Raw genomic sequence first — 57,671 nt, 5'->3', positions numbered from 1 at the left:
TGGCTAATGCGGTAGAAAGCATGGGATTAGGCTATGTGCCACTTGGTACGGTGAATGATCATCCTTTGGAGATGCTTAAGACTTTAGATTTGCCAAAACTGACTTTTCCAGTGTTGGGGATGCAAGTTGGTGTGCCAGATCAAGAACCACAGCTGAAGCCGCGCTTGCCACTTGAATATACATGCTTTGAAGGTAGTTATAAGAAGGATTTTGATGTGAAGGATCTTAAGGACTACGATGACGTGGTTACGACTTATTATGATTTGCGGGATGCTAATCGCCGGATTGATTCATTTACCAAGCAGATTACTGGCAAAAAGCTTGATAATCATGAGACCGATCGGGATCAATTGCCGGAAGAATTGCATAAACAAGGCCTTTGTTTAGATTGGAAATAGAATTGCAACAAGAATAATGCTGTGGTGATTGCACCCAGTGAATTGTTTTGGTATAATTCATTTGTTGTGAGGTCGCTGAATTAGCTCAGTTGGTAGAGCATCTCCCTCGTAAAGAGAAGGTCGCCAGTTCGACTCTGGCATTCAGCATCAGAGTATTACTAAAAAGCATTATTTATTTTCAATATTGTTAATAAATGATGCTTTTTTTGGTTGTATGAATTACGTTCAATAATGAAAGGAAACGTAGTATGCAGATATGGCAATGTTTTTTCTAAGAAACAACTTAATGAGTTCATGGTGCAAAGTTAATTAGTAAAACAAAAAACTGTATCACTCCAATGACATTAGCCTAGAGTGATACAGTTTTTTTACATATTACGCAGATTTTTATTGAAAATAATCATTGCGATTACTAGTACTAAAATTGAAGCAGAAGTGGCAAGCGTACTCCAAATGTTACTATGAGAAGTAATCAGACTGCGAATTAGCGCAGTAACACCTAAGCCCAATAGAAAATTGATGCTAGTGTGACCGTGATGACGCAAGGCTGAAATAATCATTGCAGTAAATTCAAAGAAGAGGAAGAAAACGATAATTTCTGACATAATCTCGGAGTTGCTTTCTTCGATCTTAGTTGAAAATAATGATTGGCAAAGTGGAATTAGATCGCGGAATAAGAGTATGATCAGAATAATCCCGAGTAAACCAATTGCGACTACTAGTAGATTCTGTAAAAGGCGAGTAAATTTAGCGGTAAATTTGTTGAAGTTTTTCATGGCTTTAATCCTTTCTTTTTTACCATTATAGAATAAGCAATAAGATTAGGGCTAGTGTGCTAAATATTATGCGTCAAACATGCGAAAGCGCTTTTTCTTTTCTATAATAAAAATAGAAGAACTAATGAAAGGAAAGAATCATGTCGCTTAGAACAAAATTTAATTACATGGCAACTGGTCGTCCTTATAATGATGCGGATCCTCGCCTTGACACCTTGAGAGACCTTGCTACCTTGAAGACCAATAATATTAATAATGAGAATGATCACGCTAAAAAAGAAATATTAATCAAAGAACTCTTTGGTTCAACAGGTGAGCATCCCTTCGTAAACCCTAATTTTCGTTGTGAATTCGGACAAAATATTCATGTTGGGGATAACTTTTATGCCAACTATGATTGCACGATTTTAGATGGCGCGCCTGTTTATATTGGAAACAATGTTTTGTTTGGTCCTAAGGTTGGCTTGTATACCAGCAACCATTTATTTGATCCAGCCGAACGAAAAGCCGGTGGCTGTGTTGCACATTCGATCGGCATTGGTGACAATGTCTGGCTAGGTGCAGGGGTTAGCGTAACTCCAGATACAATTATTGGACGTAATTCAATTATTGGTGCAGGCAGTGTAGTTGTGAATGACATCCCAGATAATGTAATTGCAGCGGGGAATCCATGCAAGGTAATTAGAAAGATTACCGCTGCAGATCGTACTGGATTCGATCCTAATAGTGGTCAATTTCTATAGAAAAAAGACAGTAGTTGATTTCAAACTACTGTCTTTTCTGATCATCTTAATCTAGCAACGCCATTCAACGCCGGTCATTTTTACATTCTTTTGAGCTTTAATTAACTCGGCGCCATTGCCGATATCAACGCCGCCATCAAGCAATCCTTCGTCACTCTTTAAGTTGAGGGATGCATTGGCGTAGTCAACCACTAAATTTGGTCCCATCATTGTGGTGTCGTATTTAGAAGTGTAAATATTGATTCCTTGGTTATTTTCAAATTTGATTGGATAATCAGGATCAACTTTGTCTACATAAATAATGGAAAAGTGACTGCCAATTGCACAACCGCCGCCTTTGATAGAATATTTACCACCACCATCGTCGGCGATTAAAATTAGAATTTTATTCAAGATTTCGCGTCTTTTTAAGTAGTCAAGCGCCTTGTCAGTGAATGTAATTTTCATTTCGAACACTTCTTTCTTGTTTCATCTTGTTAACTCAATTATAGTCAAAAAGAATAGTAAATAAATTAATTTAAATCAAAAATGGAGGAAAAATAAATGACTGATAAGAGCCATGATCCAGATAATTTTGATTGGCTGGATTCCATTATTAATGAAGAAACTGACAAACGTGTAAAAAATGAAGGTCCTCAAAAGAAGGATCAAACAAGTGATGATTCTGATAATCATTGGTTTGATTCGATCATCGATGCAGCAGTTGAAAAACGTACTAAGGAAAATGAACGGATTCTGCACAAATTGAAGGAAAAAGAAAATCAAAATAAGTAAAAAGGTGGAAGAAACACTCTAGGCTTGGAGTTCTTCCACTTTTTATTTATTCAGTGTAGATAATGATCATTTCCTGCCATTCATTGCTTTCGCCGATGTTGCGAAATTCAAGCTTGAATACCCTGGCGTTTGGATGTTTTTCTTCCCAGCTAGAATAAGCATCAGATGGCATGTCTTCAGTTGATTGATATTTGAAAGAATCAACATGTAAGTCCTTTGCATCAATTGCATTTTCTTCATTAAACATTGCAATCACTTCTTTTCATATCTATTGTAGCCTTTTTTTGCCGGAGGTTAATTTTAGGATTGCATAGAAAAAGAACCAGTGTACATCTGCTATAATTAAGAAAAGAATGTTAGTTTAATTTAGCCCATGGGGTAGTATGAAATGAAAAAAATTATCAATCGAACGCTGTTGGATGATCGAGTGAAGGAGAACTATATCTTCATTTCTGATATTCATGGCAACTTAGAAACCTTAGACTTAATCAAGCAGGCAACAGCAGATTTTCCAGAAGCACAATTAGTTGCGGGCGGTGACTATGTTGATGGCCGCGAGCATGTGAAGGAAGTATTGGATTATTTAATTGAACAAAAAAGCGAAGGAGCAATCGTACTACTGGGTAATCATGAGCAAATGTTACTCAATTTTGCGGAGAAGCAGGAACATCAAGATGGCATTTGGTTTTATAACGGTGGTGGCAAGAGCCTAGTTAGTCTGTTTGGCAGTACAGTTTTGCCTGATGAGTTGCGTGATAGTGAGTATTATCGCTTTCTAAAAGGCTGTCCTATTATGTATGAAACGCCACACTTGATTTTTGTTCATGCGGGTGTGCGGCCAGATGAACAGTATAATGATCCGGAAACTTACTCTGAGATAGAGTATGGCTTGAAATTTGACTATGATTTTTACCGTATTTGGGCACGAGATAAATATTGGTATTCCGATTCCTTATTGAAAATGATGGCTCATAACAAAACGGGCAAAACAATTGTGACTGGTCATACGCCAACAGCTGCTTTAGAAGGAAAATATGATGATGGTCGACAAATGAGGCGGCTATCGATTGATGATTGTATCGTTAGAACAGTGCAATACCCAGGTGAGCCAGCAAGAATTTTTACTGACGGTGGTTCACACTCTGATCCATTGATTTATCCACATAATGATGGGAATGTTGTAGTGCTAGATGGCATGGGTAAAATAGTCCGTGTTTATAACTGGAAGCATCCCCACGGTACAAGATTTGAAAACCAATAAAAAAGCATCCCTTGCGGATGCCTTTTTTCGATTTAGAGATCAAAATTTGCTTAATCTTCGACTTTCTTTGCTTCGTTCATAGCCTTCATGATTGAAGGGTTCTTTGAATGACAATCTTTGATCATTTGTAAATCTTCTTCGCTTAACTTTACTTCGTATTTAGCCATAACTTCATTTCCTCACTTTATTCTTATGATTACATGTAAACTATAGCACTTACAGACATAACTGCAATATTTTTCTTGGTAGATTAATATTTCTGTGAAAATAGTGGTAATAAAATTGCTTTCATTATATTATTGATTAGATAGGTATATACCAAAGAAACACGAGCTTATTTTTAGATTGAAGATAAATAACAAATCAAGTAAAATATATTATAAAATGTTACTATAGTGTTCTAATATGTGATATAATCTCATCGTAAGGCGGTGAGATTATTTTTTATGACTGACTATTCTAATCGAATTATGTATTTAAAAGAAGCTGCTGCTTATGTTGGCAAAGCTCCTTTTACCCTTCAAAGCTGGGATCGTGCTGGCAAGCTAAAAGCGCACAGAACCGAAAACAATAGACGTTTCTACTATCAATCAGAGCTTGACGCTTATTTAGGTATTAGACGTGACCAAGCTGATCATCGAAAAACTGTAGCCTATGCAAGAGTTTCTTCTAATGGTCAAAAAGATGATTTGCAGGATCAGATAGCCTTCTTAAGGCAGTTTATTAATGCCAAAGGTATTATTGCGGATGAATTTATTTCTGATATTGGTTCAGGTCTAAATTATAAGCGTCCTAAATGGCTTAAGCTGATCAAGGAAGTGGATCAAAACAGAATTAAAGAAATCTACGTTACTTATGAAGATCGGTTTATCAGATTTGGCTTTAAGTTCTTTCAAGAATTCTGCTCTTGGCATAATTGCAAGATAATTGTGCTTAACAACGAAGATACCTCGCCAGATAAAGAAATGGTTGACGATTTAATCAGTATTATCCATGTCTTTTCTTGTCGCTTGTACGGCTTAAGAAGATACAAGAAAAAAATACAGGACGACCCTGCTTTAAAGAATAAATAGGTCTATGAATAAAGAGAAAGGCGGTGAAATTATGTCTAATTATTATATTAAAACCCGCAGCTATGAGGTGTTTGCAAGCAAAGCAATGAAAAATATCTTAGACCGCAATTGCGACTACCGCAGATATTGTTGGAATCAAGCTTTGGCTTTATGGAATGATTTGTATTCAGCGCATCAAATCTATGACAAGATCTGCTATACTACTTTCACTCCTAAAAAGAATAAGAGAAGCAACAAGCTAAAGATCATCCAAAAAGATGTTCATTTAAATCCTAGTCCTAATTGGCGCTTAGTTCGTGACAGGCTGGTTGAAGAAAAAGAAGATTGGCAGTTTGCCTATTCTGCTCACTTGCTTCAACTAACAGTACAAGACTTGGGCAAAGCTTGGAAGAGCTTTTTCGATAAAGCTCAGCCTGATTGGGGCAAGCCTCACTTTAAATCTAAACGTGCCCCCAGACAAGGCTTTAAGAGCGATCAGGCCAAGCTGATTGATGGCCGGCTGTTCTTGGAAAAGCCACAAGGCTTAAAGAAAGATTGGGAGCCGCTTATTCTGTCAGAAAAGCCAATGAATTATCCTACTGGAGTCATGAGCTTTTATCGTGAAAATGGACGTTATTTTGTGTCTATCCCATATAAGATTCCAAAGCAAAAAATAGATAGGAAAGCTGATACCGGAAAGGCAACAGGAGTTGATCTTAATGTGGGTCATTTCAACTATCTTGGCGGAAATAAAAGCATCCTGCCTAAAAAACTTGAGCAAACTTATGAAAAAATAAAGCATTATCAAAGACTGTTAGCTAGAAAACGTGAAGTCAATGGAAAAGAACAAGCAATGCAAAGCAAAAAGTACTTGAAGACGAAAACCAAGCTTCAAGCGGCTTATCAGCGTGCTTCAAATATCCAAAATGACTTAATGCAAAAATTTACCACTATGCTGGTTGATAATTATGATTCGATTGTCATTGAAGACTTAGATGTCAAAAAGATGATGATGAGCCATGTTGCCTCAAAAGGAATGCACAGATCAATGTTTGGCAAGTTTAGGCAGGTTTTATCTTATAAATGTGAATGGTATGGCAAGAAACTAATCGTAGCCAATAAACTGTATCCTTCAACTCAAAGGTGTGCAGTTTGCGGATTAGTCAAAAAAGGCGATGAAAAGGTCACCCTTTATGGCAATAAAAAGCACGGCACTAAGCATAACGAATTTATTTGTTATAATCCAGCATGTTCAAACTATAACAAAAAAGTTGATCGTGACGAAAACGCCATGCTCAACTTAACAATTTTGATAAAACATCCCGAATTAAATAGAGCATTATAAATAAAGATTATGGGCGAGGCTACGTCCGATAAAGAAGCCAAAAGAGTTGGTCAATGCGATTACTCCCAAGTTGGAATATCGGAAAACCGATGAAGACGTTGGTAAGAAGAATAAAATGCACGAAAGTCCAAAATGTATTCAAATCTAAATCAAGGAATACATTTGCATATATTTTTCATAGCAGGGAATTATTATGGCTAATAGTAAATCGAGCGGAGGTTTGAATGCGTTTGTTAACAAACACATTATGCCTGTAGCCGCTAAAATAGGCAGTTTTAAACCTTTAATTGCCGTTCGTGACGGTATCGCCATGGCTATGCCGTTAATTATTGTAGGATCATTATTCATGATCATTAATTCATTTCCAGTTGCCGGTTGGTCTGATTGGCTATCAAAAACTGCTGTTCATGGTATAAGCCTGGCACAGATTTTAGCCAAGATTACTAATGGCTCCTTTGGGATCATGGGCTTAATTGCAGCTTTTGGAATTGCTTGGAGTTATGCTAATCAATATAAGACAGATGGTGTTTCTGCCGGAATTGTTTCTGCATCTGTATTCTTCATTTTGACGCCAAGTATTATGAGTGGAGATAAAGTTCCGGTTGAAGGATTTCCTTATACTTACTTAGGTAGTAGAGGCTTATTTGTAGCTATTATCTTTGGCCTTTTGAGTGCTTGGATTTTCCAATGGTTTATTACCACAATATTCAAATTAAAATGCCAGCTACTGTGCCACCTGCTGTAGCTAAGAGTTTTTCAGCTTATGATTGCGCCAATGGTAAATGCGATTACCACTTATTTTGCAATGAACCTAGGCTTAGTTCCATTATGTAATGGGACTGTAATTCCTTGGACAATGCCGCCAATTATTTCAGGTTTTTGGCAACAGGCAGTATTGCGGGCTCAATGTTGCAAGTAATCAATATTATCTAGACATTTTGATTTACCTGCCATTTATTGCGGCACTTAATAAACGTCAACTTATAGAAGAGGATAAGGCAGAATAATGGAATAAATTAATAAAAAATTTGTGAGAATTAAAAAAGAAAGAGGAAACTCTTTCTTTTTTCGTTTTGCAAAAGTGTTTCAATATATTAAATGCGAACAAGCTTTTGCACATAGCAAATAAAAATTAAAAATCGCGTTAAATGGCGATCTGATGCGGTTTTGTATCATCTAAATAAATTTACATAAATATTACAATTGTTACAATTTTGTCATACTTTGCAATAGTTTCTTAATCTGCAGGTGATATTCCTGTTATAGTTCTGCAATTTAAGCAAGGTAGTATATGCTGTGTCAATTGAATGGGACGGACGAATAAGGTGAAAATTCGTTACTTATGACTTTTAAAATTTTAAGGAGAGAATTTTTTTGAAAATTAAATCTATCTTAGTTAAGTCAATTGCGGTAACTGCTTTATCAGTTACAGGTTTAGTAGCAGCTAATAACAACACTAATACTGCTCAAGCTGCTATTGTAGAAAACGATACAGATGTTGTAACAGTTAAGAACGTTTCAGACAACGCAATCACTGTTTACAACAGCTACAAGAAGCCAGAGGCTACTGGCCAAACTTTGGCAAGCAACACCTCATGGAAAGTAATTAAGACTGCTTACGATGCCAAAGGTCACAAGTGGTATGACTTAGGCAAGAACCAATGGGTTCGTGCTAAGTATGTAACTCGCGGCTACCACACTCAAGCTGCTGTGACCCAAGCTCCAGTACAACACCAAACTCAAACTGAAAATACTAATTCTGCAGCAACTACTACTGCAGCAAATAACACCAACACTCAAACTACTACTTCAACTGTAAGTGGTTCAGAAGCTAGTGCTAAGGAATGGATTGCCGGTAGAGAATCTGGTGGCTCATACGGTGCTTCAAATGGTCAATACGTTGGTAAATACCAACTTTCAGCTTCATACTTGAATGGTGACTATTCAGCAGCTAACCAAGAGCGAGTAGCTGATAACTATGTCAAAGGTCGTTATGGCTCATGGACTGCTGCTAAGGCATTCTGGCAAGCAAACGGCTGGTACTAAAAATAAACCTCTTTTCAAAACTAAATAAGATCAAACTAACTTAAAGGAGGCATGCTGTCAAAATGATAGTGTGTCTCTTTTTGATTTTTTTAATTAAATAGATACGATATAATTTAAATAACAAATATTAATAATCAAAACATACAGAAAGTGGAACAGCTATGAAGCAAAAATTAATTGTGACTTTGTTGACTAGTGTTTGCCTGATGGGGACGGCTAGTGTAATACACGAAACGACACCACAAACGGTTCAAGCAGCAGTTAAGGGAAAAGTTCAGGTTAAAGGAACTAAGAAAGTTAGACTTTATACAAATAAGGGCAAGAAGTCTAAGTATTATGCTGTAGCTAAAAGAGAGTATTCTTATTCTGCTAAAAAGTATTTAAAGCTGGGCAAGAAAAAATATTTGGCTTATAAGATTGGAAATAACTCTCAATGGTTATTAGCTAAAAATGCCAAACTCGTTAAAAAGACTGCTGCAACGCAGAATTATGTAACAGCTACAATGAAGATGCCGAGCGGCTATACGAAAGCTAGTTTATTGCAAGCATATAAGGGGAAGCCAAGTGCTAGTTTTATTCAGGCTTGCATGAAAGGAATGGAGCAAAACAACTTTTCACGTGTTAGCTCAGGTGAAAGCAAAGCCGATCAAAAGATGATTAATCCTGCTGATCTTTCCGCTAGTGAGCAAAAAGAACTGGCAGAATTCTCTTTGCGCCTAATTAATAGTGCTCGTAGTCAATTAGGTTTGAAGCCGTGGGTTTATAGTTCTGGAGTAGAGTCCTTAGCTAATTCAATTGCGCAAGAATACGAGCAAAATGGCAAGAGTATCAAAGATGGCGATCACTATGTTGCCGGAATTGTACGGGCTTGCAAAAAACATGGCTTAGAATTAAACGATAATTATGTCGAAGATATGGCTGGTTTTTCTACTAATAAGAAGATTATGTCTATGGCTGAAATGAAGCGGAATATTTACTTTGGCTTGAAGCAAATGATCTTTGGCTTTGCAGGAGCTGGAGAAAATCAGCGTAATGATAAGAGCCTTTACCGCGAATGGGAGCATGCCGGTGATTTATTTAATACACAGGGCTCACGTCATGATGGGGACTACAATTATTATGGCTTTAGCATTTCCAAGACTGGCAATATTTACTCAATGCACTTCATTAGTGTGCCAAGTTTTGTTGTAAATTCGAGTGAATACAACAAGAACTTCAAAATTTAACGAAAAAAATATGAAAGCACGCACGACGCGTGCTTTTTTGATAAGATAAAGGAAAAAACGATTTAGCGAGGAAAATATGACAAAAACTTTATATTTAGTCCGCCATGGACAAACTTATTTTAACTATTACCATAAAGTTCAGGGACGTTGTGATTCACCATTGAATGAAAGAGGCATCCGCCAGGTTGAAATGGCCCGCGATTATTTTAAAAAGCAGGGTATTCATTTTGACAAAGCTTTTTCATCAACCCAAGAGCGTGCTTGCGATACTTTGGAAATTATTACTGATCATCAAATGCCTTATACGCGTTTAAAAGACCTGCGAGAAAAATGTTATGGCATTTTTGAAGGTCGTGATGAGTTCTTATTGCCTTGGAATTATAATAATCCTAACGTAGACCCAACTATGGAAAAAGACGAAGACGTTGTTGCTAGAATGCACCGTGCGGTAGTCGAGATTTTAAGCGGCTTAGAGGATGGTCAAACTGCTTTAGTTGTAGGACATGGTGATATTTTAGCTAAGTTTGTGCGCGATGCTACCGAGAATAAGAACTTTGGCGGTTTTGGCAATGCTTCAATCGTGAAGCTAACAGTTGATGGTAAAAAGATCCATTTTGATTCATACGTGTGGCCAGCAGAGGGTTTAAAGTAAGACGAAATGGCAATTAATTTATATTTAGTCAGACATGGTCAAACTTGGTTTAACAAACAGCACCGCATGCAGGGAAGCTGTGATTCAGCGCTAACACCATTAGGCATTAAGCAGGCGGAAGCCGTGCGGGATTATTTTCAAGATCAGGGAATTAATTTTGCTAGAGCATATTGCTCGACACAGGAGCGGGCCAGCGATACCTTGGAGATCATTACTGGTCCCGAAATGGAATATGTCCGGCTAAAGGATTTGAAAGAAAAAAGTTATGGCGCTTTTGAGGCGCGCAATATCTTGCTGTGGCCACTGCACCGTCTGGGTAAGTTTCGCGTAGAAGATAATCGTGAAGTGGTCGAGCGGATGGAGCGCGGCATTAACTTGATTATGCGGGATGCGCAGGATGGCGATAATATTTTAGTTGTTGGTCATGGCGATAGTTTGTCGCAGTATATTAATGAAAAAGCTAACCATCGTGAATTTTTAGGTCTGCCCAATTGTTCTTTTGTGCAGTTAACTAGCAATGAAGGAAATGCTTTGGAATACGTTCGCACTGAATGGCCAGCCAAAGGTGCCAAAATTGATCAAATAACTGGTGAATAGGGGCTTTTATTTTTCTGCATTAGTTTATAATGATAGGTGTGGAAAGATTATAGTACGAGGCAAGAAAAATGGATGAAACACCAATTTTTAGAATTACTAAATTAAATATCAAGGAAAACGATCGCGGTGAATATATCCGTGAAGTTGAAAATAACATGCACAACTCAATTCCAGTTGAAGAAGGAACTTTGTTAATTGGAAGCGCACATGACGATGCTCATGGTGAAGACAACTATGAAATTGAATTGTTCCGTAACAGCTTGGCAGAAGATTTGCACATTGCAGCAGATCATGCCGACAATTTTGCGGAAACCATCGACAAGATTTCCACAGACAAAGAAGTAATCGAATTAAAGCCCGAAGTTATTACCACAAAGGCTCATGATGCTTTGAATGATAACGCGGATCATTTTGTAATGCGCTTAGTTAAAGTTGAAGTTAAACCAGAAGATGCAGAAAAGTTTGCACATGAAGTTAAGAAAGAAATGACCACCAGCATGGCTGCTGAACCAGGCATGGAAATTATGATGTCTGGAGTCAATAAGAAGAACGAAAACGAATGGTACTTCGTTGAAGTTTACTTTGATGACAAGGCTTATGACGCTCATATCAAGTCACCACAATATGTTGAATACATTGAAAATACTGATGGAATGGTGGCTAGAAGAGATGTTAAGGATCTTGTACGTGATACTTTAGCAACTCAAGGTGCAATCGTATTAGATTAAGTTAGAGAAGAGATGCCGCGAGAGCGGTATTTTTTTATAGGTGAAAAATGGGTCAGACAATTGTATTTGCTCATAGAGGACTGCCGGTGAAATTTGCGGAGAATTCTTTGCAAGGATTTAAATATGCGGTAGAGCATGGCGCTGAAGGTGTCGAGTTTGATGTGCACTTAACTAAAGATAAAGTGCCGGTAGTAATGCATGATGAAAAAATTGACCGCACAACTAATGGCACGGGTTACATTAAGGACTATACCTTAAGTGAAATCAGGCGATTTCGTTTAGCTAACGGTGAACCGGTACCGATGTTAAGTGAATTATTTGAAATTCTTCAGGGACAGGATTTGTATGTTAACTTGGAATTTAAGACTAACAAGATTCATGATGAGGGGATTGAAGCCATCGTTTTAGCGTTAGCACAAGAATACCATTTTGTGCATCCCATTATTTTCTCTTCCTTCAATTATCAAACCTTAAAAAATTGCCAGCGAATTGATACCCACCAACAATATTGCTTTTTAACCAAATGGCCGGTGCCGTTTCCTGAACAGTTTGCGGCTAAGAATCATTTTGCAGCGATCCATCCGCATTGGTATTTACCTAGCAAAGTTACGCAAAGAATTTGGACAGTAGATAAAGTAAGCATAGCAAAAAGGTACTTTAAACTTGGTGTAGCTGGAATTTTTACCAACGACTTTGAATTAATGAATAAGGTTAAGAAGTCACAAAAGTTATAATCGTAAAAAAACAAATTAATTTTATAATTCATAAAAGAAAGATTCAGTATCCTTCGAGCAAATGTAGGTATTTTTAAAAAAACAAAACTTTTTTGAATTTTTTCTTGCTATTTTTTCTTCATTCCCCTATACTATTATCTGTTGAGTGATCGAGAGGTCATTCAAATAGAACCAATCAAGTAAAAGGTTTGAAGATTGGGTTATAGCCAAGTGGTAAGGCAATGGTTTTTGGTACCATCATGCGCTGGTTCGAATCCAGCTAACCCAATAGCAAGGTCAGGCAGTGAGCCTGATCTTTTTTTGCTTAAAAATCGAAAAAGTCTTTGACAAGAAATAAAGAAGTGCTTATATTTAAGTTAACTTTAATTCTGCTCTTATCTATATTATGAGGTGACTAGGATGGCTGACTTAACCAAGTACATGAAAAAGGGATTAGTTGAACAAAAGCCAGGACAAATTTTAGCTTTTGCGGCTTATACCAGTAAGATACCAAATATTGTCAAGTTTACGGTGGGTGAGCCAGATTTTAATACGCCTGAGCATATTAAAAAAGCTGCCCAAGAAAGCATCGCTAACAATCATTCCCACTATGCACCGTCTAATGGTACACCGGGATTGCGTCAGGCTGCAGCAAAGTTTTTAGCGGAAAAATATGGTCAAAAATATGCTGCTGATGAAATTTTGATTACGAACGGGGTTACGGAATCTATCTATGATTTTTTAACTGCAGTCATTAATCCGGGCGATGTAGTTTTAGTACCAACGCCGATTTTCCCACTGTACATTGGGGATGCACAATCGATGGGAGCTGAAGTGGTACAGCTTGATACTTCAGCTGATGATTTCAAATTAACGCCGCAAAAATTGCAGGCAGCATTGGACAAGTATGGTGATCGCGTTAAGGCGCTTGTCATGAATTATCCTACCAATCCAACAGGTGTGATGTATTCACAAGATGAACTTGATGCCTTAGCAGATGTTGTTCGAGATAAGCCGGTTTTTGTTCTTTGTGATGAAATTTATAGTGAGCTTAATTATGATCAGCCACATGCTTCGATGGAAAAGACTTTACATGATCAAGTTGTTTTAATGAATGGCGTGTCCAAAGCATGGGCGATGACGGGTTACCGGATCGGTGTGGTTGCTGCACCTAAGCCGATTTTGGATCAACTGGCTAAGATTCACCAAGCAATCACAACGACGGAACCAACGCCAATGCAGGATGCAGCTGAAGAAGCACTAGGCAATGGAATGAACGATGCACAGCCGATGAAGAAAGAATTCCAAAAGCGGCGTGATGTGCTTTATGAAGGATTAACCAAGTTAGGCTTTGAATGCGTTAAGCCTAAAGGTGCCTTCTACATTTTTGCCAAAATTCCAGCAGGCTTGGAACAAGATGATACCAAGTTTATTTATGACTTGGCTGAAAAGGGGCATGTTGCTGTAATTGCGGGCTCATTTTTTGCTAAAGGTGGAGCAGGATATATTCGTTTGTCTTACGCAACGTCGATGGATCAGATCAAAGAAGGCTTGAAACGACTAGAAAAATATGTCGCAGAAAATAAGCAATAAGTGCAAATAAAAGGGACCGATGTTATGTATCGATCCCTTTTGAAATCCAACTAATTATTCCTCGTTATCAAATGGATAAGTCATGCCCCAAGCAGTTCTAATACTGGTTAAAATATGGGCGATCATGCGAGATTTTTCTAATTCGCCTTCGTCATGACCTTGTTCAATATACTTTTGAAAATCAGTGACTTCATATTCAAGTGCTTGGTCAGCCTCTCCAGCAGTCACTTTATCATAGCTTTCTTCATGGGCACTCTGGGTGTAAGTAATGTCCGCTTCAGTGCCGCGTGGGTATTGATTGATTTCAAAATAACCTTTGGTACCCGAAACTAAACCACGCTTAGGCTGCTTAGCCCGCATTGAGAGGGACATCACTGCCATTTGACCTTTTGAATTCTTCAAAATGATGCCGCTTTCTTCGTCAACGCCAGTTTCAAAGAATTTCACCGTGGTGTTGATACTTTCAGGATATTCATCCATGAAACTAATAGCAAAAGCTGTTGCATAGCCACCAATATCCAGCAATGCACCACCAGCGAGATCCTTATTAAAAAAGCGATTCTGCGGGTTGTATTCCTTCAGTGAACCAAAATTAATTTGGATCATTTTAATATCGCCAAATTTTCCGGTCTTAATCATATCTTGCATCTTTTGGTAGATTGGCATGTGATAAAGAGTAAAACCTTCCATTAAGATTAGGTGTTTCTCTTTAGCTAATTGAGCCACTTCATCAAATTGCTGTGCATTGACGGTAATTGCCTTTTCGCAAAAGACGTGCTTGCCAGCATTGAGGGCCTTTTTGATGTAGTCGTAGTGGAAAGTGTGTGGGGTAGCAATATAGATGATATCAATGCTAGGATCCTTAATCATTTCATCAGGATTATTGAAAGCATGCTGTACATGTTTTTCTTGGACAAAGGCACGGAGTGCTTCTTCATTTGGATTTGCGGCAGCATAAATTTCGCCGTTGACTTTGTTCAAAGCATCAGCCATATCATGTGCAATCCAGCCAGTACCAATAATTCCCCAATTAAATTTTTTCATGATCATTACCTCTCTTAAGTTCAATAATTTTTCCATCTTTTTCGGTAATTAATGAAGTAGCTAAGTTTTCAAATAGTGAAGAGCTGACTACGCCATTTTGTAAACAAAGTTGACGATTAAGTTCAGTGATATTGTGCCAATCTTCGTTAAAAACATCGATTAAGTAGTTGCCCAAAGGCGTACGGGCAAATGCAGCTACTGAACTATCTTGTCGAATCTTACTAGTTAAATGTAAACTGCTTAAATACTTCTGTACTTGATTAACACAAGGCGGTGCCACTTCAAGACAAAGTGGAATTTTAGGATTCAGAATCGGTTGTATCCTTTCACTGGGTAAGAGTAGTATAAACTGTTTGGCAATTTGTGCTGCCTGTTTTTCAAAAAGATGAATTCCACCCAAACTTTTTAGAACATTAAAATTCTTATCAATACTATCACAACCATCAAAAGCAATATCGATCTTAGTCGCTGCAGTAGAAGGAAGAAGCTCTAATCCGAGTTCTTGGCACCTAAAGCGAGTAAGTTCGGATGGAGAATATAATGTGATGTCTAAGTTATGCTGTGCAATCGCTTGAGCTAACTTAAATACATTGCTTCCGCCGCCAAGAGAAATAGTCATTTTCGGCTTGATTTTACTTAAAGCGAGGTCATTTATCGAATTAATTTTCATTTTATTTTCTCCTGTGAAAATTATTTACAAATACATACTACCTTGGTAAATGATTTTCGTCAATCAAAATATAAATTTATTTTCTTTAAAAATAAAATTGTGAAAATTAATTACATTGATGATATAATTTTGGCACAGAAAAGGTGAGAATGATGACTAAAATTATCGATACAATCTATAGCAAATTAGCGACAATGTCAGCCAGTGATCAGAAGATTGCTCAAGTGATCTTAAAACAGCCCGAACAGGTGGTAAATTATACAATTTCAAAATTAGCAACTGAAGCTGAGGTGAGTGATGCTTCGGTGACGCGCTTTTGTCATAATTTAGATTTGACAGGTTTTCATGATTTAAAAATTCAACTAGCTCAGAATGCAACTGAAAGTGTGTCACTTCAAAATATGTCACGTGATGATGCTAGTGCTAATTTGGAATTAATTGAGAAAAATAAAGTCGCCGAGATTAAGGCGACTTTGGAGAATGTGACTGAAGCCAAATTAGATCAGGTGCTGCATTTTTTGACTGAAAGCAGAATTGTGCAGGTTAGTGCGGAGGGCGATACTTATCCGGTGGCCGCTGATGCAGTGTATAAGTTTAATCAGATTGGCTTGTTGGCAATTGATTCGGGTGGCACGATTGAAACGGCAATTGCGCAGACAATGAACCTGAGTAAAAAGGATTGCTTGTTGGTGATTTCGAATTCAGGTGAAGCAGCGGGAATCATTAAGCAAATTAAGGTAGCCAAACAAAAAGGGATGCCGGTGATTGCGATCACCAATCGCGATGATTCACCGATTGCGCTATTAGCTGATGTGCATTTAAAGACAGCAGTGCGGCAGACGGTGATGCAATCGCAGTATTATTTCTCACGCGTGGCAAGTATGACAATGATTGAGGCATTATATTTGTTACTTATTGCGGGGGATGCAGGGCGAGTTGAGCATATTAAAGAACATGAAGCAATTATTTCTAATCAAAAAATCTAAGAGCTTTAATTTTTTAAGCGAACAAGTGTTAAAATTGCCTTTTCTTAACACACATAAGTTCTGTCATAAATCAATAACTTGTTTAAAACTTCACAAAAATGTAATGTTTTGAATCTTAATTGTAAAAGTCCGGTAACTACAGTTTAACAAATAAAGGGTAGGGTATTACTGGTGATTTTAGGAGGTATTCTTAAAATCACACACACGAGTCGATCCTGTTTTTAGTAATCGGGTTCGTAACATGCTATAATTATTTCACAAGCAGAAGAAGATATAACTTACTGCTTAGGATGAATTTCTGTTTCAGAAAGGAAAGGCCACATAATTATGAGAAAGAATACAAGAATTGTAAGTATGGCTGCTGCCGCTTTGTTGGCAGTTGCTCCTGTAGCAGCTTCAGCTGTTCCAGTTAACGCTGCTATTAGTTTAGGTACAGTAACTAACACTACCGGTACTACAAGTACTACTACAGCAACAACAGCAAAGCCAACAGATAGATCATACTTTACATATGGCAATCAAGTAATTGATGCTGCAAGTACTACCGATAAAACAGCTAATGTTGTACCAACTACTATTTCTATTAAGGCTAAAGATACTGTAGCTAGTGTTACTAAGGCAATTAATGATTTAGGATTAGTTTTCTTTAGTACGAATAATGCCAGTGGAGAAAAAGTTAACCTTAAAGATAGTGAAGTTGCTGCTATTCTTAAGAATGCAGGTGTAACTCTTGATAAAGATAACAAGAATATTACTGCGGTACCAACTAGTGATTTCAATCTTACTTTAACTGGTACAGGTTCTACTTCTACGCAAACAGCCACTGTTCAAATCCCAGTTGTAGTTTCAGGTTCAAGTTCAACTACAGATACTACTCAAAATCCAGTGATCAATTGGTCATTGAATGGTCAAAGCAAGGGGAGTGTTAATGGTCAAATATTCCAAGTAGCTGTTGGTTCACAATTTAATCCAACTAATTTTGTAAATAGTAATGGTGAGCCAGTTATTATTTCAGCTGTACAAAACAGCAATAATAATACAGCTGCTTCACTAGAAGCAACTTCAAATCCTGTTAATACTTCAGAAGCAGGACGTTACTATAATGTAACTTTAACTGCTACTGGTTTAACTGGTAAGAAGACTACTGCAACATACACTGTTTTAATTACTTCAAGCCACAAACAAGCTCTATATGCTAATGGCGCAAGCTCAATCGCAACTTACCACATTTATGGCATTAATGTAAGACCAGCTTCAACTACTTTCAAAGATGGTGACACTGTTTACGTTGCTGATCAAACTAGAACCCTTAACAATGTATCATACTCACAAGTTTCAACTAAGTCTAAGTCAGATGCTAACTCAAGCAACATTTGGGTTAAGACTTCATCACTTGTTAAGCCAGCTGGTGACACTAACACCAAGACTTTGCCAGTAATGGTTGATTCAAGAGCTTATGACAAGAACGGTAACTACTTAGGTCACATGTACTACGCTTACAACGACATTGAAATCGTTCCAACTGTTGTAACTATCAACGGTAAGACTTACTACAAGGTGGCTAACAAGGACGAATACGTTCGTGTAACCAACATTACTGGTAACCAACGTACTTTGAAGCACAATGCCTACATTTATTGGTCATCATACCGTCGTACTCCAGGTACTGGTAAGATGTACAGAGGTCAAACTGTAACTACTTACGGTGGTCAAATGAGATTTAAGAACGGTAAGAAGTACTACAGAATTGAAGGCTGCAGAAACAACAAGCGTTACATCAAGGCTGTAAACTTCTATTAAAAAGTAGAATAATTTAACTGAAAGAGTCGATGCATTTGCATCGGCTTTTTTCGTGTCTAAATTTTTAAATTTCTGAAAAAATTTGCACTTTTTTGCGTAATAAATAGTGGAGGGTAATTTTCCTACTTAAGAAAAAGAAAAGAGGTAAAATATGAGGAGAAGAATTAATCGATATCCTCGAATTACTAACGACTTGGTATTCGGTCATGTTATGAGCAATAAAAAGAATTGTCTGGAACTGCTACGTCGGATGTTTCCTGAATTAAAATTGACAAAAGTTAATGTCATTACCCAGTATGACGGCAACATTGGACTAGAATCCAAAAACATTCGCTTAGATATCTGGGCACAAGATGATCAAAGTCGAGCGTATGATATTGAGATGCAAACAACACGTAAAAATGATCTAGAAAAACGGATGATGTACTACGCAGGGATATCAGCCTGCAGAAGGATATCGACTACTACGTGAATAGCGGAAAATGGGTCGAAGACATGAATAAGCTAGAATATGAGATGAATGAAGTTGCTAAAAGAGCTGCAGAAAAAGCGATTAAAGAAGCTAAAATAGTAGATGCAAAAAAGTTTATTGGCTATGCCAAAAATCATGGTACTAATTTAGAAAATACAATCCAGGAAACAATGGATATGTATGATGAAGTTCTTAATCGTAATGAAATCACTAAATTAGTGAACGAAATCTATCAGCAGAATTAGCTAAATAAGATAATTTTGGAAAATTTCCCTCTAGAGTACTACTATCAGTAGTGCTCTTTTTTATATAAAAAATATATTGCTGCTTCGCACTAATCAAAAGCAAATTAATTGAAATATCTTATTAAAAGATAAATAATGTAACCAGTTACAATAACTGCTATTACTTAAAAACGACAATTATTGCTGCATTATTAGGAGGTCAGGCTATGTCAAAAAAGAAAATCATTATTGTAGGTGCATCCCACGGCGGCCAAGAGGCAGCTTATGAAATTTTAGATCGTTATGATGATGTAGACGTTACGATTTATGAAGCAGGCGACTTCGTTTCCTTTATGTCTTGCGGAATGAAGCTATTCCTTGAAGGAAAAACTACAGGCCAAGACAACGTTAGAAACTTTACTCCTGAAGATCTAGCTGAACGGGGTGGTAAAGTTGTTAATAACACAGCAGTAACAGCTCTTGATCCAGCTAAAAAGACGGTTACTGTCAAAAACGTAAAAGATGGTACAACCAAAGAAGTTAGTTATGATAAGCTAATTATTTCTTCAGGTGTTAACCCCGCAAGTTTGCCTCTTCCTGGAGCAGACCTGAAAAATATTATGTTGATGAGAGGCTATGATTGCGCTACAGAGATCAATGCAGCTGCTCAAGATGAAGCTATTAAAAATGTTGCAGTTATTGGTGCTGGTAACGGAATTGCAGCTGCCGAGGTTTTCGCTAAAGCAGGCAAGAATGTTACTTTAATTGACGGTGGGCAAAAACCACTAGAAAATTATTTGAATGATACTTATACTAGCTTATTTGAAAAAGAATTGACTGATCATGGTGTTAACCTGGCTATGAACACTAAAGTTACTGGCTTTGTTGGCAATGGAAAGGTCAATGCAGTTCAGACTGATAAGGGTGATATTACTGCTGATTGTGTCATTATTACAGTTGGTATTAAGCCAAATACTGATTGGTTGAAAAACACGATCGATCTTTATGACAATGGCTACATTAAGGTAGACAATTACTTTAGAACCAATGTAAAGGATGTCTATGCAATTGGGGATGCAATCTTCCCATTTAGCATTCCAGCTAACAGAAGAGTACCGATGCCATCTGCCATTGCTGCACGGCATGAGGCTCAATATGTTGTTGAGCACTTATTTGAAGACAAGCCAGAACGTGTCTTTAAGGGCTTAGTTGGTGCACAATTGCTTGAAGCCTTTGATTTACATGCAGTAACAACAGGACTCAGTGAAAAGAATGCCAAGCGAGCAGGAATTAATGCAAAAGAAACAGTCTTAAAGAGTTATCTTCGTCCAGACTATATTCCTGAAAAAGATAATCCTACTTGCTATGTTGCTGTTGTTTATAATGAAGACAGCCACCAAATCTTAGGCGGTAGCGTACTTTCATCATATGACATTAGTGGCCAAGCCAATGTTTTGAGCTTAGCTATTAGAAATAAGTTGACACTGGAAGATTTAGCAGAAGCAGATTTCTTCTTTTCACCAACTTATGACAAGCAATGGAGTCTGGTAAATCAAGTAGCACAAAAGGCATTAGGCTTAAAATTAACTGTTTAGATATAAATCAATTTTTAAATTTTGAGAAGAGGTCGTCATGGCTTCTTCTTTTTTTTGAAAAAAGTTTCAAAAAAGTCTTGCATTTGATTTGGATTTTCGTTATTATAATTAAGTCAGCTAACGGAGGAGTAGCGAAGTGGCTAAACGCGGCGGTCTGTAAAACCGCTCTCTCTGAGTTCGGCGGTTCGAATCCACCCTCCTCCATTGTTGAACGACAAGTAAAAAGTTCAGCTGGTATTGGGTTATAGCCAAGTGGTAAGGCAATGGTTTTTGGTACCATCATGCGCTGGTTCGAATCCAGCTAACCCAATAGTTCTAAAAGAACACCCAACCCGAAAAAAGAAACGTCCTATGTGACGTTTCTTTTTTTGCCATTTTTGTATACGTATTGATTATAGCTATTATACGGAAAAAGTATTTGAAATTTTTTCCGTATTAGATATACTTGTAAAATGTAAGTATTAAACAAAAAGTAAGTAAAGGGTGAGAAGATTGAGACGTAAAAAATGGATTTTTTCAGGAGTGATGACAGCAGCTGCCGCATTGGTGCTGGCAGCTTGCTCTAACAATGGCAGTAATGCTGCACCGACTAAGACAATGAATACCTCTGTCACAAATGAAATTTCAACTTTAGATTCGAGCAAGTATGGAGATACGACTAGTTCAGAAGTTTTGCAGAATTCCATGGAAGGTCTTTACCGTTTTAATAAGAAAAATCAGCCAGAATTAGCTGGTGCGACAAAAGTTGAACGTTCTAAAGACCAGAAGATCTATACTTTTACCTTACGCAATAATGCTAAGTGGTCTAACGGTGATCCAGTTACTGCGCAGGATTATGTAACGGCTTGGCGCAGAACCGTTGACCCGAAAAATTCATCTTTAGATGCCGATTCTTATGCCATTATCAAAAACGGTGAGGCAATTTCTCAAGGTAAAGCACCGGTAAATTCATTGGGAATCAAAGCACTCGGCAAGTATAAGGTGCAAGTTACATTAGCTAATCCAATTCCATATTTGCCACAAATCTTAGAGGGTGCACAATTCTATCCTCAGAATTCTAAATTGGTTAAAAAGTTAGGCTCTAAGTATGGGACTAGCAGTAAGAATCTAGTTTACAATGGTCCATTTACCGTATCTGGTTGGACAGGTTCAAATTTGAAGTGGACTTACAAGAAAAATCCAACTTACTGGAACAAGAAAATTGTTGATTTGAATAAAGTTAACGTACAAGTGGTTCAAACTCCTTCAACTGGGGTTAACTTGTTCAGAAGTGGTGAACTTGATTACACGACATTGACTTCTGATTTTGTTAAGCAGTATCAAAATAATTCTAGCTATCATACCAAAGTTACGCCAACTAATGGCTATCTTTCCTTCAACTTGAAGCGTAAGAGTACAGGCAATGTTCATATTCGTCGGGCCATTAGCCGGGCAATTAATAAGCAACAGTTAGTCAAGACCGTTTTGCATCAAGGCAAGGTGTCAAATGGAATTGTTGCCGCAAACTTTATTACCGATCAGGCAACTGGCAACGATTACCGCAAGGATGCTGGCGACTTGGTTACCTATAATGCCAAGGAAGCTAAAAAGGAATGGCAACTTGGTTTGAAGCAATTGGGTAAGAAGAAGCTAACCTTAGAATTGCTTACTTCAGATATTGACGATGCTAAGCGCGTGGGTGAATTTATTCAAAGCAATTTGATGAAAAATTTACCTGGTCTAACTCTACGGGTACGGTCAATTCCTTTGAAGTCACGGCTATCTAACACAACTAATCACAATTACGACTTTGTTTACGGAACTTGGCAGCCAAGTTATGAAGATCCAATTGATTTCTTGACAGTTGGTGGTTTGTTTAATTTAGCGCCAGATTATCACAACGCCAATTTCTGGAAGCAAATTGACTTGGCTCGTTCAACTTATGCCACTGATCCTCAGAAGAGATTGAATGCCTTAGTTAACGCTGAAAAACAATTAATTCAAAAGGATGCCTTTGCGGCACCACTATTCCAACAAGGTACGTCATACTTATTGAATAAGAGAGTGAAAGGTTTCCAACTTTCTCCTTATGGTAATGTGGCTTATTACTGGAATGTTAAAATGAAATAGTATAAGAAGCTAGGAATCGAACCTAGCTTTTTTGATGAGCAAAAATACAACATAAATTGAAGAAAATTAGTACAATAGTAATCGGTTTTTACGAGATGAAAGGATAATGGATGGCTAGGATAATTAGAGTAGGGGGATCTAGCAGTTCAGTCAGTTGGCACGAGGCTTTAAAGGATTTGCGTGCCGATGATGTGTTGATGCTGGGCCCCGGATATTATTATTTGCCGCAGGGCATCACACTAACAGATATCACAATTAAGGGAACAGGCTCTTTGCCAGAAGACACGACTATTTATGGCTATATTAGTGTTTCAGAAGATAGTCGTTATGTAACTTTAGAAAATTTATGCATTGATACAACTACCGAACATAATAGCCTATCTGTACCAGTAGGCGTTGATGGCTATTTAACTTTGCGTAATTGCTTTATTAAGGGCACGGGAACTGATACAGCAGCTATCGCGGTTAATGGTAAGATCACGTTGGAACTTTATTCAACTAAAATTGTTAACGGTTCAGTTTCCATGTATGACCATGCCAATTTCCGTTTGGAAATGAATGATTCAGAAATTGATTATTTCTCGGACAAATATTGTGCTTTGGCAATTGAAGGCGAAGGAACAGCAATTGTAAATAATTCAAAGATTCACGGCAGTATTAATACTTTTGCCAAAACGAATGCGGAGTTGGATCTTAATAATTCGGAAGTAGATTATGTATTACTGCATGGGCAAACTTGGATGAATATGCTTAATTCAAAAGTTAAGTCTGCTAGCGATTCCTGCCTTTATTTAAGTGACGACTGCTGGAGCAATATTATGAATTCTACTTTTTTGGGTGGGGTTTATATTGATAAAAAGACACGGACAATCATTCAAAATTCAACCATCAATCGAATGATAGTAGTTGATGAAGCAAAAGTTACAATGAATAATGCCGTAATTTTAGCTCATGCAGATTTTCAAGATCAGGCGAAATGTGATGCTACACGTGTTACCTTCACTGGGAATATGAACTATGAGTACTTTTTAGCTTTGAGCGGTGAAGCTAATATGAAGGGTCACAATATTGTGCTGAATCCTAATCAGGCTAACTTAGCTGTTAAAGATGAAGCAAAATTTAGTGCCAGTGTAGTTGCTAATGATAATGAACAAGTTGAAGTGGAATATAACAAGCGTCCAAATGTTTATATTCTTGGAGTGAAGTGGACCGCTAAGAAAAAATAGTCTGTAAAATTGAAGCAGTGTTATTAATGCAAGCTAGACCAATTTAGATTATAATAATAGCAGTACTAAACTTTGGGGGGTGGCGACTATGGAAGAACCGATGTATATCAAGATTCACAATCAGATTAAGCGTGATATTGAGAATCACGTTTATCAAGTAGGGGATCGTATTCCAGCAGAACGTCAATTGGCAGTTAAGTTTGGCGTTTCGCGAATGACTTTACGCCAAGCGATTAAAACATTAGAAGATGAAGGAATTTTAGAACGGCGCTTGGGTAGCGGAACCTATGTAGCTAGTCAGAAGGTTCAAGAAAAAATGTCAGGAATTATGTCCTTTACTGAGATTACTAAGGCTAATGGTCAAGTTCCTTCAAGCAAGTTAATTTCTTATCAGATTGGCAATCCATCTTTATCTGAAAAAGAGCGTCTTGCGCTAAAAGATAATGAGAACGTTTTGCGGATGGAACGGATTCGCTACGCTGATAAGACACCAATTTGTTATGAAGTCGTAACGGTGCCATACTACTTAGTAAAGAATTTTTCTAAAGAAGATGTTTCAACGCACTTATATAAAACCTTAGAAAAGCGCGGTGGTTTTGCCATTGGACGAGTGACGGAACATATTTCTGCATCAATTGCCAACGAGCAAGATGCGCGTCTTCTTAAAGCTAAAAAAGGTGAACCGTTAATTACTAGACGGCAGGTAACTGAACTAGCAGATGGGCAACCATTCGAATACACCCGCGCACGTTACGTTGCAGAACGATTTGAATTCACTTTTTCTAAGTAAACAAAAACTCCAATCTCATTCAAATTGAATGGAATTGGAGTATTTTTTTATTTAAGATCTTCTTTAATTTTAGTAGTGGAAATTCCTGGCGTTCTTGGCAGGTAAACCACATCACAATAAGGCTTAAGGAAGTCGAATTTTCCTTTCCAATCATCGCCCATGACAAAAGTGTCGATATGGTATTTTTGTACATCGGTGATTTTTTGATCCCAATCCTTTTCGGGGATGACTTGGTCGACATAACGGATAGCTTCCAAAATGTATTTACGTTCAGGGTAGGTATTGTAGGCTTCCTTGTGTTTTTTGAATTCGTTAAATTCATCGGTAGATAAACCTACTATTAAATAGTCGCCCAATTCTTTAGCTCTTTTAAGCAGTCGCACGTGACCGTAGTGAAGTAGGTCAAAGGTGCCATAGGTAATAACTCTTTTCATTTTTTCTCCTTTATTAAAACAATCTTATCATGTTTGAATAAAATATAAAACTTGAACATGTTTCTCGTACTTGCGTGTCGGAATGGTAGAATAGAAACTAGATAAGAAAACGCATGAGGTGTGAAAATGAGCAAAGTTAATATTTTAGGTGTTGATTTTGATAATAAAACTTTTAACCAATTCCAAAATGAATTTATTAATCGACTAAATAATCACCTGTCGACCTTTATTGTGACCGCTAATCCGGAGATTGTGATGGCGGCAAACGAGAATCCTGAATTTATGAAAATTCTAAAAAATGATCCCGATTATATTACTGCTGACGGGATTGGCATTGTAAAAGCAGCTAAAATGCTTAAGCAGCCGTTACCTGAGCGGGTGACTGGATATGATTTGTTTACTTGGCTGATGGATGTTGCTAACGATCGTGGTAGCCGAGTTTACTTAATTGGAGCTAAGCCACAAGTAATTCATGCAGTACAAAGCAAAATTGCTAAGGAATACTCAAATATTAATCTAGTTGGTGCAGAAGACGGCTACTTTACTGAAGATTTGGAACTAGTGGCACGGCGCATTCAGAAGGCACAACCCGATATGGTTTTTGCAGCACTAGGTTTTCCTAAGCAAGAAAAACTATTATCAATCTTACGTAAGAACGAAACACCAGCTTTGATGATGGGTGTGGGTGGCAGTTTTGATGTCTTTTCAGGTATCGTTAAAAGAGCACCAGAAGCTTTTCAAAAGACGCATTTAGAGTGGTTTTATCGCTTGATTACCAATCCTAGCAGATTTAAGCGGATGTTAGTTTTGCCACAGTTTGTTGTGCGAGTTAAACAGTCAAAAAAGAAGGGAAAATAATTTTACTAAGATGAAGGTTTTGCATGTAAATGCTGGTTTAGAAAATGGCGGCGGTTTATCACATATTGTTAATTTGTTAACTGAAGCCAAAAATGAAGGCAAAGATTTTGAATTATTAACGCTGGCAGAAGGACCAGTAGCACAAGCAGCAAGAGCGGCTGGGATTACTACACATGTGCTAGGAGCTGATAGTCGTTATGACTTAGGCAGTTTAGGTAGACTGACTAAGTTTATCAATGAGGGGCACTATGATATTGTGCATACTCATGGTGCGCGTGCCAACTTATTTTTATCTTTGATTCACAAGCGAATTCGTGCAACTTGGTGTATTACTGTACATTCAGATCCTTATCTAGACTTTGAAGGTAGGGGAATCATTGGCAATATTTTTACTAAACTTAATTTACGTGCGTTGAGAAAAGCTGATTGTATTTTCGTAGTAACTCAGCGTTTTGCCAAGCTACTAATTAATCGCGCACATGTGAATAAAAACAAGGTACATGTCATCTATAATGGCATCTTTTTCCACAGTGATAGTGAAATTCCAGCTAAATATGAACATACCTATTTTAATATTATTAACGTTGCTCGTACGGAAAAGGTTAAAGGACAAGAATTGCTCTTAAAAGCTGTGAAAAAATTAGATGATCAGCATATTCGTCTGCATATCGCGGGTGATGGTAGTCAGCTTGAAGCATTGAAGGCCTTGACGCGGCAATTGGACATGGCACCACAAGTAACTTTTCACGGTTTTATGACTCAACACCAATTGAGCGGATTATATAAGCGAATTGATCTAGCCGTCCTAACTTCATATTCAGAGAGTTTTCCACTTGTGCTTTTAGAGGCAACAGACAATTTAATCCCTATTTTGTCCACAGATGTAGGTGATATTCATAAAATGATTCCAGGACCCGAATATGGTTTCATTGCTAAAACGGGAGACATTGATTCAATTGCTAAAGAGATTAATCTGGCCGTTAATAAAACCCATGAAGAGTTACGCCAGATGGCTAATACAGAAAAGCGGTATGCGGAAGAGCATTTTTCTATTAAAAATCAATTGGACTCAATTGAAAAAGTGTATTTAACTTTGAGGTAAAAATAGTTTTGAGAATAGCCAATGGACTGTAATGGCTGTATAATGAAAAACGAAATTGTTAATTTGTAATGACAGAAAGAGAAGCAATGTTTTATCCAGAATTAGCCAAAGACGATTCGTTGGCTTTACACACTGATTTATACGAAATTAATATGATGTATACCTATTTCAAGAAAGGGATTGCTGATCGCAATGCCGTTTTTGAAAGTTTTTACCGCAGGGAACCATTCGGCAACGGTTATGCTGTTTATGCTGGTTTGGAACACATCATTAACTATTTAAAGAATTTAAAGTTTACCGAAAGTGACCTGCAATATTTGAAAGAAAATGAAGGTTACGATGATGACTTTATTGATTATTTATGCAATCTAAAATTAAAGCTCACTATTCGTTCAATGAAGGAAGGCGAGCTGGTTTTTGCTAACGAACCAATTTTGCAAGTTGAAGGTCCACTTGCCCAGTGTCAGTTAGTTGAAACTGCTATTTTAAATATTATTAACTTCCAAACTTTATTGGCAACTAAAGCTGCTAGAATCAAGTTAGCTGTTAAAGATGATGGTCTAATGGAGTTTGGCTCTCGTCGTGCGCAAGAAACCGATGCGGCCATTTGGGGTGCTCGAGCTGCTTATATTGGCGGCTTTGATTCAACTAGTAATGTTCGTGCTGGTAAATTGTTTGGTATTCCTATTTCAGGGACTCATGCTCATGCTTTAGTTGAAGCATTTGGCAGTGAATATGACGCATTTAAGGCATATGCGGAAACACATAAGAATTGTGTTTTCTTGGTTGACACTTACGATACTGTCCGTAGTGGTGTGCCTAATGCTATCAAGGTGGCTAATGAAATGGGCGACAAGATTAACTTCTTGGGCGTACGAATTGACTCTGGGGATATGGCTTACATTTCTAAGCAAGTTCGTAAGGAGTTAGACGATGCTGGCTATCCAGATGCCAAGATTTTTGCTTCAAATGACCTTGATGAAAACACCATTACTAACTTAAAAATGCAAGGCGCTAAAATTGATGTCTGGGGCATTGGGACCAAGTATATCACTGCTTATGATCAACCAGCCCTTGGTGCTGTTTACAAGTTGGTTGCCATGGAAGATGAATTAGGCGCCATGCGGGATACATTGAAGATTTCTTCAAATGCCATCAAAGTTTCCACCCCAGGTAAAAAACAAGTATGGCGGATTAGCGCAAACACTGCTAAGAAAAATGAAGGTGACTGGGTATCTCGGTATAATGAAGATCCACGCAAATTTGACGCGCTCTTCATGTTCCACCCACAATATAACTATATTAATAAGGTGGTAACTGATTACACTGCTATTCCACTTTTACATGATATTTTTAAAGATGGAAAATTAGTTTATGATCAACCTAGTCTTGATGAAATTAAAAAATTCTGTGCTGACAACCTTGATGGTTTATGGGATGAATATAAGCGTAGCCTGAATCCGCAGGAATATCCAGTGGATTTATCACAAAACTTATACGAATCCAAGATGGATTTGATTCAAGACATTCGGCGTAAAATTAGAGAAAGAAGCATTGGTCGATGAGAGAATTACAAAAAGAAATTATCGCTTATGAACATGTTTTACCAGAAATTGACCCTAAAAAAGAAATTAGACGTTCAATTGATTTTTTGAAAGATTATTTAAAGGCTAATCCATTTCTTAAGTCATACGTCTTAGGTATTTCTGGTGGTCAAGATTCCACTTTGACTGGTAAATTGTGTCAAATGGCAATTGAAGAAATGCGTGAGGAAACTGGCGATGATTCTTATCAATTTATCGCTGTTCGTTTGCCTTATGGCGTTCAAGCAGATGCCCAAGATGCCGCAGATGCAGTCGCTTTTCAAAAGCCAGATCAGGATTTAATTGTTAATATTAAGGAACCAGTTGATGCTATGGTGAAGGTTGTAGAAGCAACTGGTCAAAAGATTACTGACTTTAACAAAGGCAATATTAAGGCGCGGCAAAGAATGGTAGTTCAATATGCCATCGCTGGTGCTAATAAGGGTGCCGTTGTTGGTACCGACCATGCTGCAGAAAACTTTAGTGGCTTTTACACTAAGTTTGGTGATGGTGCCGCTGATTTGACGCCATTGTTCCGTTTGGACAAGCGTCAAGGCAAGGCTTTGCTTAAGGAATTAGGTTGTCCTAAGCATTTATATGAAAAGGCTCCAACCGCAGACCTTGAAGAAGAAAAGCCAGATTTGCCAGATGAAGTTGCCCTCGGTGTAACTTACCAAGAGATTGATGATTACCTTGAAGGTAAGGAAGTATCAGATAAAACAGCTGATCAAATTGAAAAATTATGGAATAAGAGTAAACACAAGCGTCATTTGCCGGTTACTGTCTTTGATGACTTTTATAAAAAGTAAAAGCAATTCGCTAAAACTTGTAGATAGCTAAAATTTTGCTTATAATTAGCTTGTCATAAGGGAGTAACAGCAATTGCTTGCGATGAATCCAACAGCCGAAGTAAGATACTTCTGGATTTATCTTAATTTGTGAGACTTATGTGCTACAAGCATGTAAGTCTCTTTTTTATTTTTGAGGAGAGGAAAATGGCGAAAAAATATTATGTCGAGTCGATCCCCGATATTGAAAAAGATCTTAACACGTCCGTTAAGGATGGGTTAAGTGCTAGTGATGCCAAAGCTAGATTAGAGCAATATGGTCCCAATGCCTTAGCTTCCAAGAAAAAGCAAAGCATGTTCATGCGTTTTATTGATCAGTTCAAAGACTTTATGATTATTGTTTTGATCATTGCCGCGATTTTGTCTGGGGTATTAGCTCATGAGTGGACTGATGCCACAATTATTATGATTGTGGTCATTTTGAACGCAATTTTAGGCGTCTTTCAAGAAGCACGTTCCGAAGCTGCGATTGATGCTTTGAAGGAAATGGCTACGCCGGATGCGCATGTGCGCCGTGATGATACAATCGTTACTATTCCAAGCACAGAGTTAGTTCCTGGAGATGTAGTTTTACTAGAAGCTGGGGATGTGGTTCCTGCTGACTTACGCTTGAATCAAGCCCACAGCTTGAAGATTGAGGAATCAGCGTTAACCGGTGAATCAGTTCCAGTTGAAAAGCATGCAGAAACTTTAGAAGGTGAAGACATTGCTTTAGCTGACCGCGTAAATATGGCTTATTCCAATACTAATGTGACCTATGGTCGTGGTGAAGGAATCGTAACTAGTACGGGAATGCACACCGAAGTTGGTAAAATCGCTACAATGTTGAACAATGCTGATGAAACTGATACACCGTTAAAGCGAAACTTGAATCAACTGGGAAAGACCCTAACCATCATGATTTTGGCAATCTGCGTGATTGTCTTTATCGTAGGAGTGCTCAAGGCTGATCCAGCAGAGCGTAACTCTACTTTAATGATTAACATGTTCTTGGTTGCCGTTTCCTTGGCTGTAGCTGCAATTCCGGAAGGCTTGCCAGCAATTGTAACGATTATTTTGGCACTAGGTACGCAAACGATGGCCAAACATAAGGCGATTGTCCGTAAATTGCCTGCTGTTGAGACATTGGGTGCTACAGACATTATTTGTTCTGATAAGACTGGTACGTTGACCCAGAACCGGATGACAGTTGAAAAGGTCTTCTATGATAAAAAGTTACATGATAATAGTGAAAGTATTAGCGAAAATAACCCAGCTTTATTGGCAATGACTTTGGCTAATGATACTAAGATTGAAAATGGCGGAGACTTATTGGGTGACCCAACAGAGACCGCCCTGATTCAATTTGCTTTTGATCAAAACATTGATGTAACTGACTCGCTTGAAAAATACAAACGAATTCAAGAAGTGCCTTTTGATTCAGAACGGAAATTGATGAGTACTGTTAATAAAGATGGCGAGCAATACTTTGTAGCGGTCAAAGGCGCACCAGATATGTTGTTACAGCGAGTAACTAGGATTGAAAATGGTGGTCAAGTAGAGCCGATCACAGATAAGCAGAAGCAAAATATTTTAGCGCAAAACAAGCAGATGGCACAACAAGCTTTACGTGTCTTAGGGCTTGCTTATAAGAAAGTCGACCAATTGTACACCGATCCAACAACTGATAATGTTGAACAAGATTTAATTTTTGCTGGGTTAGTCGGAATGATTGATCCAGAACGTGGTGAAGCTAAAGCGGCCGTGGCTGAAGCAAAGAGTGCTGGTATTAGAACAGTAATGATTACTGGTGATCACCAAACAACTGCTCAAGCAATTGCGGAACGCCTAGGTATTATTGAAAAAGGTCAGGATAGCCGCGTTTTAACTGGGGCTGAACTTGATAAACTAGATGATGAATATTTCAAACAGCATGTTGGTGACTACAGCGTTTATGCTCGTGTTTCACCAGAGCACAAGGTTAGAATTGTCAAGGCTTGGCAGGCTAATGACAAGATTGTTGCAATGACTGGTGATGGGGTAAACGATGCTCCAAGTTTGAAGCAAGCTGATATCGGAATTGGCATGGGAATTACTGGGACCGAAGTTTCTAAAGGAGCCAGCGATATGGTTTTGGCTGATGATAACTTTGCCACGATCGTTGAAGCAGTAAAGCAAGGACGCAAGGTCTTCAGTAATATCCAAAAGGCCATTCTATATTTAATGAGTTGTAACGTGGGTGAAGTATTAACAGTTTTCATGATGACAATGCTAGGTTGGGATATCTTAGCTCCTGTGCAGCTCTTGTGGATCAACTTGGTAACGGATACTTTGCCAGCTATTGCTTTAGGTGTTGAACCAGTGGAAGCTGGAATTATGAAGCGCAAGCCGCGTGGTAAGAAGTCTAACTTCTTTAGCGGTGGTGTTGCCAGTTCAATTATTTACCAAGGAATTTTGGAAGGAATTTTAGTTTTAGGTGCATACCAAATTGGTTTGCATGTCGGTCCACATGTGGGTGATCTATCGTTGCAACATGGGGATGCATTGACAATGGCCTTCTTGACTTTGGGCTTGATTCAGCTGTTCCATGCAATTAATTCCAAGTATGTACATCAGTCGATTTTTAGACCGCATACTTTTTCTAACAAGTGGTTCAATGGTGCAATTATCATTGCTGCTGTAATTATGGCAGCGGTAGAATTGCCATTTATGACTAAGTTCTTTGATGTGACTGAACTTAATGGACCACAGTGGTTAGTCATTTTAATTGCCGGAATTTTGATGGTTTTGATTGTTGAAATTGTTAAATTCTGCCAGAGAAAAATGGGTAAAGAATAAAGTTTAACAAAAATAAAGAAAAAAGCTTGAGTTTGCTCAAGCTTTTTTTATATGCTTTAGGTATTAGACTATTTTAAGGAAGTATTTTAATGAAAAGCTTTTTATTCCGTCTTTATTTGGCTTGGATGAGTTTTTTGGCTAGATTTACCACGATGGAAAACAATAATGTGGTTATCCTGAATGGTTCAGGTAGGTCTGGATCTAACGGCTATGCTTTTTACAAGTGGCTGCAATTGAATCATCCTGAATATAACGTTACATTAGTTGAGCCGTGGCCATCGTCACACTTGAAGTGGAAAACCTGGCAGAAAATCGGAGCAGCGCGATATGTAATTACAACGCACCAACCATTTAAGGTGCGCAAGCATCAAATTAATGTCCAGTTGTGGCATGGCGTTCCGCTCAAGCGCATGGGAATTATGGCTAATAATACTAAGCGACGCGACAATCGCCGTAACGAAAAATTATGGCACAAGAATGCGGATATTGTTGCTTCTAGCTCTGATCTATATGAATCACTAATGAGTGCTTGTATGGCAATTGAGACAAAAAAATACCGCAAGCTGGGCTTTCCGCGTTTGGATTTATTGGCTAAGCCGGTAATTTCGAAGAAACAATTGTTGGCTGACTTATTTAAAACTGAGGACGATCAGGCACAGATCGGGATCTATATGCCAACTTTTCGTTATGAATTGGAAGATAAATCCATTATGGAGAAAATCAAAGAGAGAAACTTTTTTGCCTTTCGGGATTTTGATGTTGAAAAATTAAATACAGAATTAAAGAAGCGGCATCAATATCTGATTGTAAAATTGCATCCCTATGAAATGCGCTTATTTGCCAATTTCAAGAGCAGTTATTCTAACATTGCTTTCATGAACAATGATTACTTGTTTGACCACAATTATGATTTGTATGAATTGCTCGGTGATACTGATTTCTTGATGACAGACTTTTCGTCAATCTACTTTGATTACTTGCACTTGAACAAACCGATTGTGTTTGTGACTAACTTTTTAGAGCAATATGAAAAAACACGCGGATTACTAATGGGACCATATGCTGAGATTACTCCCGGAATCTGTGTTAATTCAGAGGATGAACTAATTCGCAATCTGGATCAACTTGATAACCAGCAGATTGCTAATCGCCGTCTTTACTGGCTACATTTGACTAACCAGGTGCATGGTGATTCATATTGTGAGAACGTCTTTAAGTACATGACGCAGGAATATCGAGGTTAAAATGCGTAAAACATTTTTAAACATCTTATATAATGCGGTTTATCAGATTTTTATTGTATTGGTGCCACTGATTACTGTACCGTATTTATCGCGTGTCTTAGGTCCGAAGACTTATGGGATTTATAGCAGTGTGAACAATACGGTGCAATTCTTGATGATTTTTTGTATTCTGTCTGTGTCGTATGTAGGGATGCGAACAATTTCACGGACGCGCACTTATGGTACACCGCAGGAGCTAACCAATGCTTTCTGGGGGTTATGGTATTTCCAAGGAATCGCCGGTATTATCACCATTTTAGTCACGGTTTTTGTAGCGACTGTATTTCACGTTCAATATTGGTTTTATATCTTGTTGATGGTGCCATACTTGATCTCAGCACAGGTTGATATTTCATGGTTCTTTCAAGGACTAGCTGACTTTGGTCGTGTTGTTTTGAAAAACACGGTGGTAAAGTTAGTTAGTGTGGTTCTAATTTTATTATGGGTAAAATCACCTGCTGACTTGTGGAAATATTTACTGATCATGTCAGTGTCGACAATGCTAGGTTCCTTTGTCTTTTGGTTTGATATTCGGCGCTATGTAGGAAAACCCGTTGCTCATTTTTACAAATTTAAACAGACGGCAATTGCAATTGGTACTTTGATGATTCCACAGATTGCGACTCAAATTTATACTTCGCTGGATAAACCAATTTTGGGTTGGTTTTCTAATTCGACTCAGGTTTCTTTTTATGACAATTCACAACGAATTTCAAATATGATCCTGGGTGTAATTACCAGTATTTCGCTAGTTATTATGCCCAAGATGGCGAGCGAAGGAAAAAAGGCACAAAAGATAGTGATGAAAAAATCACTGGAAGCTACTGTAATGCTGGGTACCTTGTTCGCCGTAATTATTATGGCAAATACCAAACAGTTTGTACCATTTTTCTTTGGGAATAAATATGTTCCGATGACTCCATTAATGTTTTGGTTTACCTTAACAATTATCATGATTCCGACTGGCGGGGTATTTGCTAACCAATTTGCTTTGGCTAACCAGCGAGACAAGGATTATGCTGTGCCAGTAGTTATTGGGGCAATTTTAGAAATTGTCTTGAGTTATCTCTTAGATAGGCCATATGGCGCAGTTGGGGCTATGATTGCAATATTAATTACTGAAGCAGTAGTTTTAATTTTGCGGCTCTGGGTTGTACGTGATGGCTATGAATTTAGTTATGTTTTCCATGACGTGCCCAAGTATTTGTTAATTGCGGTGCTAACCTTGGCTATTGGAATGTTTATGCCTAATATAATTCCGTCTGCCTTTTTCAATATGGCTTTTAAGTCAATTGTCATGTTAATTATTTATCTGACATTGATGTTCTTGTTCAAGCTTGATTTTAATGATGATATTGTGAAGCTAATTAAGAACTTTTTGAAGCGAGGTTAAAAATGATTCCTAAAAAAATTCATTATGTTTGGGTAGGACACAATCCTAAATCCCCGATAATTGAAGAATGTATTGCAACCTGGAAGAAAAAATTGCCTGATTATCAAATTATTGAGTGGAATGAAGATAATTTTGATATGCATGAGAACCGTTATATTGAACAAGCTTATGCTGCAAAAAAATGGGCCTTCGTGTCAGACTATGTTCGAGCACGGGCTATTTATGAACAAGGTGGGATATATTTAGATACTGATGTTAGAGTCGTGGATAAGTTAGATAGTCTTTTGAATGATTCTGCCTTTATTGGTTTTGAAAACCATGATTATCTGTCAGCTGCAATTTTTGGTGCAGAAAAAGGCCACCCATTTATGCAGGATATTTTGGATTATTATCAAGATCGTGATTTTGAATATGACACTAAGAATCAGATGGCGGGAGTAAATAGTATTTCCGTTACTGAAATGCTGGTAAATAAGTATGGCTTAAAGCTAGGTAATCAGGAGCAAGTGTTAAAAGATGGCATTCATGTCTATTCAGATGGAGTTCTGTGTAATCCTTCTAAGGACTCCAAATCGATTCACTTATTCACTGGAACCTGGATGGATGGTAAAAAGTCATTCAAACATGACTTAGTAACTTTCTTGAAACGACACATTAGTACGCCTAAGCAGGCGGGGATGTATGCCAAGATATTTAGGTAGCAAAAAATCAGCGAGATTAAATTCTTGCTGATTTTTATTTTTGGAATAAAATTTTATCCATGAATGAGAATGAATTACAAAATTTAGTTGAAGAAATTTCGTTAAAATATTTTGATCGCCCTTTTAAGCACCGTGTAAAAATTAATCGGCGAATGACCACAACAGGTGGGCGTTATCATTTGGATGATCACCATCTTGAAATCAACGCGCATTTTTTAGTACCACAATATCATGATTATCTAGTAGGAATCATTAAGCATGAATTAACCCACTATCATTTGCATTTATTGGGCTTCGGTTACCGACACCATGATCGCAATTTTAAAATCTTGCTGAAAAAAGTTGGAGGCAGTCGTTATGCACCTGATATTGGCTTACGTAAAAAGAAAAAATATCGTTACCTATATCTTTGTGAAAACTGTGGGTTGAGATATCCAAGAATGCGCAGGATTAATACACAAAAGTATCGTTGTGGTAAATGTAGGGGACACCTGCGTTTAGCGCAAACTTTTGCGTAAAATGATCAGAAATTTAAAATAATTTATATTTTTTCTTGCATCTCAACTGTATTTAGGCTATTATAGTTGATGTGCCGCGGGCGTGGCGGAATGGCAGACGCGCAAGACTAAGGATCTTGTGATCGCTTTAGATCGTGGAAGTTCGAGTCTTCTCGCCCGCACTGATTGAGAAGTCGCAGTGAGCGACTTCTTTTTTTTGCTCAAAAATCGGTTATACTTTAATTAGTAATTAAAGGGAATAAAACTATGGCAAGAAAACGTAAATCAAGAGTACCAAAAAGTGTCAAAACCGTTGTGCGTGTATTCGTAATTCTATTTATTCTGATGGTTGCTTTTGTCGGCTTTAGATATTATAGGCGTTACGCGATTCAATCAGAGCAGATTCGACAAGCACAGCTGCAAAAAGAACAGGAAGCAGCAAAACTATTAAAACAGAAAAAAGACTTTATCAAAAAAATTGGTCCGATTGCGCGCGAAGTGGACAAGTCGTATGACTTATTGCCAAGCATCACGATTGCTCAAGCCTGCCTAGAAAGTAATTATGGACAAAGTGATTTGTCGCAAAAATACAACAATCTTTTTGGTGTTAAAGGATCCAACCCGAACACTTCGGCAGTGATGACAACTAAGGAATATGTAAAGAATAAGTGGGTTACCGTGAAGGCGCGTTTCCAAATATATGACTCATATGAGGCTTCTATTCGGGCTCACGCTAGATTATTCCAGAATGGGACAACGTGGAACCACGATCAGTATAAGCATGTTCTAGCATCCAAAGATTATAAGACACAAGCTAAAGCTTTGGTTACCGACGGCTATGCGACTGATCCGGACTATGCCGATAAGCTGATTAATTTGATTGAACAGTTTGATCTTGAAAAATATGATAAGTAAATCTAAAGCAGCGAATTAGTCGCTGCTTTTTTGGTATAATATTCAAGTTGCATTAATGAAATAATTTTTAGTGAAGGGGAAAATAATGAGCGAAAAATCTATCTTAGCTGGTCTGAATCCGCAACAAAAAGAAGCGGTAGAAACCACTGAAGGACCTTTATTAGTCGTTGCTGGTGCGGGTTCAGGTAAGACTTCTGTTTTAACGAGACGAATTGCCTACTTAGTTGAAGAAAATCATGTTGCACCTTGGAATATTTTAGCCATTACCTTCACCAATAAGGCGGCTAGTGAAATGCGTGAGCGTGAGCAAAAGTTGCTGGGGCCAGCAGCTAACGACATTTGGATGTCGACTTTCCACGCTTTATGTGTGCGGATCTTGCGTCGGGATGCAGATAAGATTGGTTATGGTCATAATTTTTCAATTGCTGATTCGGCCGAGCAATTAACTTTGGTTAAGCATATTGAAAAAGACTTGAATATCAATCCTAAGATGTATGATCCACGCGGTATTTTAGCCGCGATTTCTAATGGCAAGAATGACTTGCTGGATCCTGAAGCTTTTATGCAGAGTGCATCGTCACCATTTGAGAAGATGGCGGCTAAGGTGTATGAAGAATATCAACGTAGATTGCGCCGTGATCAAATTATGGACTTTGATGATTTGATTATGCAGACCCTAGTTTTGTTTAAAAAAGATAGCGAAGTTTTGCACTATTATCAAAACAAGTTCCGTTATCTTTTAGTTGACGAGTATCAGGATACTAACCAGGCTCAATATGAACTCTGTCATGCTTTGGCTGCACAATACAAGAATATTTGTGTAGTTGGGGATGCCGATCAGTCAATCTATGGCTGGCGCGGTGCTAATATGGAAAACATCATGAATTTTGAGCAGGATTACAAGAAATATGATGTTAAGACTGTGAAGCTAGAACAAAATTACCGGTCTACTGGTCACATTTTGTCCGCAGCTAACTCGGTCATCAAAAATAATCAGAACCGGAAGGCTAAGAACTTGTGGACTGATCAAGGTGATGGGCAAAAGGTAACCTACTATCAAGCCCAAAGCGGTGATGATGAAGCTCACTACATCATTTCAAAGATCCAAGAAGAAGTTAAAGATAAAAAACGGGCTTATAAAGATTTCGCAATTCTTTATCGGACTAATGCTCAGTCTAGAACAGTCGAAGAAGCTTTCGTTAAAAGCAATATTCCTTATCAAATCGTTGGTGGACATAAATTCTATGACCGCAAAGAAATTAAAGATGTGATGGCTTACTTGAAGTTAGTTGCTAATCCAGCTGATACGATGAGTATGAACCGAATTATTAATACTCCAAAGCGGGGAATCGGTGCCGCTACTGTGGATAAGTTGATAACATTTGCGGATGAAAATCACTACAACATTTTAGATGCGATGGGACATGTGGCTGAAAGTTCAATTAATACTAGAGCAGCCAAGAAATTAAGCGATTTTGGTACTAAATTACGTGATGCAATTACTTATGCTCAAAATGGTACAGTAACTGGTTTAACTGAAAAAATCTTAACTGATTTTGATTATACCGATGCCTTGCGAGCTGAAAATACAATTGAATCAGAAACGCGTTTAGAAAACTTGGATGAATTCTTGTCAGTTACTAAGCGTTTTGATGATCATTATGAGCCCGAAGAAGATGAGTCTAATCCATTAAGCGACTTCTTGGCTGAAGTATCTCTACTTAGCGATCAAGATGATCTTGATGAAGATGACAATCAAGTAGCTTTAATGACTTTACATGCAGCTAAGGGACTAGAATTCCCAGTGGTTTTCTTAATTGGCATGGAAGATGGGCTTTTCCCGTTGCAACGTGCAATGATGGATGACAATGAATTAGAAGAAGAGCGGCGCCTAGCTTACGTGGGAATTACTCGGGCTAAGCAAGAACTGTTTTTAACTAATGCTTACTCACGGATGATGTATGGCAGAATGCAAAATAATCCGCCTTCAAGATTCTTGGACGAAATTGATGAACAGGATCTGCACAAAGAAGAAAATGAAAAATTACAAAGCAGCTTTATCCAATCTAGCTTTGAGAAGCAGACGGCACCATTTGCTCGCAAAGCCGAACGAGCTCGCGCTGAAGTTTATATTGCTAAGAAAGCTTCAGGCGCTATCGGTGCTGAAAAGAAGGGCTGGAATGTAGGCGACCAAGTCGAGCATAAAGCTTGGGGACATGGTGTTGTAACTAAAGTTAATGGCACTGGTGAAGATATGGAGCTGGATATTGCTTTCCCTGGTAAAGGAATCAAACGGCTTTTGGCTGCCTTTGCGCCAATTAAGAAGGTATAATTAAAGAAAGATTGATTTGGATCAGGAGGGAAAAATGGCAGAAATTACTCTTGATGAAGCTAAAAAAGAAGCGGCTTCACTTAGAAAACAGCTTAATGAATGGGCTGAGGCCTATTACTCTAAGGACGCGCCTGAGGTTGAAGACAATGTTTACGACCAAAGCTACAACCGCTTGCTTGAATTAGAAAAAGAATTTCCAGAGATTGTGACACCCGACTCCATTACCCAAAGAGTTGGGGGACAGATTGATAGTGATTTTACCAAGGTAGAGCACCCGATTCCAATGCTGTCAATGGGGGACGTCTTTTCCAAAGCTGAACTGAAGGATTTTGATCAACGGATGCAAAAATTAGTTGGTCATCCAGTTGAATATAACGTGGAATTAAAGATCGATGGCTTATCACTATCGCTTGAATATGAAAATGGTAAGTTGGTTCGTGCCTCAACGCGGGGTAACGGTTATGTTGGTGAAGATGTAACAGCTAATGCTAAGTATATTAGTGATATTCCACAGACTTTGCCTGAACCGTTAACAACTGAAGTGCGCGGTGAATGTTACATGAGCAAGGAAGCCTTTGCCAAGTTGAATGCAGAAAGAGAAGAGCAAGGTCTAGCAGTTTTTGCTAATCCACGTAATGCTGCAGCGGGTTCTTTGCGTCAACTTGATCCTAAAGTTACCAAGAAGCGTCAACTTAGTACCTTTATTTATACTTGGGTTAATCCGCCTGAAGAAATTACTAGTCAGCACCAAGCAATTCAAAAAATGCATGATTTAGGCTTTCATACCAATGAAACCGGTCGTAAGTTAAAAACATTAGATGAAGTTTTTGCCTTTATCGATGAATACACAGCTAAACGAAACAGCCTAACATATGGTATTGATGGCATTGTGTTAAAAATTGATGATCTAGGAATTGAACAAGAGCTCGGCAACACTGTTAAGGTGCCTCGCTGGGAAATTGCTTATAAATTTCCACCTGAAGAACAAGAAACTGTAGTGCGGGATATCGTTTGGACTGTCGGCCGTACCGGAGTAGTTACTCCAACTGCGGTCATGGATCCGGTGCAACTAGCTGGTACAACTGTAGCTAGGGCTTCATTGCACAACCCAGATTATTTGAATGAAAAAGGCATCAGGATTGGTGATACCGTTAAACTGCATAAAGCAGGCGATATTATTCCGGAAATCTCTGAAGTCGTCATGGCTAAAAGACCGGCAGATTCTGTAGCTTATCAGATTCCAACGACTTGTCCATCCTGTGGGCAAAAATTAGTTCACCTAGAAGATGAAGTAGCTTTGCGCTGCATCAATCCATCTTGTCCAGCTCAAGTTGAGGAGGGCATTACGCACTTTGCTTCTCGACCAGCTATGAACATTGCCGGTTTGGGGCCAAAGATCGTTAAACAATTGATTGCTAAAGATTTAGTGCATAATGTGGCTGATCTTTATCACTTAACTGCAGATGATTTAGCACAACTCGATCATTTTAAGGAAAAATCGATCAATAATTTGTTAACTGCCTTAGACAATTCAAAGCAAAACTCAGTTGAATTATTGATTACTGGATTGGGAATTGACCATGTTGGGGCCAAAGCAGCGCGCTTAATTGCTCAAAAGTTTAAAAATCTGGCAAAGATTATGTCTCTAGACGTGCAAGAAATAGCTTCTATCGATACAATAGGCATGACGATCGCGGAATCAATGACAACATATTTTGCTCAACCAGAAGCACAGAAGGTAATTGATGAGCTGCGTGAGAGCGGCCTGAATATGGATTACCTAGGTGCAGATGAGCCTGCAGAAATTGAAGATAATCCATTTAAGGATAAGACTGTAGTGCTAACAGGTAAATTAGAGCATTATACTAGAAGTGAGTTTACGAAAAAATTACAAGCTTTAGGTGCCAAAGTTACGGGTTCAGTTTCGCATAAGACCGATTACGTGATTTATGGCAAAGATGCTGGTTCTAAGTATACTAAAGCGCAGACTTTAGGCGTACCACTTTTGACTGAAGAAGAAGCAATTGCACAAATTGAATAAAGGACAATTATTGTGAAAAAATATTTGCAAGTAATGGCTTTAGCTGGAATCGCGCTTACTCTAAGTGGTTGTGGTAAGTTGAAGGATTCTAGTTTAGCAAATAATGCGACAAACACTTCAACCACTAAGAAAAAAAGCTATCAAACTACTAACACGGGAACGAATGGCTATACCGTTTTAATGAAAAATGGTCGCTATAATATTAGTCCGATTGCAGGATTAACAGCTACTGATAATGATAATTCTGTTGATACGCGTGAATTAGAGCGAGGGCTGATTCAAATTTCTAAGAATCAATTTTCGCCTAATCAATACGTCTTCCAAGAAGGACAATATTTGGATACCTCAACTGTAACTGATTGGTTAATGCGTAAATCCAAATCAAATCCTGATGGTTTAAACCCAGTAAATAATGGTAAGACCGGAACCGATACGCGTAATCCAATTTATTTGGAAGAAATTATCGAACAAGATTATTTGACTGGATCTGGTTCCAAGTATAATTTAGGTGGTATGAGCTTGGGCTTAGCAATGAATTCGGTTGATTATTATCAGAAAAAGCGTAACGGTGCAGAATTTCAAACTACTATTTCACGTGCTGAGCAAAAAGCTCAAGGTGAAAAAATAGCTAATGAAATTGTTGCTCGCTTGCGTAAGAAGAAAGCTTTAAAGAATATTCCGATTACGATTGGTTTATTCTCCAAGACTGGAAAAGATTCATTAGTTGGTGGAACTTACTTCGCTTACGGGACAGCGGCCGCTAATAGTAGTAAAATATCTAAATGGAAATCCATGTCGGAAAAAATGCAAGTTTTACCGACAACTGGTAGTGAAAAAGCAATTAACAGTGATGATGCATCGCACTTCAATGATTTCAAGACGGCTATTCAAAACTACTTCCCTAATATTAGTGGGGTAACGGCAACTTTGCGTTATACAAACGGTAAGCTTTCACAAGAAAACATTTCCGTAACAACGCAATTTTATGGCTATGAACAAATTCAAAGTTTTACCCGTTTGGTTTTGTCGTCAGCTAAAAAGTACTTGTCTGGCAATATCCCAATTGAAATCAAAATTGGTTCAGTAGATGATGTACAAGCTTTAGTTGCAAAAGAAACCGGCGATAGTGATTATCAAGTCCATGTTTATGGCGGCGAATAGGAGGTATTTGCGTGGAAATCACAAAAGATACCATTAAACACGTTGCGACTCTTTCGCGACTTGCGTTTAATGAAGAAGAATTAGATAAATTTACTGATCAAATGGGATCAATTATCAATATGGCTGATCAACTTAGTGAAGTTGATACTGAGGGTGTTGATGAAACAGTTCAAGTTGTTGATCGTGATACTGTCTTCAGAGAAGATAAACCTGAACACTGGCAAGGACAAGACAGAGAAACATTGATGGCTAACGTTCCTGAAAAGGCAAACGGCTACATTAAGGTTCCTGTAATTATTAATAAGGATGAGGACGAGTAATGAATTACTTAAACGAAAATATTGATTCATTAAACAAAAAGCTTGCCAGCGGTGACTTGTCAGCAGATAAGTTAGCTAAAGACACTGTGGCAAACATTAAGGATACAGATAAGAAGTTAAATGCTTGGATCACTGTTTTAGATGATGCTAAGCCTGCAGATAACCTTGACTACTCCAAGAGTAAGTTAGCAGGTATTCCAATCGCAATTAAGGATAACATCATCACTAACGGGATTAAGACAACTGCTGCTAGTCACATTTTGTACAACTACATGCCAATGTATGATGCAACAGTTATTTCTAAGCTTAAGAAGGCTGGCGTAACCTTTGTAGGTAAGACCAACATGGATGAATTTGCCATGGGTTCATCAACTGAACACTCATATTATGGTGCTACTCACAACCCATGGAATTTAAATAAAGTTCCTGGTGGTTCATCTGGTGGTTCAGCAGCTGCAGTTGCTAGTGGTCAAGTTGTAGCAGCACTTGGTTCAGATACTGGTGGTTCAATTCGTCAACCAGCCGCATTTAACGGTATTTTTGGTATTAAGCCAACTTACGGTCGTGTATCACGTTGGGGTCTTATCGCATTTGGTTCTTCACTTGATCAAATTGGTGTAATGACTAAGCGCGTTAAGGATTCAGCTGAAGTATTAAACGTAATTGCTGGTGCAGATGAGCATGACTCAACTGTTTCAACCCGTGAAGTACCTGACTTTACCAAGTTTATCGGTCAAGATGTTAAGGGTCTCCGTGTAGCTGTTCCTAAGGAATACATGGAAGCAGTTGACGGTAAGATGCGTGAAGTTATTCAAAAGCAAATCGATGCTTTGAAGGATGCTGGTGCAGTGATCAATGAGGTTTCATTGCCACATACTAAATACGTTGTTCCTGACTACTACATCATTGCTTCAAGTGAAGCTTCTTCAAACTTGCAAAGATACGATGGTATTCGTTACGGCTACCGTGCTAAGGACACTAAGAACTTACTTGATGTTTACGTTAAATCACGTTCTGAAGGCTTTGGTGCTGAAGTTAAGCGTAGAATTATGCTTGGTTCATTTGCCCTTTCAGCTGGTTCATATGACCGTTTCTTTAGACAAGCTGCTAAGGTTAGAACCTTGATCTGTGATGACTTTGACAAGATCTTTGCAGAAAATGATGTAATTGTTGGACCAACTACTACTGAGCCAGCATTTGGTATTGGCGAAGAAGTTTCAGACCCAATTAAGATGTACAACAATGATATTTTAACTATTTCTGCCAACTTAGCAGGTATTCCTGCAGCTAGTGTTCCAGCTGGTTTAGTTGATGGGATGCCTGTCGGTTTACAAGTTATGGCTAAGCGTTTTGATGAAGGTAATGTCTTCAAGACTGCTGACTTTATCGAACGCACTAACAAGTTTTATGAAAAAACACCAACTGGAATGGAGGACTAATTGAATGAATTTTAAATCGACTATCGGACTTGAAGTCCACTTCGAATTAAAGACAAAGAGTAAGATTTTCTCTCCTTCACCAGTAACATATGGTGCTGAACAAAACACGGAGACTAATGTAATTGACTGGGCTATGCCTGGTACCTTGCCAATGGTTAACAAGAACGTTTACCGTTTAGGTATTATGGTTGCCATCGCAACCCACGCTCACATTTTGCCAACTACTCATTTTGATCGTAAGAACTATTTCTACCCTGATAACCCAAAGGCTTACCAGATTACTCAGTTCTTCCAACCACTTGCTCGTGATGGTTACATCGAAGTTGAAGTTCGTGGTAAGAAGAAGAGAATCGGTATTCACGAAATGCACATTGAAGAAGATGCCGGTAAGAACACTCACGGAACTAACGGTTATTCATACGTTGACTTAAACCGTCAGGGTGTGCCACTTCTTGAAGTTGTTTCTGAACCAGATATGGAAGATCCAGAAGAAGCTTACGCTTACCTTGAAAAGTTACGTAAGATTGTTCAGTTTACTGGTGCTTCAGACGTTAAGATGGAAGAAGGTTCAATGCGTGTTGATACTAACATTTCCATCCGTCCAGCAGGTCAAAAGGAACTTGGTACTAAGGTCGAAATGAAGAACTTGAACTCATTCGATCACGTACGTCGTTCACTTGCATATGAAGAAAAGCGTCAAGAACAAGTTCTATTAGCTGGTGGTCATATTCAACTTTCAACTCGTCGTTTTGACGAAGCAACTGGTAAGACTGTTTTGGAACGTGTTAAGGAAGGCGCATCGGATTACCGTTACTTCCCAGAACCAGATATTGCTCCTGACCATATTAGCCAAGAATGGATCGATCAAATTGCTAAGGAACTTCCAAAAAGCCCATTTGATCGTTACGATGATTATGTAAACAAGTACGGTTTGAAGCCATACGATGCAAATGTTTTGCTTCAAACTAAGGAAAGCTCAGACTTCTTTGACGCAGCAGTCGAAGCTGGTGCTGATCCAACTCTTGCTGCTAACTGGATGAACACTCAAGTAAATGGTTACTTGAACGATCACCGTGTAAGTTTGAATGACATTAAGCTTACTCCAGAACACTTAGCAGAAATGATCAAGTTGATCAAAGATGGTACTATTTCATCTAAGATCGCTAAGAAGGTCTTTGCCGAAACTATTGAAAATGGTACTGATCCTAAGAAGTATGTTGAAGATAATGGTATGGTTCAATTGTCAGATACTTCTGTTTTAGCTCCAATGGTTAAGAAGGTTGTTGATGATAACCCTCAATCTGTTGAAGACTTTAAGAATGGTAAGGATCGTGCAATCGGCTTCTTAGTTGGTCAAATCATGAAGCAAACTCGTGGTAAGGCTAACCCTAAGATGGTTAACAAGTTACTTAACCAAGAATTGCAAAGTCGTTAATTTTTAGAACGTTAGGTAGTAATTATGACTAGAAAAGCAAGATTAATTTATAATCCTGTATCAGGTCACGAACAGATGCCAAAGAATGTGGCCGATATTTTAGATGTATTAGAACAAGCAGGCTACGAAGCTAGTGCTTTTAGAACTACACCTGAAGAAAATAGTGCTCGCAATGAAGCTACTCGTGCTGCTAAGGAAGGCTTTGATTTAATCGTAGCAGCTGGCGGGGACGGTACAATCAATGAAGTAGTTAACGGGATTGCCTTTTTAGAAAACAGGCCTAAAATGGCAATTATTCCTGCTGGGACTACTAATGATTATGCTCGTGCATTAGCCATTCCACGTGATAATATTCCAGATGCTGCTAAAGTAATCTTAAAGAATAAAACTCGTAAAATGGATATCGGTAAAGCTGTTTTTGGTGACCAAATTCAATATTTCGTTAATATTGCTGCCAGCGGTTCTTTAACTGAGTTAACATATGGCGTACCATCTGAGGTTAAGTCAGCTTTGGGTTATGCCGCATACTTAATCAAGGGGGCAGAAATGTTGCCACACTTGACTGAGAATGAGATGCGTTTGACTTATGATGATGGCGTTTATGAAGGAAAATTATCAATGTTCCTACTAGGAATGACTAATTCAATTGGTGGTTTTGAGCAAGTTATGCCTGATGCACAGCTTAGTGATGGATTATTCCAATTGATCGTGGTCAAGCCTTCTGACCCTGTTAGCATGATGAAGTTGATGGCATTGGCTTTGAATGGTAAACATGTTGATGATCCCAATATCATTTATACCAAAACGCGTAGCCTGAAGGCCGAGTTGATTGGTAAAAGTGAAGGGCAAGACTTACCAGTTAATCTTGATGGTGAGATCGGTGGTTATTGTCCAGTTGAATTTAACAATTTGCAACAGCATATTGAATTTTATGTTGGTGGATAAAATTTAAGCAAAACAAATAGCGTTGACTAGTGTAAAAGCTAATCAACGCTATGTTTGTATGGAAATTAATTAATCGCGATCTCCGCCCATGCCAAAGATTTGTAGCAAGAACATGAAGATGTTGATGAAGTCGAGATACATGCTTAAAGCCCCCATAACGGCTAAACCAGTATCTGAAACTTGACCGCCGTAGGTCATGAAAATCTTCTTAGCATTGTGTGCGTCGTAGGCAGTTAAGCCAGTGAAGATTAACACACCGATGCAGGAGAAGATAAAGGTTGCAGCGCCACTTCTAATGAAGAAGGCGTTAACGAGCCATGCAACTAAGAACCCGATCAAAGCTGCGCCAAGGTATGAACCCCAGTTGCTCAAGTCGCGCTTAGTTACAGAACCGAAGACGGCCATTGCTGCGAACACGCCAGCTGCTGATAAAAAGGCACCAGCGATTGAAGCGGAAGTAAATGCTCCTGCGATAAAGGCAAATTCGAAGCCGTAGACTGCGGAAAGAATCAACAGAAGAACGATGCCTAATGTTGGGTTCTTTGCTGCCTTAAAGCTGATTGTCATACATAAAACAATTGGAACAAATACGATGATCCAGTAAACGGCTTGTGACATGTTAGCAATTGCAGATGCAAACACAGTCGTAGTCAAGAATGCAGTTGCTGCAGAAACTAAAACAGCCAAAATCATGAGACTGTACATCTTAGTCAAGAAGCTGTTAACTGCAGAAATATCCTGGACTTGACGCCGTCCTGGAGTATTTGAAAAGTTATCCATGAAATATACACTCCTTTTATTTACTTGTCTTATCTATTTTACCGTATTTAGTGGTCAAATGAATAATAGTAAAGTTTTTCTTATGAAAAAACTAAAGTAGGCAGAAAGATGTCTAAAGAAAATCGCCTCCTGTATAGTGAAGATATAAAGGAAGTGATTTTGATGGAAAAAAGATATATTGACAATGACATCCGTGGTCAAAGAAGTGAATATCCAGATAAAATAGGTGAATTCAGACGGGAGACGATCTTGTCCTTTACTCCAGAAGCGGCAGAAAAATATCATCAGCTGACGAGTTCGCAAAAAACATTTATTGATCGGGAGCTTGATGATTTAAAATTTAATCAAGATACCACTATCAATAAAAAAGTAAATGCGGAATTAGACCAAGCAATCGTCTTTGAACGAAATGATCATGAAATAATAATTACAGATATAGTTGCTCAACCTACGCGTGACAGTCAGGAATATCGACGTGCGCAAATTAGGATGGACCGACAGAACCATTAATTTTAAGCCAAAGGTGGTGAACTACATAAACAGATAAATATGAAGCACACCATGTACAAATCCAAAGTAGTAAGACAGCTAAATAAATATTTTGTAAAGCTAGCTGTTTAAAATTAAAATATTGCCAAAAGATACGATCCCAAAAAACATTGGCTAAAAATGCTCGATAAGCATAAAAAGCTAGAAAGTGAATTGATTTTAGCCAGTAGTTCATATTAAAGACTTTTTGTGCAATACAGATTAGGTAAATCAAGAGGATAACCGCTAAAGCATAAATTGCCATTGAAGGTAGGTAATAACTGTCGTTGGTTAGGTCTGTTAATTTGAAAGTGGCTAAAAATAAATCTCTGGTCCTAAAATAGGTTAAAAGGTAAAATCCCACAATTAGCCACCAATATGTAAACAGAAAAGTTTGAATTTCATGATGAAAATTCCAGCTTAAGCCACCGTAGAGCCCAAAGATCAAAAAGCTGATAAAGATACGATCTAATAAATACCAATGGGTAGCCTCGGGACCATTTAAAATGAAGTGATCATAAAAAATTAACCAGGCAAAGTAAATAATTCCGGAACTAATAACTGCGATTAGTAGTCGTCGATAAGAATGCTGGACCCAGTTGCAGACTGATTTGATTCCAGGCATGATAAGCAAAAATTGCAGCATCATGACGCTGTACCAAAGATGAGGTGTGGCATTATCACTGAAGAATTGCCAGATGAATGTGGCAATATTGTGAAAATGCCCGTGTTGCTGCAGATTAGGCATAGCAATGAGATAAAATAAAGTCCAAGCAAAAGTAGGAAAGAAGTTATTATCCCACTGGTCGGAAAAATATGATTTTAAAGGTAATTTTGCCTGCTGGTCATTTTTCCTAATTACGGTAAAGACAATCCCAAAAATGAAGGCTGGTGAAGTGAATTTGACGAGGTTATAAAGTGATACCAAAAAGAGCTGCTGTGAATGATCGAATGGTAATGTCAAGAAAAGAGTAATAATTGGTTGCAACATGACACAACCGTTAGCTAGTAGATTGCGTAAAAAAGTTCCTAAAGACGATGGTCTTAGGAACTTTTTTACTGATATGATTATTTTCTACTTTTCTTTAGCCCACTTCAAGCCGATTCCGGTGATTCCGCTCAAAATAGAGAAGATTGGTGAAAGAAGACTGAAGAAGACGAATGGTAAGAAATGTAAAACTGGCACACCTAAAGTTGAAGCGGCGAATGAACCGGCAACACCCCAGGGAATTAAGTAGTTAATTACGCTACCGCCGTCTTCAAGTACGCGGCTAAGGGCTAATGGTGAAAGCTTAATTTTATCAAAAGCCGGCTTAAATGCACGACCAGGTAAGATAACTGATAGGTATTGTTCACCAACAAAAAGGTTGATACAGATACCAGATAAAATGGTGACCGTAATTAAACGACCAGGCTTGGTTAAATGTTTAACGAGTGGTTCCATTGCACTTTGAACAATGTTGAACTTCATGAGCATCCCACCCAAAGATAAGGTAGAAATGATCAAAGCTACTGTAGCCATCATGTTGGAAATACCACCACGGGTTAATAAGGCATTAACAGAAGCATCACTAGTTTTAGCCACAAAGCCGTTCATAACTAAATTGTTAAGCGATTGAATAGATTCGTGGGGACTTTGAATAAAAATCATGATTACAGTAATCGCAATGTTTAAAAAGAGCGTAGGGATTGCGGAAATTTTGCGCCAAGCACAAAAGATCATCAAGATAATTGGGACAATTGCCCACCAGCTGATACTGAAGTTAGTTTGTAAAATATGTGAAGTACGTTCAATCTTAGTTGGATCCATGTTGCCACTGTTGCCTAAGATCCAGAATAAAATTAATGAAACTACAAAAGCAGGAATGGTTGACCACATCATATTTTTAATGTGGGCGAATAATTCACTTTCGGCAACTGCTGAAGAAAGGTTGGTTGAATCGGATAAAGGAGACATCTTATCGCCAAAAACAGCTCCAGAGATAATTGCCCCAGCAACTAAGGCAGGATTAAGGTTCATACTAGTTCCGATCCCAAAAAGCGCAATCCCAACAGTTGAGATTGTGGTAAAACCACTACCGATTGCCATCCCAATAATTGAACAAACAATAAAAACAGATGGAACGAAGAAACTACCACTGATTAAGTGGAAACCCAGGACCATGATGGAAGGGATGATTCCCGCTTTAATCCAGATCCCGATCAAAGCGCCGATTAAAATAAAGATAAAAATCGGAATAATGGCTACACTAATTCCTTCTTTGATGCCATCTTGAACATCTTGCCAGGAAAAGCCACGCAGTCTAGCCCAAAAGGTAAGTAAAAGGACAATGAATAAAACTGGCACTTCTGGAGAAAGGGCAAGCTTGATAACTGCCAATCCCAGAATAGTGAGGAGTGCAATTAAGATAATAATTGATTCAGTAAAGGAAACTTTCTTTTTCTTCATTTTTATATTCCTCCAAATAAAAAATCCCGTTGACTTATTAGTCAACGGGACGACAATAGCCGTGGTACCACCCACTCTTTCAAGCATAAGAACTTGAATCTCTATCAGATGGTAACGGTTCTGAATTTTTCCGAACAACATTATAACGACGTATTTCGTCAAACTTTGCCTGTCTGGTTTGCAGCTACCACCAGTTCTCTGAACGCTGAACAAAGTTGCTACTTTTCGTTTCTTGTTGAGCAATATGATAGCAAGATTAAAAAAGTATGTCAATAGATTTAAGTAAAATATTTTTAGATGCAAAAATTAACCAAATAGTTGAGTCTTCCTAGATACTAGATTTACAATTGAGGAAATATAGTTATTACATTGCTTGGGATAGTAATTAAGAGGAATCTTTATGCATAAAAAACGAGCTTTATCCATCTTTTTGGCACTTTGTGCCTTTGCAATATTTTTATTCATTGTGCAGCCAGGGGATAAGCTGGATAATGGCATTAAGAATCAGAAAGAACAGCTGCATGATTATATGAAGTTTCATCATATCAACGGTGTAATGTTAATTAATGATAAAAAGGGACAACCGATTGTTGTCCAAAATAAGGAGACCACTGATTCAAGCCAAATAGTTAACGCTAATCAATTGTTTCCGATTGCTTCGCTACAAAAAATTATGACAGGAACTGCAATTTATCAGCTGCAACAAGAAAAGTTATTAGGTTGGAATACCTCTTTATCTAACTATTATCCTCAAGTTTCAGGTAGTAAAGATATTACAATTCATGAGCTGATGAATCATACTAGTGGCTTGGTTAACAATGCTCGACCATCTTCTCCGCTTAAAAATCAGAAAGAGCAAATAGCTTATATGCTTAATCACATGGAGAATGATCATCTTCATACTTGGGATTACCAAGATGTTGATTATGAATTGCTAGCAGCTATTATTAGCAAGCAGACTAATTTAAGTTATAATGCTTATATTCAGACCGATTTTGCTAAGCCACTTAAGCTCCAGAAAGTTAAGGATTTTTCTGAGGTTAACCAAAACGAGATCCCTCAGCCAATGAGTAAAAATGTTGACTGGCACCAAGTGACAGTGACGACGTCGTCGGACTTTGGAGCAGGGAACTTATTCATGTCACCAATTGATTATTGGAAGTTTGTATATAACGATGTGCTGAAAAATCCTAAAATGGTAAACGAGTATTACCACCAAGCCCAGCATCAGACGGTAGCTTATTTTGGTGGAGTGTATTTTAATGGTGACATCATTCGCGCTAATGGCAGTATCCCTGGTTATAATTGCTGCTTTGTTGCGAATTACAAGACCAAGCGTATGATTATGCTATTTTCTAATAATATTAATTATTTGAGGTTGAAAGTAGCGGCTAACCACATTTTGCATGCGTATATGGGTGATAGTTGGTTCTAAAAAGCAGTCGATTATTTTTTGAAGCACAAAGATTGGTCAAGTATTATAATAATAGAGAGCTATTTTTTTAAGGTTGAGTGAGTATGAAAAAGAATCAAATTATAGATTTAGAAATTACCGATCTTTCGTATGAAGCAATGGGTGTGGCCCATTACGAGGGAATGACCGTATTTGTTACTAATGCACTTCCAGGTGAAGTGGTTAGTGCAAAGATTTTAAAGGTTAAGAAGAACTTTGCTTTTGCTAAAATTGAAGAAATAAAAAAAGAAAGTCCTGATCGAGTTAAGATCAAGTTGAATCAATGGGTTCAAACGGGACTCGCTTCTTTAGCTCATATCAAGTATGATAAGCAACTTGAATTCAAGCGTAATCAAGTTGTTAACTTACTTAAGAAGGCACATTTAGATGAGATTGAAGTAGGACAAACTTTGCCTAGTCCTGAGCAAACAGGGTATCGCAACAAGGCCCAAGTTCCTGTGCGAGAATATAATGGACAGCTTGAGATTGGCTTTTTTAGACGACATTCACATGATTTAGTGCCTTTGACAAATTTCTTTACCACTGATCCGGAAATTGATCGTGTATTGGTTGCAGTGCGTGATGTGTTGCGCAAGTACAAGATTGCGCCTTATGACGAGGTAAACAATACGGGAATTATACGCTATCTTGATGTGCGTCGTAGTAAGGCTAATGGCGAGATAATGGTTATTTTGGTCAGCCGGGTTAAGGATTTCCCACAAATGATGGGTGTTGCAGCTGAGATTAGCCAGATTCCTAAGGTTTCAGGTTTAGTCTTGAACTATAATCCTAAGAAGACCAATGTGATTTTGGGTAAAAAGGATTACCTAGTTTTCGGTAATGACCAGATTACTGATCAAATTGGTGATTTAAAGTTTAGAATCTCACCTCAAAGTTTCTTCCAGATTAATTCGCTGCAAACACCGCGCTTGTATGATTTAGCGATTAAGCAAGCAGATTTAGGTTCGGATGATGTAGTAATTGATGCATATTCGGGAATTGGAACGATTGGTTTGAGTGTAGCTAAGCATGTGAAGGCCGTGCGTGGAATCGAAGTTGTCCGGGATGCGATCAAGGATGCCAAGGACAATGCCGAGCTAAATGGTATTGAAAACGCAAAGTATTACTTAGGCAAGGCTGAAGAAATAATGCCGCGTTGGGCTAAAAAGGGTATGAAGACCGATGTGGTTTTTGTTGATCCACCGAGAAAAGGGTTGACACCTGAATTTATTAATGCGACAGTTAAGACTGGACCTAAGAAGGTCGTTTATATTTCGTGCAATCCTGCAACAATGATTCGCGACTTGCTTTTGTTCCAAGAACAAGGTTATGAATTTAAGCGAATCGATCCTGTTGATATGTTCCCACAAACGCCACATGTAGAGGCTGTGACTGTTTTGACAAAGAAGAAGTAAATATGATTATTAAACCATTAATTAGTGAAGACGAAGCAAAACAAACAAGTAAGCTTTTCCAAACAACTTGGCAAGAGACGTATAAAGGCGTGCTACCAGATGTATTTTTGGATAATATTCCGGCTACTGCTTGGGTAAAACGACTCAATGAGAGTGGTCGTCATAATTTAGTTTTTAAAGACGATAATAACGAGGTTCAAGCAGCCGTTAGCTATGGTCGTCCACGTGACACTAGAATGCTTGGCTGCGGTGAGTTGATGGCATTATATGTTAAACCTGATTTTCAAGGCTACAATGTAGGTAAGACCTTGCTAAATGCCGCAGAAAATGAACTGAAGAAGATGGGTTATGGCAAGATTTACTTGTGGTGTCTGGCTGAAGATAAAGATGCACAAGAATTCTTTAAGCACTTTGGCTGGCGTAATATTGCTACCCAACGTTTTATTGAAATTGCTGGCAAAGAATATAAGTATTTGCTGTTCCAGAAAAATTTACATAGTTAATGAAGCCGAAAGGCTTTATTTTTTTGCTTTTTTTTAAAAAAGGTCTTGCGTTATCTTCTCACTTTGGTATACTAGTATCTGTTCGGCTATGGAGGATTACCCAAGTGGCTTAAGGGGACGGTTTTGAAAACCGTTAGGCGGTTATGCCGCGCGTGGGTTCAAATCCCACATCCTCCTCTAGTTTGGTCCATTGGAGCAGTGGTTTATCTCGCCTCCCTGTCACGGAGGAGATCATGGGTTCAAATCCCATATGGACCGTTGATGGCGGAATTGGTGAAGGGGTTAACACACTGGTTTGTGGATCCAGCATGCGTGGGTTCGATTCCCACATTCCGCCCCATAATGGAGGATTAGCTCAGCTGGGAGAGCATCTGCCTTACAAGCAGGAGGTCACAGGTTCGAGCCCTGTATCCTCCATATTTTTTTACTCAAAAGCGTTAGAAATTTTTGTCTAACGCTTTTTACATACCATAGAAAGAAGTTAAGCATGAATAAAAAACAGATTACAATGGTGACGGCAGCCTTGATGCTTGGCAACGTGATGTCGGGGCTAGACGGAACTATTATTAATACCGCTATTCCAGCCATCGTCGCGGCCTTGCACGGAATTCAATTCATGGGTTGGATTGTGGCAATTTTCTTATTAGGAATGTCGATTTCGATTCCGATTTGGACAAAGATCGGAGAGAAAATCACTAACAAACGAGCCTTTGAGCTTTCATTGCTACTCTTTGTTTTGGGATCGGCTCTACAGGGGATAGCGCCAAATATTATTTTCTTTCTGTGCTCTCGCTTTATCATGGGAATCGGTGCAGGTGGTATGGGTTCTTTACCTTATATCATTGCTGGTTATGTGTTTAAAAATATTAAAACGAGAACCAAAGTATTAGGCTATTTAACTGCCAGCTGGAATGGGGCTGCGATCTTAGGGCCACTTGTTGGTGGTTGGTTAATTGATGCTTTCTCTTGGCACTGGGTCTTCTATATCAATATTCCAATTGGCTTAATCGCATTTTTGATTTGTTTAATTTACTACAAACCGGTTACTCCAAAAAAGACACCGGTTTTCGATATCCCTGGTGCTACTTTATTAGTAATCGGACTGCTTTTATTCTTGATGGGCGTGCAACTAGTTGGTTTAACCGCTAGCTGGATCATAATTGGATTGATTATAATTAGTTTAGTCTTCATCGTCTTTTTCTTTATTCGCGAAGGTCATGCAGACAATCCAATTATTCCAATTTCTTTATTTAAAAATAAAGATTTAGATGGCGACTTTTTATTATTTGCCTTTACTTGGGGTGCCTTTTTAGCAGTAAATACCTATATGCCAATGTGGGCTCAGGCATTACTAGGCTTGTCAGCTTTAATTGGTGGGATGACGTTAATTCCAAATTCGATTGTTGAAATTATCGCATCTCAAAGTGTAGCAGCGATTCAGGAGCATATGACAACCTTTAAATTAGTTTTGATTGGAATAGTTGCCATGATTATCTCATCAGCTGGTTTGTTTATTTCTGGCATACATACGCCTGTGCAGATGTTGACCTTTATTGGTGCATTTTCTGGCATTGGGGTTGGCTTTATCTTTGTTGCTTTGCAATTAAAGGTACAACTTGATGCGGGACTAAAGAATATGGCAACGGCCACTTCAACTTCATATTTGATCAGAATTTTAGCTCAAACAGTAATGGCTGCTGTTTATGGCGTAATTATGAATCTGAACTTGGCCAGCGGAGTTCAAACGCACAAGGGAATCACGATGACCATGATGAATAAATTGAGTGATGCGCAAAGTGCCAAGAGTTTGCCGCAAAACTTAGTGCCAACAATGAGAACTATTTTCCACGGCGGTATTAAGGAAATTATGTTGGTTTCATTGATTTTGTTAATTATCGCCTTTGTAATGAATTTCTACTTTAACTTTGGTAAAAAATGCAAGAAATTGCAATAATTTTGAAAATGAAAGCTCGATTTGTGAGCTCTTCTTTTTTAGTTACAGCATAATGTGTTTTTCGGCATAAGTGATTAAATCAGTCAAGCTGGTCTGGTAATTTTGCTTAACCCACCAGACTAACAGCATATAGATTCCACCAGATTGATAGGCTATTGCATAGTCGGGTAGGTGGACATCAGAATGGTAAACTGACATCAGCTTTTTCAAATATTTAGTTTGAAAATTAAGTAATTCTCCTTCAAATCCTGCATCAAGCAGTAATTTCATTAGTTGAGGATTATCTTTGAAGAATTCAAGGTAGGCAGTAAGCTGCTGCTTAAAAGTTCTCAAATTATGTTGATCAATATCAGCGATAAAATTATGGTATTGATTAAATAAAAATTGCGCAATGACTTCATCTTTTTGGTCATAATTGCGATAAAAGGAAGTACGAGATACCTTAGCCTTACGGGTGATTTCTGCAATAGAGATCTCCGTATAAGGCTTTTTTTGTAGTAATTTGAATAATGCATGTTCAATTTGTTGCTGCGTATGCAGACTCTTCATATTCATCAAGATCATCCCCAAATGTAAAATGTTTGACAACTGATACCGCTTACATTATATTATAAGCGTAAATAGTTACAAGTGTAACGATTATTGAAAGAAGTGTCAATTATGCATTATAGTAATGGCAATTATGAAGCCTTTGTTAAGGCTGATAAACCTAAAGATGTTGATCAAAAATCTGCTTATATTGTTGGTAGTGGCTTGGCTGCATTAGCTACTGCTGTCTTTTTAATTCGTGATGGCCAAATGAAGGGCGAGAAAATTCACATTTTTGAAGAATTAGGTCTGCCTGGTGGCTCAATGGATGGGATCTATAATAAAGAAAAGGAAAGTTACATCATTCGTGGCGGTCGTGAAATGGAGCCGCACTTTGAATGTTTGTGGGATTTATTTAGATCAATCCCTTCGCCTGACCATGAAGGTGAATCTATTTTGGATTCCTTCTATCGTTTAAATAGAAAAGATCCAAGTTATGCTAAAACTAGAGTAATTGTAAATCGTGGTCAAGCTTTGCCGACTGATGGGCAACTTCTTTTGACACCAAAGGCAGTGAAGGAAATTGTTGATCTTTGTTTAACTCCCGAAAAAGACTTGCAAAATAAGAAGATTAATGAAGTCTTCACTAAGGAATTCTTTGAATCTAACTTCTGGTTATATTGGTCAACAATGTTTGCTTTTGAACCATGGGCAAGTGCGATGGAGATGCGCCGCTACTTGATGCGGTTCGTTCAACACGTAGCTACATTAAAGAACTTGTCATCATTGCGTTTTACCAAGTATAACCAATATGAATCATTTATTTTGTCTGGATTGAATAGAGCTTGAGCAAAATCTTTGGTAAAATCATTCATGAAGGAGTTCTTCTTTCTGTATGTGTTTTTTGTTCAAACCAATCATACGAGAAAGGAACTCCTTTTTCTAATGTTTAAAGAAATAAGTTTAAGGAATCATTCATCCTTACACAAACTATTTTACAGTCTCTAAAAACAGTATCTTTCAACTATAATTACTAAAAGATACTGTTTCTTTATAAAAAAAACTATTCCATCATAGCAACCAATGTAATTAATGCTGCATCGTAATAATTCGTATCAGTCAAACGATTAGTAAAAA

At 38.1% G+C, this 57,671-nt stretch carries 55 protein-coding genes, 9 tRNA genes and 1 pseudogene (1 of these 65 running past the window's edge); 55 read left to right on the top strand and 10 right to left on the bottom strand.

Features of this window, described 5'->3' with window-relative positions:
• Together CP367_RS03000 and CP367_RS02995 are read left to right on the top strand one after the other, a co-directional pair.
• A protein-coding gene (locus CP367_RS03000) for an NADPH-dependent oxidoreductase (RefSeq protein ID WP_089145663.1) crosses the window boundary here: on the top strand, positions 1-398 show its 3' portion. Its footprint begins 361 nt before the window's first position; 398 of the gene's 759 nt are visible here — the last part of the coding sequence; its start codon lies off the left edge, out of view; it ends in the stop codon at positions 396-398.
• A 74-nt stretch (positions 399-472) separates the two neighbouring features.
• Positions 473-545 (top strand) — tRNA-Thr (locus CP367_RS02995).
• 221 nt (positions 546-766) lie between these two features.
• Here the strand turns inward: CP367_RS02995 and psiE are convergent.
• Complete coding sequence (gene psiE, locus CP367_RS02990) at positions 767-1,174, bottom strand: phosphate-starvation-inducible protein PsiE (protein ID WP_061204488.1); 408 nt, start codon at positions 1,172-1,174, stop codon at positions 767-769.
• Positions 1,175-1,314: 140 nt separating this feature from the next.
• Between psiE and CP367_RS02985 the strand changes: the two genes are divergently transcribed.
• Complete coding sequence (locus CP367_RS02985; RefSeq protein WP_065989407.1) at positions 1,315-1,917, top strand: sugar O-acetyltransferase; 603 nt, start codon at positions 1,315-1,317, stop codon at positions 1,915-1,917.
• A gap of 51 nt (positions 1,918-1,968) precedes the next feature.
• On the opposite strand, the gene CP367_RS02980 is transcribed toward CP367_RS02985, so the two are convergent.
• Entirely contained in the window at positions 1,969-2,364 is a 396-nt protein-coding gene (locus tag CP367_RS02980; RefSeq protein WP_013085921.1) for an iron-sulfur cluster biosynthesis family protein, read from the bottom strand.
• Between the two features lie 96 nt (positions 2,365-2,460).
• Between CP367_RS02980 and CP367_RS02975 the strand changes: the two genes are divergently transcribed.
• The gene (locus CP367_RS02975) at positions 2,461-2,691 is read left to right on the top strand and encodes a hypothetical protein (RefSeq protein ID WP_005720889.1); all 231 of its coding nucleotides are present in this window, start codon (positions 2,461-2,463) and stop codon (positions 2,689-2,691) included.
• 46 nt (positions 2,692-2,737) lie between these two features.
• Here CP367_RS02975 and CP367_RS02970 read toward each other — a convergent pair whose 3' ends face one another.
• Positions 2,738-2,938, bottom strand: coding sequence for a hypothetical protein (locus CP367_RS02970; RefSeq protein ID WP_005720890.1), 201 nt, complete (start codon positions 2,936-2,938; stop codon positions 2,738-2,740).
• 141 nt (positions 2,939-3,079) lie between these two features.
• Here CP367_RS02970 and CP367_RS02965 point away from each other — a divergent pair, with 141 nt between their 5' ends.
• The 13 genes from CP367_RS02965 to CP367_RS02905 all read left to right on the top strand — a co-directional run bounded on the left by CP367_RS02965 (position 3,080) and on the right by CP367_RS02905 (position 13,904).
• On the top strand, positions 3,080-3,952 hold the full coding sequence (locus tag CP367_RS02965; protein ID WP_023487910.1) for a metallophosphoesterase family protein: 873 nt from the start codon (positions 3,080-3,082) through the stop codon (positions 3,950-3,952).
• Positions 3,953-4,398: 446 nt separating this feature from the next.
• On the top strand, positions 4,399-5,025 hold the full coding sequence (locus CP367_RS02955) for an IS607 family transposase (RefSeq protein WP_013085924.1): 627 nt from the start codon (positions 4,399-4,401) through the stop codon (positions 5,023-5,025).
• A 31-nt stretch (positions 5,026-5,056) separates the two neighbouring features.
• The gene (locus CP367_RS02950) at positions 5,057-6,349 is read left to right on the top strand and encodes an RNA-guided endonuclease TnpB family protein (RefSeq protein ID WP_179210798.1); all 1,293 of its coding nucleotides are present in this window, start codon (positions 5,057-5,059) and stop codon (positions 6,347-6,349) included.
• Between the two features lie 193 nt (positions 6,350-6,542).
• A complete protein-coding gene (locus CP367_RS02945) occupies positions 6,543-7,094 on the top strand; it encodes a PTS transporter subunit EIIC (protein WP_233186485.1) in 552 nt (183 codons plus the stop codon).
• Between the two features lie 18 nt (positions 7,095-7,112).
• Positions 7,113-7,268, top strand: coding sequence for a hypothetical protein (locus tag CP367_RS10935; RefSeq protein ID WP_233186486.1), 156 nt, complete (start codon positions 7,113-7,115; stop codon positions 7,266-7,268).
• A 455-nt stretch (positions 7,269-7,723) separates the two neighbouring features.
• Positions 7,724-8,395 (top strand): SLAP domain-containing protein, encoded by a 672-nt coding sequence (locus tag CP367_RS02940; RefSeq protein WP_089145662.1) that lies wholly within the window; start codon positions 7,724-7,726, stop codon positions 8,393-8,395.
• A gap of 161 nt (positions 8,396-8,556) precedes the next feature.
• The gene (locus tag CP367_RS02935; RefSeq protein ID WP_089143386.1) at positions 8,557-9,621 is read left to right on the top strand and encodes an SEC10/PgrA surface exclusion domain-containing protein; all 1,065 of its coding nucleotides are present in this window, start codon (positions 8,557-8,559) and stop codon (positions 9,619-9,621) included.
• A 76-nt stretch (positions 9,622-9,697) separates the two neighbouring features.
• Positions 9,698-10,273 (top strand): histidine phosphatase family protein, encoded by a 576-nt coding sequence (locus CP367_RS02930; protein WP_005720898.1) that lies wholly within the window; start codon positions 9,698-9,700, stop codon positions 10,271-10,273.
• Positions 10,274-10,279: 6 nt separating this feature from the next.
• Positions 10,280-10,870, top strand: coding sequence for a histidine phosphatase family protein (locus CP367_RS02925; protein WP_089145661.1), 591 nt, complete (start codon positions 10,280-10,282; stop codon positions 10,868-10,870).
• A 68-nt stretch (positions 10,871-10,938) separates the two neighbouring features.
• Positions 10,939-11,598, top strand: coding sequence for a putative quinol monooxygenase (locus CP367_RS02920; protein WP_089145660.1), 660 nt, complete (start codon positions 10,939-10,941; stop codon positions 11,596-11,598).
• Positions 11,599-11,645: 47 nt separating this feature from the next.
• The gene (locus tag CP367_RS02915; RefSeq protein ID WP_089143383.1) at positions 11,646-12,332 is read left to right on the top strand and encodes a glycerophosphodiester phosphodiesterase family protein; all 687 of its coding nucleotides are present in this window, start codon (positions 11,646-11,648) and stop codon (positions 12,330-12,332) included.
• A gap of 196 nt (positions 12,333-12,528) precedes the next feature.
• A tRNA-Gln gene (locus tag CP367_RS02910) sits at positions 12,529-12,600 on the top strand.
• A 131-nt stretch (positions 12,601-12,731) separates the two neighbouring features.
• Positions 12,732-13,904 carry an aminotransferase class I/II-fold pyridoxal phosphate-dependent enzyme gene (locus CP367_RS02905; protein WP_065989421.1) on the top strand — a complete coding sequence of 391 codons (1,173 nt, stop codon included), beginning with the start codon at positions 12,732-12,734 and terminating at the stop codon, positions 13,902-13,904.
• A 54-nt stretch (positions 13,905-13,958) separates the two neighbouring features.
• On the opposite strand, the gene CP367_RS02900 is transcribed toward CP367_RS02905, so the two are convergent.
• Complete coding sequence (locus tag CP367_RS02900) at positions 13,959-14,948, bottom strand: Gfo/Idh/MocA family protein (RefSeq protein WP_089145659.1); 990 nt, start codon at positions 14,946-14,948, stop codon at positions 13,959-13,961.
• On the bottom strand, positions 14,935-15,618 hold the full coding sequence (locus tag CP367_RS02895) for a ribose-5-phosphate isomerase A (RefSeq protein ID WP_089145658.1): 684 nt from the start codon (positions 15,616-15,618) through the stop codon (positions 14,935-14,937). Before CP367_RS02895 ends, CP367_RS02900 begins: the two co-directional genes overlap by 14 nt.
• A gap of 152 nt (positions 15,619-15,770) precedes the next feature.
• On the opposite strand from CP367_RS02895, the gene CP367_RS02890 reads away from it, so the two are divergent.
• From CP367_RS02890 to CP367_RS02845, 10 genes are all read left to right on the top strand, one after another.
• On the top strand, positions 15,771-16,604 hold the full coding sequence (locus CP367_RS02890) for a MurR/RpiR family transcriptional regulator (protein ID WP_005720908.1): 834 nt from the start codon (positions 15,771-15,773) through the stop codon (positions 16,602-16,604).
• 327 nt (positions 16,605-16,931) lie between these two features.
• Entirely contained in the window at positions 16,932-18,404 is a 1,473-nt protein-coding gene (locus CP367_RS02885) for an SLAP domain-containing protein (protein ID WP_089145657.1), read from the top strand.
• 151 nt (positions 18,405-18,555) lie between these two features.
• Positions 18,556-18,876, top strand: coding sequence for a PD-(D/E)XK nuclease family transposase (locus CP367_RS02880; RefSeq protein WP_089145656.1), 321 nt, complete (start codon positions 18,556-18,558; stop codon positions 18,874-18,876).
• A gap of 23 nt (positions 18,877-18,899) precedes the next feature.
• A complete protein-coding gene (locus CP367_RS02875) occupies positions 18,900-19,121 on the top strand; it encodes a hypothetical protein (protein WP_023488419.1) in 222 nt (73 codons plus the stop codon).
• A gap of 206 nt (positions 19,122-19,327) precedes the next feature.
• The gene (locus CP367_RS02870) at positions 19,328-20,695 is read left to right on the top strand and encodes an FAD-dependent oxidoreductase (RefSeq protein WP_089145655.1); all 1,368 of its coding nucleotides are present in this window, start codon (positions 19,328-19,330) and stop codon (positions 20,693-20,695) included.
• A gap of 122 nt (positions 20,696-20,817) precedes the next feature.
• Positions 20,818-20,899: transfer RNA gene (locus CP367_RS02865), tRNA-Tyr, on the top strand.
• A gap of 34 nt (positions 20,900-20,933) precedes the next feature.
• A tRNA-Gln gene (locus tag CP367_RS02860) sits at positions 20,934-21,005 on the top strand.
• A 215-nt stretch (positions 21,006-21,220) separates the two neighbouring features.
• Positions 21,221-22,804, top strand: a complete 1,584-nt coding sequence (locus tag CP367_RS02855) for a peptide ABC transporter substrate-binding protein (protein ID WP_089145666.1) — start codon at positions 21,221-21,223, stop codon at positions 22,802-22,804.
• 110 nt (positions 22,805-22,914) lie between these two features.
• The gene (locus CP367_RS02850) at positions 22,915-24,030 is read left to right on the top strand and encodes a hypothetical protein (protein ID WP_023488289.1); all 1,116 of its coding nucleotides are present in this window, start codon (positions 22,915-22,917) and stop codon (positions 24,028-24,030) included.
• A gap of 88 nt (positions 24,031-24,118) precedes the next feature.
• Positions 24,119-24,820 carry a GntR family transcriptional regulator gene (locus tag CP367_RS02845; protein ID WP_005720917.1) on the top strand — a complete coding sequence of 234 codons (702 nt, stop codon included), beginning with the start codon at positions 24,119-24,121 and terminating at the stop codon, positions 24,818-24,820.
• 47 nt (positions 24,821-24,867) lie between these two features.
• Here the strand turns inward: CP367_RS02845 and tagD are convergent, their stop codons facing one another.
• Positions 24,868-25,254: a glycerol-3-phosphate cytidylyltransferase gene (gene tagD / locus CP367_RS02840; protein ID WP_005720918.1), complete on the bottom strand. Its 387-nt coding sequence runs from the start codon at positions 25,252-25,254 to the stop codon at positions 24,868-24,870.
• A gap of 126 nt (positions 25,255-25,380) precedes the next feature.
• On the opposite strand from tagD, the gene CP367_RS02835 reads away from it, so the two are divergent.
• The 18 genes from CP367_RS02835 to CP367_RS02750 all read left to right on the top strand — a co-directional run bounded on the left by CP367_RS02835 (position 25,381) and on the right by CP367_RS02750 (position 46,924).
• Positions 25,381-26,112 (top strand): WecB/TagA/CpsF family glycosyltransferase, encoded by a 732-nt coding sequence (locus CP367_RS02835; RefSeq protein ID WP_013085950.1) that lies wholly within the window; start codon positions 25,381-25,383, stop codon positions 26,110-26,112.
• Between the two features lie 10 nt (positions 26,113-26,122).
• Positions 26,123-27,214: a glycosyltransferase family 4 protein gene (locus CP367_RS02830; RefSeq protein WP_089145654.1), complete on the top strand. Its 1,092-nt coding sequence runs from the start codon at positions 26,123-26,125 to the stop codon at positions 27,212-27,214.
• Positions 27,215-27,300: 86 nt separating this feature from the next.
• Positions 27,301-28,779, top strand: a complete 1,479-nt coding sequence (locus tag CP367_RS02825) for a nicotinate phosphoribosyltransferase (RefSeq protein ID WP_089145653.1) — start codon at positions 27,301-27,303, stop codon at positions 28,777-28,779.
• Positions 28,776-29,606: an ammonia-dependent NAD(+) synthetase gene (gene nadE / locus CP367_RS02820; RefSeq protein ID WP_005720922.1), complete on the top strand. Its 831-nt coding sequence runs from the start codon at positions 28,776-28,778 to the stop codon at positions 29,604-29,606. The genes CP367_RS02825 and nadE overlap by 4 nt, the downstream gene beginning before the upstream one ends.
• Before the next feature lie 186 nt (positions 29,607-29,792).
• Positions 29,793-32,462 carry a calcium-translocating P-type ATPase, SERCA-type gene (locus tag CP367_RS02815; RefSeq protein WP_089145652.1) on the top strand — a complete coding sequence of 890 codons (2,670 nt, stop codon included), beginning with the start codon at positions 29,793-29,795 and terminating at the stop codon, positions 32,460-32,462.
• Positions 32,463-32,551: 89 nt separating this feature from the next.
• Positions 32,552-33,706, top strand: a complete 1,155-nt coding sequence (locus tag CP367_RS02810; protein WP_005720925.1) for a CDP-glycerol--glycerophosphate glycerophosphotransferase — start codon at positions 32,552-32,554, stop codon at positions 33,704-33,706.
• 1 nt (position 33,707) lies between these two features.
• A complete protein-coding gene (locus tag CP367_RS02805) occupies positions 33,708-35,138 on the top strand; it encodes an oligosaccharide flippase family protein (RefSeq protein WP_089145651.1) in 1,431 nt (476 codons plus the stop codon).
• Between the two features lie 2 nt (positions 35,139-35,140).
• Positions 35,141-35,839 (top strand): glycosyltransferase family 32 protein, encoded by a 699-nt coding sequence (locus CP367_RS02800; protein ID WP_057726159.1) that lies wholly within the window; start codon positions 35,141-35,143, stop codon positions 35,837-35,839.
• A 59-nt stretch (positions 35,840-35,898) separates the two neighbouring features.
• Positions 35,899-36,357 carry a SprT family protein gene (locus CP367_RS02795; RefSeq protein ID WP_089145650.1) on the top strand — a complete coding sequence of 153 codons (459 nt, stop codon included), beginning with the start codon at positions 35,899-35,901 and terminating at the stop codon, positions 36,355-36,357.
• Between the two features lie 76 nt (positions 36,358-36,433).
• A tRNA-Leu gene (locus CP367_RS02790) sits at positions 36,434-36,518 on the top strand.
• 85 nt (positions 36,519-36,603) lie between these two features.
• Positions 36,604-37,251: a glycoside hydrolase family 73 protein gene (locus CP367_RS02785; RefSeq protein WP_005720931.1), complete on the top strand. Its 648-nt coding sequence runs from the start codon at positions 36,604-36,606 to the stop codon at positions 37,249-37,251.
• Between the two features lie 85 nt (positions 37,252-37,336).
• Positions 37,337-39,583 carry a DNA helicase PcrA gene (gene pcrA / locus CP367_RS02780; protein WP_089145649.1) on the top strand — a complete coding sequence of 749 codons (2,247 nt, stop codon included), beginning with the start codon at positions 37,337-37,339 and terminating at the stop codon, positions 39,581-39,583.
• A 34-nt stretch (positions 39,584-39,617) separates the two neighbouring features.
• Positions 39,618-41,624 carry an NAD-dependent DNA ligase LigA gene (gene ligA, locus CP367_RS02775; RefSeq protein ID WP_057726166.1) on the top strand — a complete coding sequence of 669 codons (2,007 nt, stop codon included), beginning with the start codon at positions 39,618-39,620 and terminating at the stop codon, positions 41,622-41,624.
• Between the two features lie 12 nt (positions 41,625-41,636).
• Positions 41,637-42,785, top strand: a complete 1,149-nt coding sequence (locus tag CP367_RS02770; RefSeq protein WP_081305082.1) for a CamS family sex pheromone protein — start codon at positions 41,637-41,639, stop codon at positions 42,783-42,785.
• Positions 42,786-42,796: 11 nt separating this feature from the next.
• Complete coding sequence (gene gatC, locus CP367_RS02765) at positions 42,797-43,105, top strand: Asp-tRNA(Asn)/Glu-tRNA(Gln) amidotransferase subunit GatC (RefSeq protein WP_005720935.1); 309 nt, start codon at positions 42,797-42,799, stop codon at positions 43,103-43,105.
• Positions 43,105-44,544 (top strand): Asp-tRNA(Asn)/Glu-tRNA(Gln) amidotransferase subunit GatA, encoded by a 1,440-nt coding sequence (gatA, locus tag CP367_RS02760; protein ID WP_089145648.1) that lies wholly within the window; start codon positions 43,105-43,107, stop codon positions 44,542-44,544. Before gatC ends, gatA begins: the two co-directional genes overlap by 1 nt.
• A 4-nt stretch (positions 44,545-44,548) precedes the next feature.
• Positions 44,549-45,979, top strand: a complete 1,431-nt coding sequence (gene gatB / locus CP367_RS02755; RefSeq protein WP_089145647.1) for an Asp-tRNA(Asn)/Glu-tRNA(Gln) amidotransferase subunit GatB — start codon at positions 44,549-44,551, stop codon at positions 45,977-45,979.
• 24 nt (positions 45,980-46,003) lie between these two features.
• On the top strand, positions 46,004-46,924 hold the full coding sequence (locus CP367_RS02750) for a diacylglycerol kinase family lipid kinase (protein ID WP_005724311.1): 921 nt from the start codon (positions 46,004-46,006) through the stop codon (positions 46,922-46,924).
• A 69-nt stretch (positions 46,925-46,993) separates the two neighbouring features.
• On the opposite strand, the gene CP367_RS02745 is transcribed toward CP367_RS02750, so the two are convergent.
• Positions 46,994-47,704 carry a Bax inhibitor-1/YccA family protein gene (locus tag CP367_RS02745; protein ID WP_005725237.1) on the bottom strand — a complete coding sequence of 237 codons (711 nt, stop codon included), beginning with the start codon at positions 47,702-47,704 and terminating at the stop codon, positions 46,994-46,996.
• Positions 47,705-47,866: 162 nt separating this feature from the next.
• On the opposite strand from CP367_RS02745, the gene CP367_RS02740 reads away from it, so the two are divergent.
• Positions 47,867-48,214: a hypothetical protein gene (locus CP367_RS02740; protein ID WP_005725239.1), complete on the top strand. Its 348-nt coding sequence runs from the start codon at positions 47,867-47,869 to the stop codon at positions 48,212-48,214.
• On the opposite strand, the gene CP367_RS02735 is transcribed toward CP367_RS02740, so the two are convergent.
• Together CP367_RS02735 and nhaC are read right to left on the bottom strand one after the other, a co-directional pair.
• On the bottom strand, positions 48,189-49,223 hold the full coding sequence (locus tag CP367_RS02735; protein ID WP_057726169.1) for a hypothetical protein: 1,035 nt from the start codon (positions 49,221-49,223) through the stop codon (positions 48,189-48,191). The genes CP367_RS02740 and CP367_RS02735 overlap by 26 nt on opposite strands.
• An 84-nt stretch (positions 49,224-49,307) precedes the next feature.
• The gene (gene nhaC, locus CP367_RS02730; protein ID WP_005725243.1) at positions 49,308-50,681 is read right to left on the bottom strand and encodes a Na+/H+ antiporter NhaC; all 1,374 of its coding nucleotides are present in this window, start codon (positions 50,679-50,681) and stop codon (positions 49,308-49,310) included.
• A gap of 400 nt (positions 50,682-51,081) precedes the next feature.
• On the opposite strand from nhaC, the gene CP367_RS02725 reads away from it, so the two are divergent.
• The 8 genes from CP367_RS02725 to CP367_RS02690 all read left to right on the top strand — a co-directional run bounded on the left by CP367_RS02725 (position 51,082) and on the right by CP367_RS02690 (position 56,006).
• Entirely contained in the window at positions 51,082-52,116 is a 1,035-nt protein-coding gene (locus CP367_RS02725) for a serine hydrolase (RefSeq protein ID WP_054832648.1), read from the top strand.
• A gap of 83 nt (positions 52,117-52,199) precedes the next feature.
• On the top strand, positions 52,200-53,549 hold the full coding sequence (gene rlmD / locus CP367_RS02720; RefSeq protein ID WP_005720948.1) for a 23S rRNA (uracil(1939)-C(5))-methyltransferase RlmD: 1,350 nt from the start codon (positions 52,200-52,202) through the stop codon (positions 53,547-53,549).
• A 2-nt stretch (positions 53,550-53,551) separates the two neighbouring features.
• Positions 53,552-54,052, top strand: a complete 501-nt coding sequence (locus tag CP367_RS02715) for a GNAT family N-acetyltransferase (protein ID WP_005720949.1) — start codon at positions 53,552-53,554, stop codon at positions 54,050-54,052.
• 90 nt (positions 54,053-54,142) lie between these two features.
• Positions 54,143-54,229: transfer RNA gene (locus tag CP367_RS02710), tRNA-Ser, on the top strand.
• Between the two features lie 7 nt (positions 54,230-54,236).
• Positions 54,237-54,310 (top strand) — tRNA-Asp (locus tag CP367_RS02705).
• Positions 54,311-54,316: 6 nt separating this feature from the next.
• Positions 54,317-54,392: transfer RNA gene (locus tag CP367_RS02700), tRNA-His, on the top strand.
• 4 nt (positions 54,393-54,396) lie between these two features.
• Positions 54,397-54,469, top strand: a tRNA-Val gene (locus tag CP367_RS02695).
• 70 nt (positions 54,470-54,539) lie between these two features.
• On the top strand, positions 54,540-56,006 hold the full coding sequence (locus tag CP367_RS02690) for an MFS transporter (RefSeq protein ID WP_065989445.1): 1,467 nt from the start codon (positions 54,540-54,542) through the stop codon (positions 56,004-56,006).
• 42 nt (positions 56,007-56,048) lie between these two features.
• On the opposite strand, the gene CP367_RS02685 is transcribed toward CP367_RS02690, so the two are convergent.
• Positions 56,049-56,561, bottom strand: coding sequence for a TetR/AcrR family transcriptional regulator (locus CP367_RS02685; RefSeq protein WP_005725250.1), 513 nt, complete (start codon positions 56,559-56,561; stop codon positions 56,049-56,051).
• Between the two features lie 105 nt (positions 56,562-56,666).
• Here CP367_RS02685 and CP367_RS02680 point away from each other — a divergent pair.
• Positions 56,667-57,362 (top strand): annotated as a pseudogene (locus CP367_RS02680) (oleate hydratase); the annotation flags it as partial.
• Between the last annotated feature and the right edge of the window lie 309 nt (positions 57,363-57,671).

It is taken from the genome of Lactobacillus sp. UMNPBX16 (assembly GCF_002553775.1).
In the GTDB taxonomy this organism is placed as follows: Bacteria; Bacillota; Bacilli; order Lactobacillales; family Lactobacillaceae; genus Lactobacillus; species Lactobacillus crispatus.
Note: the sequence above shows the minus strand (reverse complement) of the source record. Positions and strands in the feature narration are given on the sequence as shown.

Coding starts and splice junctions, on each gene's coding strand:
- CP367_RS02980 (WP_013085921.1), bottom strand. CDS start 2,364: ATGAAAATTACATTCACTGACAAGGCGCTTGACTACTTAAAAAGACGC.
- CP367_RS02930 (WP_005720898.1), top strand. CDS start 9,698: ATGACAAAAACTTTATATTTAGTCCGCCATGGACAAACTTATTTTAAC.
- CP367_RS02750 (WP_005724311.1), top strand. CDS start 46,004: ATGACTAGAAAAGCAAGATTAATTTATAATCCTGTATCAGGTCACGAA.
- CP367_RS02880 (WP_089145656.1), top strand. CDS start 18,556: ATGAGGAGAAGAATTAATCGATATCCTCGAATTACTAACGACTTGGTA.
- CP367_RS02965 (WP_023487910.1), top strand. CDS start 3,080: ATGAAAAAAATTATCAATCGAACGCTGTTGGATGATCGAGTGAAGGAG.
- CP367_RS02895 (WP_089145658.1), bottom strand. CDS start 15,618: ATGAAAATTAATTCGATAAATGACCTCGCTTTAAGTAAAATCAAGCCG.
- CP367_RS02920 (WP_089145660.1), top strand. CDS start 10,939: ATGGATGAAACACCAATTTTTAGAATTACTAAATTAAATATCAAGGAA.
- CP367_RS02900 (WP_089145659.1), bottom strand. CDS start 14,948: ATGAAAAAATTTAATTGGGGAATTATTGGTACTGGCTGGATTGCACAT.
- CP367_RS02800 (WP_057726159.1), top strand. CDS start 35,141: ATGATTCCTAAAAAAATTCATTATGTTTGGGTAGGACACAATCCTAAA.
- CP367_RS10935 (WP_233186486.1), top strand. CDS start 7,113: ATGATTGCGCCAATGGTAAATGCGATTACCACTTATTTTGCAATGAAC.
- CP367_RS02835 (WP_013085950.1), top strand. CDS start 25,381: ATGAGCAAAGTTAATATTTTAGGTGTTGATTTTGATAATAAAACTTTT.
- CP367_RS02935 (WP_089143386.1), top strand. CDS start 8,557: ATGAAGCAAAAATTAATTGTGACTTTGTTGACTAGTGTTTGCCTGATG.
- CP367_RS02945 (WP_233186485.1), top strand. CDS start 6,543: ATGGCTAATAGTAAATCGAGCGGAGGTTTGAATGCGTTTGTTAACAAA.
- rlmD (WP_005720948.1), top strand. CDS start 52,200: ATGAAAAAGAATCAAATTATAGATTTAGAAATTACCGATCTTTCGTAT.
- CP367_RS02915 (WP_089143383.1), top strand. CDS start 11,646: ATGGGTCAGACAATTGTATTTGCTCATAGAGGACTGCCGGTGAAATTT.
- CP367_RS02870 (WP_089145655.1), top strand. CDS start 19,328: ATGTCAAAAAAGAAAATCATTATTGTAGGTGCATCCCACGGCGGCCAA.
- CP367_RS02805 (WP_089145651.1), top strand. CDS start 33,708: ATGCGTAAAACATTTTTAAACATCTTATATAATGCGGTTTATCAGATT.
- CP367_RS02905 (WP_065989421.1), top strand. CDS start 12,732: ATGGCTGACTTAACCAAGTACATGAAAAAGGGATTAGTTGAACAAAAG.
- CP367_RS02830 (WP_089145654.1), top strand. CDS start 26,123: ATGAAGGTTTTGCATGTAAATGCTGGTTTAGAAAATGGCGGCGGTTTA.
- CP367_RS02855 (WP_089145666.1), top strand. CDS start 21,221: ATGACAGCAGCTGCCGCATTGGTGCTGGCAGCTTGCTCTAACAATGGC.
- CP367_RS02875 (WP_023488419.1), top strand. CDS start 18,900: ATGAATAAGCTAGAATATGAGATGAATGAAGTTGCTAAAAGAGCTGCA.
- CP367_RS02825 (WP_089145653.1), top strand. CDS start 27,301: ATGTTTTATCCAGAATTAGCCAAAGACGATTCGTTGGCTTTACACACT.
- CP367_RS02740 (WP_005725239.1), top strand. CDS start 47,867: ATGGAAAAAAGATATATTGACAATGACATCCGTGGTCAAAGAAGTGAA.
- CP367_RS02845 (WP_005720917.1), top strand. CDS start 24,119: ATGGAAGAACCGATGTATATCAAGATTCACAATCAGATTAAGCGTGAT.
- CP367_RS02685 (WP_005725250.1), bottom strand. CDS start 56,561: ATGAATATGAAGAGTCTGCATACGCAGCAACAAATTGAACATGCATTA.
- CP367_RS02850 (WP_023488289.1), top strand. CDS start 22,915: ATGGCTAGGATAATTAGAGTAGGGGGATCTAGCAGTTCAGTCAGTTGG.
- CP367_RS02715 (WP_005720949.1), top strand. CDS start 53,552: ATGATTATTAAACCATTAATTAGTGAAGACGAAGCAAAACAAACAAGT.
- CP367_RS02975 (WP_005720889.1), top strand. CDS start 2,461: ATGACTGATAAGAGCCATGATCCAGATAATTTTGATTGGCTGGATTCC.
- ligA (WP_057726166.1), top strand. CDS start 39,618: ATGGCAGAAATTACTCTTGATGAAGCTAAAAAAGAAGCGGCTTCACTT.
- CP367_RS02970 (WP_005720890.1), bottom strand. CDS start 2,938: ATGTTTAATGAAGAAAATGCAATTGATGCAAAGGACTTACATGTTGAT.
- pcrA (WP_089145649.1), top strand. CDS start 37,337: ATGAGCGAAAAATCTATCTTAGCTGGTCTGAATCCGCAACAAAAAGAA.
- psiE (WP_061204488.1), bottom strand. CDS start 1,174: ATGAAAAACTTCAACAAATTTACCGCTAAATTTACTCGCCTTTTACAG.
- CP367_RS02985 (WP_065989407.1), top strand. CDS start 1,315: ATGTCGCTTAGAACAAAATTTAATTACATGGCAACTGGTCGTCCTTAT.
- CP367_RS02885 (WP_089145657.1), top strand. CDS start 16,932: ATGAGAAAGAATACAAGAATTGTAAGTATGGCTGCTGCCGCTTTGTTG.
- CP367_RS02725 (WP_054832648.1), top strand. CDS start 51,082: ATGCATAAAAAACGAGCTTTATCCATCTTTTTGGCACTTTGTGCCTTT.
- CP367_RS02925 (WP_089145661.1), top strand. CDS start 10,280: ATGGCAATTAATTTATATTTAGTCAGACATGGTCAAACTTGGTTTAAC.
- tagD (WP_005720918.1), bottom strand. CDS start 25,254: ATGAAAAGAGTTATTACCTATGGCACCTTTGACCTACTTCACTACGGT.
- CP367_RS02815 (WP_089145652.1), top strand. CDS start 29,793: ATGGCGAAAAAATATTATGTCGAGTCGATCCCCGATATTGAAAAAGAT.
- gatB (WP_089145647.1), top strand. CDS start 44,549: ATGAATTTTAAATCGACTATCGGACTTGAAGTCCACTTCGAATTAAAG.
- nhaC (WP_005725243.1), bottom strand. CDS start 50,681: ATGAAGAAAAAGAAAGTTTCCTTTACTGAATCAATTATTATCTTAATT.
- CP367_RS02955 (WP_013085924.1), top strand. CDS start 4,399: ATGACTGACTATTCTAATCGAATTATGTATTTAAAAGAAGCTGCTGCT.
- CP367_RS02745 (WP_005725237.1), bottom strand. CDS start 47,704: ATGGATAACTTTTCAAATACTCCAGGACGGCGTCAAGTCCAGGATATT.
- CP367_RS02735 (WP_057726169.1), bottom strand. CDS start 49,223: ATGTTGCAACCAATTATTACTCTTTTCTTGACATTACCATTCGATCAT.
- CP367_RS02795 (WP_089145650.1), top strand. CDS start 35,899: ATGAATGAGAATGAATTACAAAATTTAGTTGAAGAAATTTCGTTAAAA.
- CP367_RS02785 (WP_005720931.1), top strand. CDS start 36,604: ATGGCAAGAAAACGTAAATCAAGAGTACCAAAAAGTGTCAAAACCGTT.
- CP367_RS02690 (WP_065989445.1), top strand. CDS start 54,540: ATGAATAAAAAACAGATTACAATGGTGACGGCAGCCTTGATGCTTGGC.
- gatA (WP_089145648.1), top strand. CDS start 43,105: ATGAATTACTTAAACGAAAATATTGATTCATTAAACAAAAAGCTTGCC.
- CP367_RS02950 (WP_179210798.1), top strand. CDS start 5,057: ATGTCTAATTATTATATTAAAACCCGCAGCTATGAGGTGTTTGCAAGC.
- CP367_RS02810 (WP_005720925.1), top strand. CDS start 32,552: ATGAAAAGCTTTTTATTCCGTCTTTATTTGGCTTGGATGAGTTTTTTG.
- CP367_RS02890 (WP_005720908.1), top strand. CDS start 15,771: ATGACTAAAATTATCGATACAATCTATAGCAAATTAGCGACAATGTCA.
- nadE (WP_005720922.1), top strand. CDS start 28,776: ATGAGAGAATTACAAAAAGAAATTATCGCTTATGAACATGTTTTACCA.